This window comes from Streptomyces sp. M92, assembly GCF_028473745.1.
GTDB lineage: Bacteria > Actinomycetota > Actinomycetes > Streptomycetales > Streptomycetaceae > Streptomyces.
This window is the reverse complement of sequence record NZ_CP101137.1, coordinates 226,390-284,060: the sequence shown is the minus strand read 5'-3', so window position 1 is coordinate 284,060 and position 57,671 is coordinate 226,390. Positions and strand designations below refer to the sequence as shown.

Annotated in this window: 43 protein-coding genes and 1 tRNA gene (2 of these 44 only partly in view); 21 read left to right on the top strand and 23 right to left on the bottom strand. The window is 71.6% G+C overall.

Annotated features, from left to right (window positions below):
• The 3 genes from trpA to lgt form a co-directional block, all read left to right on the top strand.
• On the top strand, positions 1-500 hold the 3' portion of the coding sequence (gene trpA / locus M6G08_RS01295) for a tryptophan synthase subunit alpha (protein ID WP_272585341.1). Its footprint begins 316 nt before the window's first position; only the last 500 of its 816 coding nucleotides appear in the window; its start codon lies off the left edge, out of view; the stop codon is at positions 498-500.
• Between the two features lie 86 nt (positions 501-586).
• Entirely contained in the window at positions 587-1,357 is a 771-nt protein-coding gene (locus M6G08_RS01290; RefSeq protein WP_272585340.1) for a DsbA family protein, read from the top strand.
• 73 nt (positions 1,358-1,430) lie between these two features.
• Positions 1,431-2,474, top strand: coding sequence for a prolipoprotein diacylglyceryl transferase (lgt, locus tag M6G08_RS01285; RefSeq protein WP_272585339.1), 1,044 nt, complete (start codon positions 1,431-1,433; stop codon positions 2,472-2,474).
• A gap of 58 nt (positions 2,475-2,532) precedes the next feature.
• On the opposite strand, the gene M6G08_RS01280 is transcribed toward lgt, so the two are convergent.
• Genes M6G08_RS01280 through M6G08_RS01255 form a run of 6 tightly spaced genes read right to left on the bottom strand, consistent with a single transcriptional unit; the run spans position 2,533 to position 10,309 of the window.
• Positions 2,533-3,357, bottom strand: a complete 825-nt coding sequence (locus M6G08_RS01280; RefSeq protein WP_272585338.1) for an HpcH/HpaI aldolase/citrate lyase family protein — start codon at positions 3,355-3,357, stop codon at positions 2,533-2,535.
• On the bottom strand, positions 3,354-4,583 hold the full coding sequence (locus M6G08_RS01275) for a CaiB/BaiF CoA transferase family protein (RefSeq protein WP_272585337.1): 1,230 nt from the start codon (positions 4,581-4,583) through the stop codon (positions 3,354-3,356). Before M6G08_RS01275 ends, M6G08_RS01280 begins: the two co-directional genes overlap by 4 nt.
• Positions 4,565-5,944 carry an ADP-ribosylglycohydrolase family protein gene (locus M6G08_RS01270; protein ID WP_272585336.1) on the bottom strand — a complete coding sequence of 460 codons (1,380 nt, stop codon included), beginning with the start codon at positions 5,942-5,944 and terminating at the stop codon, positions 4,565-4,567. The genes M6G08_RS01275 and M6G08_RS01270 overlap by 19 nt, the downstream gene beginning before the upstream one ends.
• Entirely contained in the window at positions 5,932-7,113 is a 1,182-nt protein-coding gene (locus M6G08_RS01265) for an ADP-ribosylglycohydrolase family protein (protein ID WP_272585335.1), read from the bottom strand. The genes M6G08_RS01270 and M6G08_RS01265 overlap by 13 nt, the downstream gene beginning before the upstream one ends.
• Positions 7,110-8,375, bottom strand: a complete 1,266-nt coding sequence (locus tag M6G08_RS01260; protein ID WP_443048717.1) for an ADP-ribosylglycohydrolase family protein — start codon at positions 8,373-8,375, stop codon at positions 7,110-7,112. Before M6G08_RS01260 ends, M6G08_RS01265 begins: the two co-directional genes overlap by 4 nt.
• Positions 8,372-10,309, bottom strand: a complete 1,938-nt coding sequence (locus M6G08_RS01255; protein WP_272585334.1) for an ADP-ribosylglycohydrolase family protein — start codon at positions 10,307-10,309, stop codon at positions 8,372-8,374. Before M6G08_RS01255 ends, M6G08_RS01260 begins: the two co-directional genes overlap by 4 nt.
• A 233-nt stretch (positions 10,310-10,542) precedes the next feature.
• Between M6G08_RS01255 and M6G08_RS01250 the strand changes: the two genes are divergently transcribed.
• The 3 genes from M6G08_RS01250 (at position 10,543) to gltD (ending at position 17,706) form a co-directional block, all read left to right on the top strand.
• Positions 10,543-11,274 carry a VIT1/CCC1 transporter family protein gene (locus M6G08_RS01250; RefSeq protein ID WP_272585333.1) on the top strand — a complete coding sequence of 244 codons (732 nt, stop codon included), beginning with the start codon at positions 10,543-10,545 and terminating at the stop codon, positions 11,272-11,274.
• 437 nt (positions 11,275-11,711) lie between these two features.
• A complete protein-coding gene (gene gltB, locus M6G08_RS01245; protein ID WP_272591219.1) occupies positions 11,712-16,250 on the top strand; it encodes a glutamate synthase large subunit in 4,539 nt (1,512 codons plus the stop codon).
• The gene (gene gltD / locus M6G08_RS01240) at positions 16,243-17,706 is read left to right on the top strand and encodes a glutamate synthase subunit beta (protein ID WP_272585332.1); all 1,464 of its coding nucleotides are present in this window, start codon (positions 16,243-16,245) and stop codon (positions 17,704-17,706) included. The genes gltB and gltD overlap by 8 nt, the downstream gene beginning before the upstream one ends.
• Positions 17,707-17,908: 202 nt before the next feature.
• On the opposite strand, the gene M6G08_RS01235 is transcribed toward gltD, so the two are convergent.
• Positions 17,909-18,844 (bottom strand): rhomboid family intramembrane serine protease, encoded by a 936-nt coding sequence (locus M6G08_RS01235; protein WP_272585331.1) that lies wholly within the window; start codon positions 18,842-18,844, stop codon positions 17,909-17,911.
• Positions 18,845-18,997: 153 nt separating this feature from the next.
• On the opposite strand from M6G08_RS01235, the gene M6G08_RS01230 reads away from it, so the two are divergent.
• On the top strand, positions 18,998-19,720 hold the full coding sequence (locus M6G08_RS01230) for a vWA domain-containing protein (RefSeq protein WP_272585330.1): 723 nt from the start codon (positions 18,998-19,000) through the stop codon (positions 19,718-19,720).
• 22 nt (positions 19,721-19,742) lie between these two features.
• Here the strand turns inward: M6G08_RS01230 and M6G08_RS01225 are convergent, their stop codons facing one another.
• Positions 19,743-20,642 carry a hypothetical protein gene (locus tag M6G08_RS01225; protein WP_272585329.1) on the bottom strand — a complete coding sequence of 300 codons (900 nt, stop codon included), beginning with the start codon at positions 20,640-20,642 and terminating at the stop codon, positions 19,743-19,745.
• 120 nt (positions 20,643-20,762) lie between these two features.
• Between M6G08_RS01225 and M6G08_RS01220 the strand changes: the two genes are divergently transcribed.
• The 5 genes from M6G08_RS01220 to M6G08_RS01200 all read left to right on the top strand — a co-directional run bounded on the left by M6G08_RS01220 (position 20,763) and on the right by M6G08_RS01200 (position 27,222).
• Positions 20,763-21,233 carry a GNAT family N-acetyltransferase gene (locus tag M6G08_RS01220; protein WP_272585328.1) on the top strand — a complete coding sequence of 157 codons (471 nt, stop codon included), beginning with the start codon at positions 20,763-20,765 and terminating at the stop codon, positions 21,231-21,233.
• Positions 21,234-21,277: 44 nt separating this feature from the next.
• Positions 21,278-21,616 (top strand): chorismate mutase, encoded by a 339-nt coding sequence (locus tag M6G08_RS01215; RefSeq protein WP_073721844.1) that lies wholly within the window; start codon positions 21,278-21,280, stop codon positions 21,614-21,616.
• Positions 21,617-21,744: 128 nt separating this feature from the next.
• A complete protein-coding gene (gene pepN / locus M6G08_RS01210) occupies positions 21,745-24,243 on the top strand; it encodes an aminopeptidase N (protein WP_272585327.1) in 2,499 nt (832 codons plus the stop codon).
• Positions 24,244-24,442: 199 nt separating this feature from the next.
• On the top strand, positions 24,443-25,813 hold the full coding sequence (locus M6G08_RS01205; RefSeq protein WP_272585326.1) for a pyridoxal phosphate-dependent decarboxylase family protein: 1,371 nt from the start codon (positions 24,443-24,445) through the stop codon (positions 25,811-25,813).
• On the top strand, positions 25,810-27,222 hold the full coding sequence (locus tag M6G08_RS01200; RefSeq protein WP_272585325.1) for a lysine N(6)-hydroxylase/L-ornithine N(5)-oxygenase family protein: 1,413 nt from the start codon (positions 25,810-25,812) through the stop codon (positions 27,220-27,222). Before M6G08_RS01205 ends, M6G08_RS01200 begins: the two co-directional genes overlap by 4 nt.
• 28 nt (positions 27,223-27,250) lie before the next feature.
• Here M6G08_RS01200 and M6G08_RS01195 read toward each other — a convergent pair whose 3' ends face one another.
• A complete protein-coding gene (locus M6G08_RS01195) occupies positions 27,251-29,065 on the bottom strand; it encodes a bifunctional metallophosphatase/5'-nucleotidase (protein ID WP_272591218.1) in 1,815 nt (604 codons plus the stop codon).
• 231 nt (positions 29,066-29,296) lie between these two features.
• On the opposite strand from M6G08_RS01195, the gene pyk reads away from it, so the two are divergent.
• Positions 29,297-30,733 carry a pyruvate kinase gene (gene pyk / locus M6G08_RS01190; RefSeq protein WP_272585324.1) on the top strand — a complete coding sequence of 479 codons (1,437 nt, stop codon included), beginning with the start codon at positions 29,297-29,299 and terminating at the stop codon, positions 30,731-30,733.
• A gap of 2 nt (positions 30,734-30,735) precedes the next feature.
• Here the strand turns inward: pyk and M6G08_RS01185 are convergent, their stop codons facing one another.
• Both M6G08_RS01185 and M6G08_RS01180 read right to left on the bottom strand, forming a co-directional pair.
• Complete coding sequence (locus tag M6G08_RS01185) at positions 30,736-31,515, bottom strand: helix-turn-helix domain-containing protein (RefSeq protein ID WP_272585323.1); 780 nt, start codon at positions 31,513-31,515, stop codon at positions 30,736-30,738.
• 86 nt (positions 31,516-31,601) lie between these two features.
• Positions 31,602-31,685, bottom strand: a tRNA-Leu gene (locus M6G08_RS01180).
• A 98-nt stretch (positions 31,686-31,783) separates the two neighbouring features.
• Between M6G08_RS01180 and M6G08_RS01175 the strand changes: the two genes are divergently transcribed.
• Positions 31,784-32,440: an ANTAR domain-containing response regulator gene (locus M6G08_RS01175; RefSeq protein WP_272585322.1), complete on the top strand. Its 657-nt coding sequence runs from the start codon at positions 31,784-31,786 to the stop codon at positions 32,438-32,440.
• A gap of 65 nt (positions 32,441-32,505) precedes the next feature.
• Here the strand turns inward: M6G08_RS01175 and M6G08_RS01170 are convergent, their stop codons facing one another.
• The 9 genes from M6G08_RS01170 to M6G08_RS01130 form a co-directional block, all read right to left on the bottom strand.
• Positions 32,506-33,222, bottom strand: coding sequence for an ABC transporter ATP-binding protein (locus M6G08_RS01170; RefSeq protein WP_272585321.1), 717 nt, complete (start codon positions 33,220-33,222; stop codon positions 32,506-32,508).
• A complete protein-coding gene (locus tag M6G08_RS01165) occupies positions 33,219-34,136 on the bottom strand; it encodes an ABC transporter ATP-binding protein (RefSeq protein WP_272585320.1) in 918 nt (305 codons plus the stop codon). The genes M6G08_RS01170 and M6G08_RS01165 overlap by 4 nt, the downstream gene beginning before the upstream one ends.
• A gap of 5 nt (positions 34,137-34,141) precedes the next feature.
• The gene (locus tag M6G08_RS01160; RefSeq protein WP_272585319.1) at positions 34,142-35,965 is read right to left on the bottom strand and encodes a branched-chain amino acid ABC transporter permease; all 1,824 of its coding nucleotides are present in this window, start codon (positions 35,963-35,965) and stop codon (positions 34,142-34,144) included.
• Between the two features lie 5 nt (positions 35,966-35,970).
• Positions 35,971-36,903, bottom strand: a complete 933-nt coding sequence (locus M6G08_RS01155; RefSeq protein ID WP_272585318.1) for a branched-chain amino acid ABC transporter permease — start codon at positions 36,901-36,903, stop codon at positions 35,971-35,973.
• A gap of 120 nt (positions 36,904-37,023) precedes the next feature.
• Positions 37,024-38,265, bottom strand: coding sequence for a branched-chain amino acid ABC transporter substrate-binding protein (locus M6G08_RS01150; RefSeq protein ID WP_272585317.1), 1,242 nt, complete (start codon positions 38,263-38,265; stop codon positions 37,024-37,026).
• A gap of 287 nt (positions 38,266-38,552) precedes the next feature.
• Complete coding sequence (locus tag M6G08_RS01145; RefSeq protein WP_272585316.1) at positions 38,553-39,155, bottom strand: Tat pathway signal sequence domain protein; 603 nt, start codon at positions 39,153-39,155, stop codon at positions 38,553-38,555.
• On the bottom strand, positions 39,152-39,742 hold the full coding sequence (locus M6G08_RS01140) for a hypothetical protein (RefSeq protein WP_272585315.1): 591 nt from the start codon (positions 39,740-39,742) through the stop codon (positions 39,152-39,154). The genes M6G08_RS01145 and M6G08_RS01140 overlap by 4 nt, the downstream gene beginning before the upstream one ends.
• 105 nt (positions 39,743-39,847) lie before the next feature.
• Positions 39,848-40,336 (bottom strand): PaaI family thioesterase, encoded by a 489-nt coding sequence (locus M6G08_RS01135; RefSeq protein WP_217250628.1) that lies wholly within the window; start codon positions 40,334-40,336, stop codon positions 39,848-39,850.
• 84 nt (positions 40,337-40,420) lie between these two features.
• Positions 40,421-42,700: an FdhF/YdeP family oxidoreductase gene (locus tag M6G08_RS01130; protein WP_272585314.1), complete on the bottom strand. Its 2,280-nt coding sequence runs from the start codon at positions 42,698-42,700 to the stop codon at positions 40,421-40,423.
• Positions 42,701-42,880: 180 nt separating this feature from the next.
• On the opposite strand from M6G08_RS01130, the gene polA reads away from it, so the two are divergent.
• Positions 42,881-45,607, top strand: coding sequence for a DNA polymerase I (gene polA, locus M6G08_RS01125; RefSeq protein WP_272585313.1), 2,727 nt, complete (start codon positions 42,881-42,883; stop codon positions 45,605-45,607).
• Between the two features lie 743 nt (positions 45,608-46,350).
• Here the strand turns inward: polA and M6G08_RS01120 are convergent.
• On the bottom strand, positions 46,351-47,211 hold the full coding sequence (locus M6G08_RS01120) for a DUF4184 family protein (protein ID WP_272585312.1): 861 nt from the start codon (positions 47,209-47,211) through the stop codon (positions 46,351-46,353).
• A 237-nt stretch (positions 47,212-47,448) separates the two neighbouring features.
• On the opposite strand from M6G08_RS01120, the gene M6G08_RS01115 reads away from it, so the two are divergent.
• Positions 47,449-49,287 (top strand): lytic transglycosylase domain-containing protein, encoded by a 1,839-nt coding sequence (locus M6G08_RS01115; protein WP_272585311.1) that lies wholly within the window; start codon positions 47,449-47,451, stop codon positions 49,285-49,287.
• Between the two features lie 78 nt (positions 49,288-49,365).
• Here the strand turns inward: M6G08_RS01115 and M6G08_RS01110 are convergent, their stop codons facing one another.
• Together M6G08_RS01110 and M6G08_RS01105 are read right to left on the bottom strand one after the other, a co-directional pair.
• Positions 49,366-52,020 carry an ATP-dependent RNA helicase gene (locus M6G08_RS01110; RefSeq protein ID WP_272585310.1) on the bottom strand — a complete coding sequence of 885 codons (2,655 nt, stop codon included), beginning with the start codon at positions 52,018-52,020 and terminating at the stop codon, positions 49,366-49,368.
• Between the two features lie 61 nt (positions 52,021-52,081).
• Complete coding sequence (locus tag M6G08_RS01105) at positions 52,082-52,996, bottom strand: class I SAM-dependent methyltransferase (protein WP_383140650.1); 915 nt, start codon at positions 52,994-52,996, stop codon at positions 52,082-52,084.
• A gap of 302 nt (positions 52,997-53,298) precedes the next feature.
• Here M6G08_RS01105 and rpsA point away from each other — a divergent pair, with 302 nt between their 5' ends.
• The 5 genes from rpsA to M6G08_RS01080 all read left to right on the top strand — a co-directional run.
• Positions 53,299-54,801, top strand: a complete 1,503-nt coding sequence (rpsA, locus tag M6G08_RS01100; protein ID WP_272585308.1) for a 30S ribosomal protein S1 — start codon at positions 53,299-53,301, stop codon at positions 54,799-54,801.
• A 170-nt stretch (positions 54,802-54,971) separates the two neighbouring features.
• Positions 54,972-55,910, top strand: a complete 939-nt coding sequence (locus M6G08_RS01095) for a PAC2 family protein (RefSeq protein ID WP_272585307.1) — start codon at positions 54,972-54,974, stop codon at positions 55,908-55,910.
• A gap of 134 nt (positions 55,911-56,044) precedes the next feature.
• Positions 56,045-56,671, top strand: coding sequence for a dephospho-CoA kinase (gene coaE / locus M6G08_RS01090; RefSeq protein ID WP_272585306.1), 627 nt, complete (start codon positions 56,045-56,047; stop codon positions 56,669-56,671).
• A gap of 50 nt (positions 56,672-56,721) precedes the next feature.
• Positions 56,722-57,102 (top strand): tetratricopeptide repeat protein, encoded by a 381-nt coding sequence (locus M6G08_RS01085; protein WP_073721775.1) that lies wholly within the window; start codon positions 56,722-56,724, stop codon positions 57,100-57,102.
• A gap of 125 nt (positions 57,103-57,227) precedes the next feature.
• A protein-coding gene (locus M6G08_RS01080; protein ID WP_272585305.1) for a class I SAM-dependent methyltransferase crosses the window boundary here: on the top strand, positions 57,228-57,671 show its 5' portion. The gene runs 252 nt beyond the window's last position; only the first 444 of its 696 coding nucleotides appear in the window; the start codon lies at positions 57,228-57,230; the stop codon falls past the right edge of the window.

The following is a 57,671-nucleotide window of genomic DNA, read 5'->3' as shown; positions in this document are numbered from 1 at the left end:
GGAACCCCATCGACCGCTACGGCGTGGAGCGCTTCACCGCCGAGCTGGCCGAGGCGGGCGGCGCCGGGTGCATCCTGCCCGACCTGCCGGTCCAGGAGTCGGCCCTGTGGCGGGAGCACGCGGACAAGCACGGGCTCGCCACCGTCTTCGTGGTCGCGCCCAGCAGCAAGGACGCGCGGCTCGCCGAGATCACCGCGGCCGGCAGCGGCTTCGTCTACGCCGCCTCCCTGATGGGCGTCACCGGCACCCGCGAATCGGTCGGCGCACAGGCCGAGGACCTGGTGCGACGCACCCGCGCCACCACCGACACCCCGGTCTGCGTCGGGCTCGGCGTCTCCAACGCCGCCCAGGCCGCCGAGGTCGCCCGCTTCGCCGACGGCGTGATCGTCGGCTCGGCGTTCGTCAAGCGCATGCTGGACGCCCCCGACGACGCGGCAGGCGTGGAGGGCGTCCGCGCGCTCGCCGCCGACCTGGCGAAGGGCGTACGCGGACAGGCGTGACCGCGGGCAGATGACAGGGGTCCCTCGTACGGGTGGACCTGGGACCGGGGAGGCGCGGTGCGCCTCCCCGGTTCGTTCTGCGGGGTGTGAGCGAGAAGAACCGAGAGGGAAAGCGCACCGCCCGCCAGAAGCTTGCGGCCGAGCGCGAGAAGCAGAAGTCCAGGGACAAGCGCCGCCGCGCGCTGATCGTCGGCGCGAGCGTGGTGGGCGTCCTCGGGCTCGCGGCCGTGGTCGGCGTGATCGCCGCCAACACGGGCAAGGACGACAGCGAGGCGTCCGGCCCGGTCGTGGCGCCCTCGGGCGCCCAGGGCAAGGACGGTCTCGCCATCCCGGTCGGCAAGGAGAGCGCCAAGTCGACGCTCGTCATCTGGGAGGACTTCCGCTGCCCGGCCTGCAAGGCCTTCGAGCTGGCGTACCGCGACACGATCCACGAGCTGACCGACGCCGGACAGCTCAAGGTCGAGTACCACCTGGCGACCATCATCGACGGCAACATGGGCGGCACCGGCTCCCGCAAGGCCGCCAACGCCGCGGCCTGCGCCCAGGACGCCGGGAAGTTCCCGGCCTACCACGACGTGCTGTTCACCAACCAGCCCGCCGAGACCGACGACGCCTTCGCCGACGAGGACAAGCTGATCGACCTGGCCGGCAAGGTCGACGGCCTCGACACCGCCCTCTTCCAGGAGTGCGTCAGGAACGGCACGCACAACAGCTGGGTGGAGAAGTCCAACGAGGCCTTCCGCACCGGCGGCTTCAGCGGCACGCCCACCGTCCTCCTGGACGGCAAGAACATCTACCAGGACCGCTCCATGACCCCCGCCAAGCTCAAGCAACTGGTGGCGGACGCCAACAAGTGAGGGACGGTGTTACGGACCCGTAGCCGGGCTGCCCGACGCGGGTGCCGCCCGACACGGTAGCGTCGACCCTGCCATGGAACTTGCCTTCATTCCCAGCCCGTCGAGCGGGGTGCTGTACCTCGGCCCCGTTCCGCTGCGCGGCTACGCGTTCTGCATCATCATCGGTGTCTTCGTCGCCGTCTGGCTCGGCAACAAGCGCTGGATCGCCCGCGGCGGCCGGGCCGGCACGGTGGCCGACATCGCTGTCTGGGCCGTTCCCTTCGGTCTGATCGGCGGCCGGCTCTACCACGTGATCACGGACTACCAGCTGTACTTCAGCGAGGGCCGTGACTGGGTCGACGCCTTCAAGATCTGGGAGGGCGGACTCGGCATCTGGGGCGCGATCGCCCTCGGTGCGCTGGGCGCCTGGATCGGCGCCCGGCGCCGGGGCATCCCGATGCCCGCCTACGCCGACGCCGTCGCCCCCGGCATCGCCCTCGCGCAGGCCCTCGGCCGCTGGGGCAACTGGTTCAACCAGGAGCTCTACGGCAAGGCCACCGACCTGCCCTGGGCCGTGGAGATCACCTCCTCGGCCGACGGGCGGGTGCCCGGCACGTACCACCCGACCTTCCTGTACGAGTCCCTGTGGTGCATCGGCGTCGCCCTGCTCGTCATCTGGGCCGACCGCCGCTTCGAGCTCGGCCACGGACGGGCGTTCGCCCTGTACGTCGCGGCCTACTGCGCGGGCCGCTTCTGGATCGAGTACATGCGCGTCGACGACGCCCACCACATCCTGGGCCTGCGGCTGAACAACTGGACCGCGCTGCTCGTCTTCCTGCTCGCCGTGGTGTACATCGTGGTCTCGGCGCGGATGCGACCGGGCCGCGAGGCCGTGGTCGAGCCCGGCGCGGAGCCGTCCGGCGGCGACGCCGTGGAGGCGGACGCGGACACCGACTCGGAGGGCCCCCGGGACGACGCCGAGGACGGCGGATCGGCGGACGCCAAGGACGCCAAGGACGCCAAGGGCACCGGGAGTGCCGAGAACGCCAAGGACGTCGGTGGCACCGAGGCCGCCGGGGACACCGAGGACGCCGCCAAGGACGTGAAGGACGGGGCCGACTCCGCCAAGAAGGTCTGACCGCGCCGCGTCCACCGTCGAAGGGTGCCCGGAATCCTCCGGCACCCTTCGACGTGTGTCACGACAGTGCGGGCCGCCGCGCCAGAGACAGCGTGCGCCGGGCCGTCGCCACCACGGCCGCGTCCACGAACCGCCCGTCCGGCAGCGCCAGCGCCCCCGGCTGCGCGGTGGCCGCCTTCACGATCGTCTCCGCCTCCTCCAGCTCCCGCTCGGTCGGCAGGTACGCCCGCTCGATGATCGGCAGCTGGCGGGGGTGGATCGCCGCGCGGCCGAGGAAGCCCAGGGCCCGGCCGTGCGCGCAGGACGCCGCCAGGCCCTCCAGGTCGCGGGTGTCCGGATGCACCGTCTGCGACGGCGGCGCCAGCCCTGCCGCCCGCGCGGCCACGACCACCCGCGCGCGCGACCAGTCCAGCCCCGTGTCCCCGCGCACCCCCAGGTCGGCGCGGAGGTCGGCCTCCCCGAGGGCGATGCCGCGCAGCGACGGGTGGGCGGCGGCGATCCGGTACGCCCGTTCCACGCCCAGCGCCGTCTCCAGCAGCGCGTACAGAGGCGGACCGCCGGTGGCCGCCGCGACGCCGGTGACCTGCTCGGGGGCGGTCACCTTGGGCAGCCGCAGCCCGGACACCCCCGGCAGTGCGGCCAGCGCCGCCAGGTCGGCCGCGGCCAGGGGACCGTCCAGGGCGTTGACACGGACGTGGACCGGCACCGGCTGCGGCTCGGTGAGCAGTTCGGCGGTGGCCCTGCGGGCGTACTCCTTGCGGTCGGGGGCGACCGCGTCCTCCAGGTCGATCACCACCACGTCGGCGCCCGCGGCCAGCGCCTTGGCCACCACCGGCGGCCGGTCCCCGGGGGCGTACAGCCAGGTCAGCGGAGGTGCGGTCATACGACGCCCTCCTCACGCAGCTCCTTCACGTCCGCCGGGGCGAGACCCAGCTCGGTCAGCACCTCCTCGGTGTCCGCACCGTGCGGGCGGCCCGCCCAGCGGATCGCGCCCGGGGTGGCGGAGAGCCGGAAGAGGACGTTCTGCATGCGCAGCGGACCCAGCTCCGGATCGTCGACCGTGGTGACCGTGTCCAGGGCCTGGTACTGCGGGTCGGCCATCACGTCCCGCACGTCCTGCACCGGGGCGACGGCCGCCTCGGCCTTCTCGAAGGCGGCGAGCACGTCGGCGCGGCCGTGCCGGGCGATCCAGTCGCCGACCGCCGCGTCGAGCACGTCGGCGTGCCGGGCCCGGTCGGCACCCGACCCGAACCAGGGCTCGTCGATCAGCTCCGGCCGCCCCACCAGCCGCATCACCCGCTCGGCGACCGACTGGGCCGAGGTGGAGACGGCGACCCAGGTGCCGTCGGCGGTGCGGTAGGTGTTGCGGGGGGCGTTGTTCTGGGAGCGGTTGCCGGTGCGCGGCTGGACGTGGCCGAGCTGGTCGTACCAGGTGGGCTGCGGGCCCAGCACGGTCAGGATCGGCTCGATGATCGCCATGTCGACCACCTGGCCCTCGCCGGTGCGGTCCCGGGCGGCCAGCGCCGTCATCACGGCGTACGCGGTCGCCAGGGCGGCGATGGAGTCGGCGAGGCCGAACGGGGGCAGCGTCGGGGCCGCGTCGGGCTCGCCGGTCATCGCGGCGAAACCGCTCATGGCCTCGGCGAGGGTGCCGAAGCCGGGGCGGCGCGCGTACGGGCCGAACTGGCCGAAGCCGGTGACGCGGGTGAGGATCAGGCGCGGGTTGACGGCGGACAGCTCGTCCCAGCCCAGGTCCCACTTCTCCAGGGTGCCGGGGCGGAAGTTCTCGACGACGACGTCCGCGGTCGCGGCGAGGCGGAGCAGGGTGGCGCGGCCGGCGGGCTTGGACAGGTCGAGGGTGATGGTGCGCTTGTTGCGGCCCAGCACCTTCCACCACAGGCCGACGCCGTCCTTGGACGGGCCGTGGCCCCGGGACGGGTCGGGGCGGCTCGGGTGCTCCACCTTGATCACCTCGGCGCCGAAGTCACCGAGCATGGTGGCGGCCAGCGGGCCCGCGAAGAGCGTGGCGAGGTCGAGGACGCGCAGGCCGCTCAGCGGCGGCGCGGCGGCGGGGGAGGCGGAGGCGGTGGTCACGAGGGGCTCGGGCATGGGCGGGTGGCCTCCCGGTGGGTGAGGTGGGCGAGGGTGTCGAAGCCGACGCCGTCGAAGTCGCCGACCGAGGTGGCCAGGCGGTTCTTCAGCGGGGCCGTCCAGTGCTCGGGCAGCGCGGCGGGCGAACCGGCGAGGACCCCGGCGACGCTGCCGGCGGTGGCACCGTTGGAGTCGGTGTCCCAGCCGCCCGACACCGCGCGGGAGACCGAGCCGGTGAAGTCGCCGTCCGCGTGGGTGAGGGCGGCGGCGAGCAGCGCGGTGTTGGGGACGGCGTGCACCCAGTGGTGGGTGGGGGAGTGGCGGGCGTGCAGGACGTCCACGACCGTGTCGAAGTCGGCGTGGGTCCCGGCGAGGTCCACGGCGTGACGGACGGCTTCGGCGAGGCGGGAGCCGGGCGGTACGACCGTCAGACCGGCGCGCAGACAGGCGTGCACGTCGTGCGCGCCGGTCGCGGCGGTGGCGAGGACGGCCGCCGCGAACATCGCCGCGTACACGCCGTTGGCCGTGTGGGTGAGGACGGCGTCCCGGTGGGCCTGCTCGGCGGCGCCGGCCGGGTCGCCGGGGTTGGTCCAGCCGTGCACGTCGGCGCGGATCAGGGCGCCGATCCACTCGCGGAACGGGTTGCGGTGGCGGGCGGTGAGCGGGGGTTCGAGGCCGCTGAGCAGATTGCGGTAGGCGACGCGTTCGGCGGTGAAGGTGCGGCCGGCGGGCAGCTCGTCGAGCCAGACCCGCGCGACGTCGGCGGTGGTGAAGGCCCGGCCGTGGCGCCGCAGGAGCCGCAGGTTGAGGAGGGGGTAGTTGAGGTCGTCGTCCTCGGGCATCCCGTCGATGTTCTCGGCCAGGGACGTGGGCGCCGAGCGGCGGTTCCAGGGGTGGGCGGCCAGGAGTCCGGCCCGGACCCCCCGGGCGGTGAAGTAGCCGGTCGGGGGCCAGTTGCCGGCGGCCCGGCCGAGGAGGCGGATGCCGGTCAGGGGGAGCTTCTCGACGGGTTTGCCCAGGAGACAGCCGGCGGCCCGGCCGAGCCAGGCGGCTTCCAGCCGGGCCGGGGACACGGACACGGGAGCGGTCGCGGGGGACGGCCAGTCGGGGCACAGCGCCCTGATCCGGTCGAGGTCCGTCGGCTCGGTGTCCGTCATGGGGCTGGGCAGGTCGGCGAGTTCGTCCAGGAGGTCTCCCGCCAGGAGGCGGAGGTAAGGGGAGGCCGGCCCGGTGGAGGCGCCTGCCCGGGGCGGGGGCTCGCTGCCGCCCGCCGCCCGCCAGCGGGCCGCGACCGCCGAGGGATTGCGGCCGTCCAGCCGCGCCTGGCGCAGCTCGTGTCCGATCAGGTCCTCGGGCTGGACCCAGGTCAGCCGGAGCATCCCGCGCCTCCGATCGCGGCGAACGCCTCCTCGTGGGCGCGGCGCCGCCGTACGTCGCGCTCGAAGACCTCGCGGGCGACCCGGGTGAGCGTCGCCGCCGGTTCCCACAGGTCGAGCCGGCTCGCCTCCGCGACGGCCTTCGCCCAGTCCTCCGGCACCGGTGAGCCCAGCGCCCCGGCCAAGGCGCCCGCCATCGTGGCGATGGAGTCGCAGTCGCGCCCGTAGTTCACCGCGCCGAGGACCGCGTGCCGCCAGTCGCCGCCGGAGACGAGCAGCATGCCGAGGGCGACGGGCAGTTCCTCGATCGCGTGCAGCCGGGACGGGCGGCGGGCGCCGAGCGAGGGCGCGCGGTAGTCCGGGCCGACCGTGTCGTACGGGGCGACCGCCTCCCGCAGCGGCGTCAGCGCCGACTCGAAGTCCGAGTACCGCGCGGCCACTTCGCAGACCGCGTCGATCGCCGCCCGTGTGCCGTCCTTGGCCAGCGACAGACAGGCGGCCACCACCGAGTCCGGCGTCGCCCCGGGCGCGCAGGCCGCGGCGACCGCCGCCGCGAGGACCCCGGCCGCCTCACGGCCGTACGACGACTGGTGCGCGCCCGCGACGTCCAGCGCCTCGGCGTAGGCGGCGGCCGGGTTGGCGGCGTTGACCAGTCCGACCGGGGCCATGTACATGGCGGCACCGCAGTTGACGATGTTGCCGGTGCCCGCCTCGCGCGGGTCGACGTGGCCGTAGTGGAGCCGGGCCACCAGCCACTTCTCCGCCAGGAAGATCCGCTGGAGGGGGAGCGCCTCGGCCTCCAGCTCCGGGATCCAGCGAGGGTTGGTCATCAGGTCCGGGACCAGGTGCTCGGCGACGGCGTGGGCGTCGAGGTGGTCGCGGACCGTGCCGTACACCCGGACCAGCGCGTGGGTCATCAGGGTGTCGTCGGTGACGTGGCCGTCGCCCTTGTGGTACGGGGCGATGGGGCGGGCGGTGCGCCAGTCGTCGCCGTTCCAGGGGCCGACGACGCCGTGGACGCGACCACCGTGGCGTTCGAGGATCTGGGCGGGGGAGTAGCCCTCGACGGGGCCGCCGAGCGCGTCACCGACGGCGGCGCCGACGAGGGCGCCGGTGACGCGTTCGTCCAGGGACGCGGTGGGCGAGCCGGGTGTCCTCATGTCGTCCCTCATGTCGGGTGCGGTCCTTTCCGGACGGGGCCGGTGCGTGCGTGCAGGAGTCCGGCGAGTTCGACCAGGTCGGTGCCGGTGAGCCGGGGCAGTACGCAGCCGGGGAGGGTGCGGCAGGTCTCGCGCCAGGAGGCGGGGATCGCCGCGCCGCCGCCCAGCGCGCCGGTGAGGGCGCCGGCCAGCGCCGGGGCGGAGTCCGCGACCCGGGAGAGGCAGGCCGCCGCCGGCACCGCCTGAGCGATGCGGCCTTCGGCGGCGACGGTCAGGGCGAGGGCGACCGGGACGGTCTCGGCGGCGGCGATGCCGTAGCTGTAGACGTGGTCGACGATCTGGTGTTCCAGCAGCGGGACCAGTGCGAAGGTGCTCTCCGCGTCAGCCGCGAGGGCCAGTGCCTGACGGGCGTTACGGCCGATCTCCGTCTCCGGCGGCAGCTCGGCGAGCGCGGCCGTGACGCAGGCGGGTACCTCGCCGCCGCCGAGGGCGCGGGCCAGCGCCGCCGCCATGGCGCGGGCGCCGTGCACCCCGTCGCCGTCCTGGGTGTAGCGGGCGTCGAACTCGGCCAGGTCGGCTGCGGCCCGCGGGTCGCCGGGGTGGGCGACGGCGAGGACGCAGGCGCGGACGCAGGCGGCGTCGTCGAAGTAGTGCGGGTTGTCGTGGCCGGTGGCGGGCGGGCGCAGGCCGGCGGCGAGGTTGCCCAGCCCGGCCCGGACCGAGATGCGGGCCCGCAGCGGCAGTACCGCCGACTCCGGCTCCGGGGCGCGTTCCGTCGCCGCGGCCACCTCGCTGGCGGCGGCGTTCCAGGTCAGGTCGATCGCGGCCCGCATCCGCCGTTCCCGGCTCAGATCCCCGAGCGCGCCGTCGTCCCCGGCCCGCAGCACCGCCTCCGCCGCGAACGCCGCCCACTCCGCGTCGTCGGAGGGGCCGAGGCGCAGCGGCTCCGGGGGCTGGTTCAGGGCGATGGGCACGGGGAGGGTGGTGGTGGCATTCTGCTCGGCGAAGGTGTCCAGCTCACGGGTGAGGCGGCGGGTCCACTCGGGCATCCGCGCGGCCCGGTGCCGGGCGGCGGGCCACCCGGCGGCGTCCCCGGCGGCCAGCCCGAGGAGGAGGCCCTCGACGCGGTCGCCGGCGGCGCGGGTCGCCGCGGCGGCGGCCTCGGACACCGGCCGGTGCCCGCTCCCGGCGGGTGGCGACGCCTCCGGCGCGTCGGCCGTGGCGACGTACGCGACGGTGGCCGGCTCCTCCCCGCCGGGCCGCCCCCTGCTCACGGCGCCGCCTCCGCCGCGACCTCGTCGCCGGGTTGCGCGCCGGGGGCGCGTTCCGGGGCCGGGTCGGCCGCGCCGGTGGGTACGGCGGCCCGCCCGACGGCGCGTGCGGAGTGCCGGCCGCCGGGGAGGGCTCCCGCGTCCCGCGCGTCTGGGCCACTCGTCCCGGGGGAGCCTGCCGACGACGGGTGCGCGCCCGTGCGTACGGCGTCGTGTTCGGCGCTGGGTGCCGCGATCGGTGTGGCGTTGGTGCTGGTGCTGGTGCTGGTGCTGGTGCTGGTCCTGGTGGTGGTGGGTGGGGCGGGTCGTGTGCTGCCGGTGCTTGCGGTGCGCGCCTTGTGCCGGGCGGCGTCGGCGTGGGCGCTCGGTGGTGCGGTCCGTGCGGGGGCGCAGCCCGGGGGCCCGGCAGGCACGGTCCCTGTGGCGTCGGTGCCCGCGGTGATCGCCTCGTGCCATACGGCGTCCGCGTGGGCGCCTGATGGTGTGGCCGGTGCGAGGCTGCTGTCCGGGGGGCCGACCGGTGCGGGGTGGGCGGCGATACCGGGCAGGTCGCCTGGTGTGGAGCTGTTTGCTTGGGGTCCGGGCGGTGCGGGGTGTGCGGGGGTGGTGATGTCTGGTGGGTTGCCTGGTGTGGAGCTGTTTGCTTGGGGTCTGGGCGGTGCGGGGTGTGCGGGGGTGGTGATGTCTGGTGGGTTGCCTGGTGTGGAGCTGTTTGCTTGGGGTCCGGGCGGTGCGGGGTGTGCGGGGGTGGCGATGCCCGGCAGGTCGCCCGGCGTGGAGCCGCTTCTCTGGAGCCGGGGCGGTGCGGGGTGCGCGGGGGCGGTGATCTCCGGGAGGCCACCCGGCGCGGAGCCGTCGCCCCGGGGCCCGGTGGGCGCGCCGTACCCGCTCGGTACGCCGTCGGCGCCCGCCGTGAGTGCCCCGGCGGCTCCTCCGGGAGCCGCCGCCCGCGTCAGCAGGTCCGCCACCTCCAGCACATGGTGCCCCGCCATCGCCGGCAGGCAGCTGCCGCGGGCCGGACCGATCGCCGACGCCCACTCGGCCGGGATCGCGGCGGCGCCGCGGGTCGCGCCGGCCAGGGCGCCCGCCACCGCCGCCGTGGTGTCGGCGTCGCGCCCCATGTTGACGGCCGTCAGCACCGCGTCCGTGAAGTCGCCGTCGGCCGCCGCGTACGCCCCGAAGGCGAGGGCGACCGCCTCGGGGGCCAGGTCGGTCCAGGGGTAGCCGCCGATGACCACCGCGGAGCGGACGGCGCGTTCGCCGAGGTGGGCCGCCGTCATCGCCCGGCGCAGACAGCGGGCCGTCCAGGAGTCCTCCGGGACGACGGCCAGCGCGGAGGCCACCACGGCGTCGGTCGGCGCCCCCGCCATCGCCGCCGCGACCCCCGCCGCCACCGCCTGGCCGCCGTAGATGCCCTCGCCGTCGTGGCTGACCGAGCCGTCGATCGCCGCCAGCCGGGCGGCCTCGGCGGGCCGGCCCGCCGCGAACACACCGTGCGGCGCGGCCCGCATCGCGAGCCCGTCGCTCCACGCGTGGCGGTGCTGCGCGGAGATGGGCGCGGCCAGCCCGCGGCGCAGGTTCTCCAGGGTGCCCCGCTCGCTGAAGCCGGCGCCCCGGAACGGGCCCTCCTCCCGGTCCGCGATCCACTCGTGCCAGGCCGTCTCCACGTGGGCCGGGGTGAGCGCGGCGCCGTACCGGGCCAGCAGCAGGCCGGAGAAGATCGCGTACTCGGTGTCGTCGGTGCCGGCCGGCTCGCGGGTCACGTAGCCCGTGATGCGCCCCCAGCGGGCGCGGATCTCGGAGGGCTTCATGTTCTCGGCCGGTGCTCCGAGCGCGTCCCCGACGGCCAGGCCCAGCAGTGCGCCCCGGGCCCGCTCACGGAGTCCGACGGCGTCCCCGGGCGCGGGGGCCGGGGGGATGCAGGCGGTGGATGCCATGCGGCCTCTCCTCTCCCTTTGCGGATGTGTCCCCGGTGCCGCACGCGTCGCAGCCTCGCGGACCCCAGCGTCACCCGGACGACATCTGTGCAGGGAAGATCACGGATGAGCGAGAAAGGGTAAAACCGCAGGTAAGCCCAGCCTTTCCTTGCTGGCGGAGCGGAAATGAGCGGCGTAGATTGGGTGTTGTTAAAAAGTAGACCCAGTCCAGACTAGCTTTCCGGGGGGCCCGTATGGCCATCATCGAGACCGAGGCGCCGCTGCACGAGGCGCACCGCGACAACCACACCCACCGCGACGTGAACGGCGGCTGGCTGCGCCCCGCCGTCTTCGGCGCCATGGACGGCCTGGTCTCCAACCTCGCCCTGATGACCGGTGTCGCCGGCGGTACGGCGAGCCAGCAGACCGTGGTGATCAGCGGACTCGCGGGTCTCGCCGCCGGCGCCTTCTCCATGGCGGCCGGCGAGTACACCTCCGTCGCCTCGCAGCGCGAACTCGTCGAGGCCGAGCTGGACGTCGAGCGCCGCGAGCTGCGCAAGCACCCGGCGGACGAGGAGGCCGAGCTCGCCGCGCTCTACGAGGCGCGGGGCGTGGACGCCGGCCTCGCCCGCGAGGTCGCCCGGCAGCTGTCGCGCGACCCCGAGCAGGCGCTGGAGATACACGCCCGCGAGGAGCTGGGCATCGACCCCTCCGACCTGCCGTCCCCGCTGGTCGCGGCCGTGTCCTCGTTCGGATCCTTCGCGCTCGGCGCGCTGCTTCCCGTCCTGCCGTTCCTGCTCGGCGCCAGTGCGCTGTGGCCCGCCGTGGTCCTCGCGCTGGCCGGTCTGTTCCTGTGCGGCGCGGTGGTCGCCAAGGTGACGGCGCGCAGCTGGTGGTACAGCGGTCTGCGGCAGCTCGCCCTCGGTGGTGCCGCGGCCGGTGTGACCTACGCCCTGGGCAGCCTGTTCGGAACGGCCGTAGGATAGCCCGGCTCGGACTTATGCGGTGAGCCGCATAAGTAGCCGCAGAAGTTGCTACTCGCTGGTTTCGAGCGTGTGATCCCCGGGCATGAGCCGAAAGCGCTGTGAGCAACGAGGCCCACCGCGCACCCGCGGAGTGGGCGACGAAGCTCCCTCCGCGCCCTCGGGCCGACGGGCATCGATCTGTCCGTCTCGGTCCCCACAGCCTCCACCGCCGGGCGCGGAACGCTCTCCGCAGCCCCCGGTGTCCGTATGGTGGAACGGATTATCCCGCTTCCCGAGAACCACCCCATCATGTAACCTGCACGAAATTTTGATCCCACGCAGAGGGCCAACGTCGTCCCTCGGCACTTTGCACATGCCAGATGACGACGACGGGAGAGCCGATGCGTACGCCGCGCCAGCCGTCCCAGCACTCCGCGAATGGCCAGAACTGGTCCTTCATGGATGCTCGCCCTGCTGCGCAGGGTATGTACGACCCCCGCAACGAGCACGACGCCTGCGGCGTCGGTTTCGTCGCCACTCTCACCGGCGAGGCATCGCACACCCTGGTCGACCAGGCGCTCACCGTGCTGCGCAACCTCGAGCACCGCGGCGCCACCGGCTCCGAGCCCGACTCGGGCGACGGTGCCGGCATCCTCTCCCAGGTGCCCGACGCCTTCTTCCGCGAGGTGGCCGGATTCGAACTGCCCGAGGCCGGGGCGTACGCCGTCGGCATCGCCTTCCTGCCGGTCGACGGCACGGAGGACGCCGTCTCGCGGATCGAGACGATTGCCGGCGAGGAGGGCCTCACCGTCCTCGGCTGGCGCGAGGTCCCGGTCGCCCCGCAGCTGCTCGGCGCCACCGCCCGCTCGACCATGCCGGTCTTCCGCCAGATCTTCGTGGCCGACGGCGCCTCGCAGGGCATCGCCCTCGACCGCCGCGCCTTCGCGCTGCGCAAGCGCGCCGAGCGCGAGGCCGGGGTCTACTTCCCGTCACTGTCCGCGCGGACCATCGTCTACAAGGGCATGCTGACCACCGGCCAGCTCGAGCCCTTCTTCCCGGACCTGTCCGACCGCCGCTTCGCCTCCGCGATCGCGCTCGTGCACTCCCGGTTCTCCACCAACACCTTCCCGAGCTGGCCGCTCGCCCACCCGTACCGCTTCGTCGCGCACAACGGCGAGATCAACACGGTCAAGGGCAACCGCAACTGGATGCGCGCCCGCGAGTCCCAGCTCGTCTCCGACGTCTTCGGCTCCTCCTCCGACCTGGACCGGCTCTTCCCCGTCTGCACGCCGGACGCCTCCGACTCCGCCTCCTTCGACGAAGTCCTGGAGCTGCTCCACCTCGGCGGGCGCTCGCTGCCGCACTCCGTGCTGATGATGATCCCGGAGGCGTGGGAGAACCACGACTCCATGGACCCGGCCCGGCGCGCCTTCTACCAGTTCCACTCCACGATGATGGAGCCCTGGGACGGCCCCGCCTGCGTCACCTTCACCGACGGCACCCAGGTCGGCGCCGTCCTCGACCGCAACGGTCTGCGCCCCGGCCGCTACTGGGTCACCGACGACGGCCTCGTCGTCCTCGGCTCCGAGGTCGGCGTCCTCGACATCGACCCCGCGAAGGTCGTCCGCAAGGGCCGCCTGCAGCCCGGCCGCATGTTCCTCGTGGACACCGCCGAGCACCGCATCATCGAGGACGACGAGATCAAGGCCCAGCTCGCCGCCGAACAGCCCTACGGCGAGTGGATGGAAGCCGGCGAGATCGAGCTGTCCGACCTGCCCGAGCGCGAGCACATCGTCCACACCCACGCCTCGGTCACCCGCCGCCAGCAGACCTTCGGGTACACCGAGGAGGAGCTGCGCGTCATCCTCGCGCCGATGGCCAAGGCCGGCGCCGAGCCGATCGGCTCCATGGGCACCGACTCGCCCATCGCCGCGCTCTCCGACCGGCCCCGGCTGCTCTTCGACTACTTCACCCAGCTCTTCGCGCAGGTCACCAACCCGCCGCTGGACGCCATCCGCGAGGAACTGGTCACCTCCCTGCGCTCCTCGCTGGGCCCGCAGGGCAACCTGCTGGAGCCGTCGGCCGCCTCCTGCCGCAGCGTCCTGCTGCCGTTCCCGGTGATCGACAACGACGAGCTGGCCAAGCTCATCCACATCAACGCCGACGGCGACATGCCCGGCTTCAAGGCCGCGACCCTCTCCGGCCTCTACCGGGTGCACGGCGGCGGCGACGCGCTCGCCGCCCGCATCGAGGAGATCTGCGCCGAGACCGACGCCGCCATCGAGAACGGCGCCCGGCTCATCGTCCTCTCCGACCGCCACTCGGACGCCGAGCACGCCCCGATCCCGTCGCTGCTGCTCACCGCCGCCGTCCACCACCACCTCATCCGCACCAAGCAGCGCACCGAGGTCGGCCTGCTGGTCGAGGCCGGCGACGTCCGCGAGGTCCACCACGTCGCCCTGCTCATCGGCTACGGCGCCGCCGCGGTCAACCCGTACCTGGCCATGGAATCCGTCGAGGACCTGGTCCGCGCGGGCACCTTCCTGCCCGGCATGGAGTCCGAGCAGGCCATCCGGAACCTGATCTACGCCCTCGGCAAGGGTGTCCTCAAGGTCATGTCCAAGATGGGCATCTCCACCGTCGCCTCCTACCGCGGCGCCCAGGTCTTCGAGGCCGTCGGCCTGGACGAGGCCTTCGTGGAGAAGTACTTCAACGGCACCGCCACCAAGATCGGCGGCGTCGGCATCGACGTCGTCGCCCAGGAGGTCGCCGCCCGCCACGCCAAGGCGTACCCGGCCAGCGGCATCGCGCCCGCCCACCGCGCCCTGGACATCGGCGGCGAGTACCAGTGGCGCCGCGAGGGCGAGCCGCACCTGTTCGACCCGGAGACGGTCTTCCGCCTCCAGCACTCCACCCGCTCCGGCAAGTACGACATCTTCAAGAAGTACACCGAGCGCGTGAACGAGCAGTCCGAGCGGCTGATGACGCTGCGCGGCCTCTTCGGCTTCAAGAGCGACCGGCAGCCGATCCCGGTCGACGAGGTCGAGCCCGTCTCCGAGATCGTCAAGCGCTTCTCCACCGGCGCCATGTCGTACGGCTCCATCTCCCAGGAGGCGCACGAGACCCTCGCCATCGCCATGAACCAGCTGGGCGGCAAGTCCAACACCGGTGAGGGCGGCGAGGACCCGGAGCGCCTGTACGACCCGGCGCGCCGGTCGTCGATCAAGCAGGTCGCCTCCGGCCGCTTCGGAGTGACCTCCGAGTACCTGGTCAACGCCGACGACATCCAGATCAAGATGGCCCAGGGCGCCAAGCCCGGCGAGGGCGGCCAGCTGCCCGGCCACAAGGTCTACCCCTGGGTCGCCAAGACCCGTCACTCGACGCCGGGCGTCGGCCTGATCTCCCCGCCGCCGCACCACGACATCTACTCCATCGAGGACCTGGCCCAGCTGATCCACGACCTGAAGAACGCGAACCCGCAGGCGCGGATTCACGTCAAGCTGGTCTCCGAGGTCGGCGTCGGCACGGTCGCGGCCGGTGTGTCGAAGGCGCACGCGGACGTCGTCCTCATCTCCGGCCACGACGGCGGCACCGGCGCCTCCCCGCTGACCTCGCTCAAGCACGCGGGCGGCCCCTGGGAGCTGGGCCTCGCCGAGACCCAGCAGACCCTGCTGCTCAACGGCCTGCGCGACCGGATCGTCGTGCAGACCGACGGCCAGCTCAAGACCGGCCGCGACGTGGTCATCGCCGCGCTGCTCGGCGCCGAGGAGTTCGGTTTCGCGACCGCGCCGCTCGTCGTCTCCGGCTGCGTCATGATGCGCGTCTGCCACCTGGACACCTGCCCGGTCGGCATCGCCACCCAGAACCCGGTGCTGCGCGACCGGTTCTCCGGCAAGGCCGAGTACGTGGTGAACTTCTTCCAGTTCATCGCCGAAGAGGTCCGCGAGATCCTCGCCGAGCTGGGCTTCCGCTCCATCGAGGAGGCCGTCGGCCACGCCGAGACCCTCGACGTCACCCGCGCCGTCGACCACTGGAAGGCGCAGGGCCTGGACCTGGAGCCGCTGTTCCACGTGCCCGAGCTGCCCGAGGGCGCCGTGCGCCACCAGGCGATCGTCCAGGACCACGGCCTGGAGAAGGCCCTCGACAACCAGCTGATCAAGCTCGCGGCGGACGCGCTCGGCGCCACGGACGCCACCGACGCCGCCCCGGTGCGCGCCCAGGTCGCCATCCGCAACATCAACCGCACGGTCGGCACCATGCTCGGCCACGAGGTGACCAAGAAGTTCGGCGGCGCGGGTCTGCCCGACGACACCGTCGACATCACCTTCACCGGCTCCGCCGGCCAGTCCTTCGGCGCCTTCGTCCCGCGCGGCATCACCCTGCGCCTGGAGGGCGACGCCAACGACTACGTCGGCAAGGGCCTGTCCGGCGGCCGGATCGTCGTCCGCCCGGACCGGGGCGCCGACCACCTCGCCGAGTACTCCACCATCGCCGGCAACACCATCGGCTACGGCGCCACCGGCGGCGAGATGTTCCTGCGCGGCAAGGTCGGCGAGCGCTTCTGCGTCCGCAACTCCGGCGCGACGGTCGTCTCCGAGGGCGTCGGCGACCACGGCTGCGAGTACATGACCGGCGGCCACGCGGTCGTCCTCGGCGAGACCGGGCGCAACTTCGCGGCCGGCATGTCCGGCGGCATCGCCTACGTCGTCGACCTGGACCGCGACAACGTCAACGCCGGCAACGTCGGCGCGATCGAGGCGCTGGACGACGCCGACCGCGAGTGGCTGCACGACGTCGTGCGTCGGCACCGGGAGGAGACGGGCTCCACCGTCGCCGAGAAGCTGCTCGCCGAGTGGGACACCGCCGTCGAACGCTTCAGCAAGATCATCCCCAGCACGTACAAGGCAGTGCTCGCCGCCAAGGACGCCGCCGAGCGAGCCGGTCTCTCCGAGACCGAGATCACCGAGAAGATGATGGAGGCGGCGACCAATGGCTGATCCCAAGGGCTTTCTGAACCACGGGCGCGAGGTCGCCCAGACCCGCCCCGTGGGCGAGCGCGTCAAGGACTGGAACGAGGTCTACGTCCCCGGCTCCCTGCTGCCGATCATCAGCAAGCAGGCCAGCCGCTGCATGGACTGCGGCATCCCGTTCTGCCACAACGGCTGCCCGCTCGGGAACCTGATCCCCGAGTGGAACGACTACGCCTACCGCGAGGACTGGCAGGCCGCGCAGGAGCGCCTGCACGCCACCAACAACTTCCCGGAGTTCACCGGCCGCCTGTGCCCGGCCCCGTGCGAGTCGGCGTGCGTGCTCGGCATCAACCAGCCGCCGGTCACCATCAAGAACGTCGAGGTCTCCATCATCGACAAGGCGTGGGAGACCGGGGACGTCGCCCCGCAGATCCCCGAGCGCCTGTCCGGCAAGACCGTCGCCGTCATCGGCTCCGGCCCCGCGGGCCTGGCCGCCGCCCAGCAGCTCACCCGGGCCGGCCACACCGTCGCCGTCTACGAGCGTGCCGACCGCGTCGGCGGCCTGCTGCGCTACGGCATCCCCGAGTTCAAGATGGAGAAGCGGCACATCAACCGCCGCATCGAGCAGATGCGCGCGGAGGGCACCCGCTTCCGCACCGGCGTCGAGATCGGCCGCGACCTCAAGGCCACCGACCTCAAGAAGCGTTACGACGCCGTCGTCATCGCCGCCGGCGCCACCACCGCCCGCGACCTGCCGGTCCCCGGCCGGGAGCTGAACGGCATCCACCAGGCGATGGAGTACCTGCCCCTGGCCAACAAGGTCCAGGAGGGCGACTACGTGGCGCCCCCGATCACGGCCGAGGGCAAGCACGTCGTCGTCATCGGCGGCGGCGACACCGGCGCCGACTGCGTGGGCACCGCCCACCGCCAGGGCGCCGCCTCCGTCACCCAGCTGGAGATCATGCCCCGGCCGGGCGAGGAGCGGGACGCGGTGCGCCAGCCCTGGCCGACCTTCCCGATGCTCTACAAGGTCACCAGCGCCCACGAGGAGGGCGGCGAGCGGGTCTACGCCGTCTCCACGACCCACTTCGAGGGCGACGAGGACGGCAACGTCCAGTGGCTGCACATGAGCGAGGTCGAGTTCGTCGAGGGCAAGCTCACCCCGAAGCCGGGCACCGAGCGCAAGATCCCGGCCCAGCTCGTCACCCTCGCCATGGGCTTCACCGGCACCGACCGGGAGAACGGACTGGTCGACCAGTTCGGCCTGGAGCTCGACGAACGGGGTAACATCGCCCGGGACGCCGACTTCCAGACCAACGTGCCGGGTGTGTTCGTCGCCGGTGACGCCGGCCGCGGCCAGTCGCTCATCGTCTGGGCGATCGCCGAGGGCCGCTCCGCCGCCCGCGGCGCCGACCGCTTCCTGACCGGGGCCAGCGAACTGCCGGCCCCGATCCGCCCGACCGACCGCGCCCTCGCGGTCTGACGGACGGAACAACCGAAGAACGTCCCGTACAAAGGCGTACGGAACACTGATGGCGCCTGCCCTGTCCCCGACCGGACAAAGGGGCAGGCGCCGTCGCATGCGCCCGCAGGCGGCTGCGGCGACCGGTACGTGTCCCCGCCTGGCAGGCCGGGCGTGCCGACGCCGTATACCTCGCACAGGGCGTTTCACCGGGGAACGGCTCTCACAGGGATATGCCTCCACCGGTCAGCTCCGTCACCCTGCTCACCGCCGCGACCGCCAGCAGCGCCAGCAGCGCCGCGCACACCCCCGCCTGCACGAGGGCCCGGCGTCCGCCCCGGGGCGCGTAGGCGAAGGCCAGGGCCACCGCGCCGCCCGCCAGCAGACCGCCCAGGTGCCCCTGCCAGGAGGTGAACCCGGCCGAGACCACCAGCCACAGCAGCAGGAGCACCACGAAACGGTTGACCGCCGTCATGTCCGCGCCCAGCCGGCGGTGCAGAACGTAGTACGCGGCCCCCACGCCGAAGACCGCACCCGACGCCCCGACCGAGGACTGCCCGGGATCGGCCAGCACCAGCTGGAGCGTGGAACCGCCCAGCGCCGCCACCAGGTACAGGACCACGAAGCGGAGCCGGCCGAGCATCAGCTCCACCACCCGCCCCAGCTGCCACAGCGCCACCATGTTCATGGTGATGTGCAGGATCCCGAACGCGCCCTCGAACGGCGACACGTGGAGGAAGGCGCTGGTGAGCATCCGCTCCCACTCACCACCGGCCACGCCCTCCGTCCGGAGCGTCCCGAAGACGAAGTACGCCCCGTCGGCGGGCAGGTAACCGCCCCCCTGCCCGACCAGCCGCGCACCGACCATGGAGAACCGGTCCACGATCTCCGGCCGCACCACCTCCGCCAGATACACCAGCACATTCAGCGCGAACAGCGCATACGTCACCACCGGCGTCGCCGAGACCCGGCCGCCCGCGATGGTCCGGGCCTGCCGCACCGACCGCGCGCCCTCCTTCGCGCACTCGGGGCACTGGTGACCGACGGGTGCCTCACGCATGCAGTCCGGGCAGACGAACCGCTCGCAACGGATGCAGCGGACATGACACTCCACCGCGGGATGGCGGTAACAGGTCGTGACGGTGGACTCGGAATCCACGGCCGGCTCCTCGGGGCGGGACGGACGGTGAGCCGGTGGGAACGGCGGCGAACAAAATAGCGAATGCCGGTGGACGAGCCGAGAGGCGGGGTGCGCCGTGCCGTAACCTCGGCAGCCACACGCCAAGAGCCCAGGGACGACGGGGGAACCCACATGGCCGCGATCAGCCTCACCAAGATGCGGGAGACGGCGCCCGCGCTGGTCGACCTGTACAAGAGCGCCGGAGTGTCCCTGGCCGAACACGGCCTCGACGGCACCCGGGCCGCCGTCTACCTCGTCGTCGACTACTCCGGCTCGATGAAGCCCTACTACAAGGACGGCAGCGTGCAGGCTCTCGCCGACCGCGTGCTCGGACTGTCCGCCCACCTCGACGACGACGGCACCGTACCCGTGGTGTTCTTCTCCACCGACGTCGACGCCGTCACCGAGATCGCCCTCGCCGACCACCACGGACGCATCGAGCGGATCGTGGCCGGCCTCGGACACATGGGCAAGACCAGCTACCACCTGGCCATGGACGCCGTCATCGACCACTACCTCGACAGCGGCGCCCACCATCCCGCCCTCGTCGTCTTCCAGACCGACGGCGGCCCCATCAACCGGCTCGCCGCCGAACGGTACCTGTGCAAGGCGGCACCGCTGCCGCTGTTCTGGCAGTTCGTCGGCTTCGGCGACCCGGGCAGCCGCCAGTTCGAGTACCTGCGCAAACTCGACGAACTCGCGGTACCGGCCAAGCGGGTCGTCGACAACGCCGGCTTCTTCCACGCCGGCCGCGACCCCCAGAAACTCTCCGACACCGAGCTGTACGACCACCTGGTGGGCGAGTTCCCCAAGTGGCTGGTGGCCGCACGGGCGCAGGGCATCGTGCGGACATAGACACCGCCCGGGAACGCCCCGGTCACGTGTCGCACTCCAGCACCGTCCGGCACAACCCGCACCGCGCCCGCACCCGCCCCCGCACCGGCACCCTGATCCGCTGGTGACAGGTCGGACACGGGAACGACACCCGCAGCGCGCCGCGCCCCTGCGAAGTGAACGCGTACGAACCGTCCCCCGGCGGGACGGACGAGGCGTGCGGATCCTGCGCGTGCCGGCGATCCCGAGCGTACCGGCGGCGGCCCACCCACCCGGCCGCCGTCAGCGGCGGCTGCTGCTCGTCCCGACGAGCCCGCGCCATCCCCTTGACGTACGCCGAATACGCCTGCGGGCTGGTGAACCACACCGACGGGTCCTCGCCGAACACCAGCGCCCGCTTGGCCAGCACATACCCGAACTCCTCCGGCGTCAGATACCCCAGCTTCTGCGACGACGCCCCGTCCTCCCGGTACGCGTCCAGCAGCAGCCAGCCGGCCCCCAGATACGTCGTCGCCGTGTCCGTGAGGATCTCGTTGTCCCGCGTCCCCGGGAAGGACAGATCCAGACGGTGCAGGTACACGTGCATCACCTCGTGCGCCAGCGCCGCGCCGATGTCCCGGCGATGGGTACGGAAGCGGTCGTTCAGCTCGATGAAGTACTCAGGCCCGGCCGTGAGCTCGACATGCGCCGCGTGCGTCATCTCCCGGAAGGAGACGATCATCCGGGCGTCCGGAAGACGGTAGTGCCGCACCAGCTCATGAGCCACCCGCTGAGTGCCCAGATACAGATCGTCCGTGTCACAGAACGCCACGTCGGCCGGCGGCACGCTCGCCGCGAACGTCCGCACCGTGTCGCACGACAGCCGCCGGTACAGCGCGGTGACGGCGTCCCGCACCGTCTCCAGATGCGGAAAACCGTGCTCGACCGGCCCACCGTTCGCCACGCCCGACCCCCAAGACGCCTGAACCCTCCTCACCACTGTACGAGGAGCACCACGTCACGGCCGATACCGCCCGGCCGAAACCGTTCGCCGCAACCCCGGCCGCCAGGCACAATCCGGACCGTGACCAGCGAACAGCACACCGCCCCCGACGCCACCCTGCACGTGGGCGGCGCCGACGACGACCTGGAAAAGCGACTCGACGACGAACTGACCGCCTTCAACACCACCGCCGCCGACGGCGCCCGCACCCAACCCCTCACCGTGCGCGTCACCGACGACGACGGCACCCTGGTCGGCGGACTGACCGGGTGGACCTGGTCCACCCTGGCCTGCGTGGACATGCTGTGGGTGCGCGAGGACCAGCGGCACACCGGCTGGGGCAGCCGCCTCATGCGCGCCGCCGAGGACGAGGCCGTCCGGCGCGGCTGCACCGACATCACCGTGTCCACATACACCTTCCAGGCCCCCGGCTTCTACCCGAGACTCGGCTACCGGGAGCGCGGCCGCATCCAGGGCGTACCCGGCGGACACGAGGACGTGTACTTCCACAAGCCCCTCGCCGCCACCGGAAGGGAGGTTCTCGGCGCCTGAGACGGCCTGCGACGGCCCGGCGTCCGCCCGTAGGGTGAGCCCCCATGACCACCAGCAACACCGGCACCGGTGCCGTCGACCCCGCCGTCCGCGAGGAACTGGCCCGGCTGCGGGACAGCATCGACAACATCGACGCGGCCGTCGTCCACATGCTCGCCGAGCGCTTCAAGTGCACCCAGCAGGTCGGCCACCTCAAAGCCCGCCACCAGCTGCCACCCGCCGACCCGGCCCGCGAGGCCAAGCAGATCGCCCGCCTGCGCGCCCTCGCCGAGAGCGCCAAACTCGACCCGGCGTTCGCCGAGAAGTTCCTCAACTTCATCATCGCCGAGGTCATCCACCACCACGAGCGCATCGCCGAACACAACGGCAACACCCCCGCCTGACCACCCGGACCGGGCGCCCCCTCGGGGGCGCACGCCGGAGAGCGCGGCACCCCCGCAACGGACCGGACATACCCCGCGTACCGAACCGCCCCTGTGCCCTGCCCACACCATCAGGCAGCATGGCGTCCATGTCCGTACTCACGCGCGACGAAGCGCAGACCCGTGCCAGCCTCCTCGACGTCCACCACTACACGATCGACCTCGATCTGACCCGTGGGGACGACACCTTCGACTCCCGCACCGTCATCCGCTTCACCGTGCGCGACGAGACCGCCACCACGGACACCTTCGTCGAGGTCAAGCCCGCCGAGCTGCGCACCGTCACCCTGGACGGACACCCCCTCGACCCCGCCGCCCTCGACGACAACCGGCTCACCCTCAAGGACCTCACCCCCGGCGAGCACGAACTGCGCGTCGACGCCGCCATGCGCTACTCCCGCACCGGCGAAGGCATGCACCGCTTCACCGACCCCGCCGACGGCGAGACCTACGTCTACACCCAGCTCTTCCTCGACGACGTCCAGCGCGTCTTCGCCGCCTTCGACCAGCCCGACCTCAAAGCCGCCTTCGACCTCACCGTCACCGCCCCCGAAGGCTGGACCGTCCTCGCCAACGGCATCACCGAACACACCGGCGACGGCCACTGGAAAGCCGCCACCACCCCCCGCATCTCCACCTACCTCGTCGCCGTCGCCGCCGGCCCCTGGCACTCGGTGCGCACCGAACACCGCGGCCTGCCCTTCGGCATCCACTGCCGCCGCTCCCTCGCCCCCCACCTCGACGCCGACGCCGACGAACTCCTCGACATCACCCGCGGCTGCTTCGACCGCTACCACGAGAAGTTCACCGAGCCCTACCCCTTCGACTCCTACGACCAGGCGTTCGTCCCCGAATTCAACGCCGGCGCCATGGAGAACCCCGGCCTCGTCACCTTCCGCGACGAGTTCGTCTTCCGCTCCGCCGTCACCGACACCCAGCGCCAAACCCGCGCCATGGTCATCGCCCACGAAATGGCCCACATGTGGTTCGGCGACCTCGTCACCCTCAAGTGGTGGGACGACATCTGGCTCAACGAGTCCTTCGCCGAATACATGGGCTACCAGACCACCGCCGAAGCCACCCGCTTCACCCAGACCTGGACCGACTTCGGCGTCACCCGCAAACCCTGGGGCTACGACGCCGACCAGCGCCCCTCCACCCACCCCGTCGCCCCCGAGAACGTCCCCGACACCGCCTCCGCCCTCCTCAACTTCGACGGCATCTCCTACGCCAAGGGCGCCTCCGCCCTGCGCCAACTCGTCACCTGGCTCGGCGAGAAGGACTTCCTCACCGGCATCAACACCCACTTCGAACGCCACAAGTTCGCCAACGCCACCCTCGCCGACTTCATCGACTCCCTCGCCGCCGCCACCGACCGCGACGTCCACGCCTGGGCCGACGCCTGGCTGCGCACCACCGGCGTCGACACCCTCACCCCCCGCATCACCGGCGACAACGGCGACCGCGCCCTCACCGTCGCCCACACCGGCAGCCGCCCCCACCGCATCGCCGCCGGCCTCTACGACCGCGACCTCACCGACGAAGGCCGCCTCACCCTGCGCCGCCGCCTCGACATCGACGTCCCGCACAACCACCCCCTGCCCATCGGCAAACGCCCCGCCCTCACCGTCCTCAACGACGGCGACCTCACCTACGCCAAGATCCGCTTCGACACCGACTCCTTCCACACCCTGCGCACCGGCCTGGCCGGCCTCCCCGACCCCCTCACCCGCGCCGTCGTCTGGAACGCCCTGCGCGACGCCGTACGCGACGGCGAACTCGCCCCCACCGACTACCTAGACATCGCCCGCACCCACCTCCCCCACGAAACCGACCTCGCCCTCGTCGACGGCGTCCTCACCTTCGCCGCCGCCCAGGTCGCCGACCACTACGTCACCCCCGGACAGCGGCCCGCCGCCCTCACCACCCTCACCGACCTCTGCCGCGACCTCATCCGCCGCACCGAGGACGGCGACCACCCCGGCCTGCGCCTCATCGCCGTACGCCACCGCATCGCCACCGCCGCCCACCCCGACACCATCGCCGCCTGGCTCGCCGACGGCACCGTCCCCGGCGGCCCCGAACTCGACCCCGAACTGCGCTGGCGCATCCTCACCCGCCTCGCCGTCCTCGGCGCCACCGACGAAACCGCCATCGCCGCCGAACTCGCCACCGACCCCAGCGCCACCGGCCAGGAAGGCGCCGCCCGCTGCCGCGCCGCCCTCCCCGACCCCGAGGCCAAGAGCCGCGCCTGGGAAGCGATGTTCGCCACCGACGACCTCTCCAACTACCTGTTCACCGCCACCGCCCAAGGCTTCTGGCAGCCCGAACAGGCCGACCTCGTACACGACTACGTCCCCCGCTACTACGCCGAAGCAGTCGCCGTCGCCGCCCGCCGCGGCCCCGCCATCGCCGACGCCGCCGGCCGCTGGGCCTTCCCCGCCCACGCCATCGACCCCGACACCCTGCGCCTCGGCCGAGAATGCCTCGCCGACGCCGACCCCACCCCCGCCCTGCGCCGCAAACTCACCGACCAGCTCGACGACCTCGCCCGCGCCCTGCGCGTGCGGGAAGCGGCCGCCGACTGACGACCGACGACTGACGACCGACGACTGACGGCCGACGACCGACGACCGACGACCGACACGGCCGGTTCCCCCCCGCCCCGCGACACCGGAACCGGCCCTCGGATACCCCTTTCGGGTTGTGATCGCTGAGCTGTCCGGGCGTACCGACGCATCCGCGTCCAAGCTGTAACCCCCAGTCCCCGCGCCCGGAGGACAGCCCATGGGCCAGCCGCCCCTCGCCTCGGGCCCGCACGGCCCCGACACCCTGCGGCCCCTGCTCGACACCGTGCTCGACGCCCTGCGCACCGGCACCGCCGCACGCGGCGGTCCCCTGCCCACCGGCGGCCCCGACACCGTCACCGCCCGCATCACCGCCGCAGCCGGTCACCTCCTCCCCGACCACGGCGACCCCGACGCCCTGCACACCCTCGTCACCGCACTCGCCGAAGGCGCCGCCGACCCCGCCCACCCCCACTGCGCCGCCCACCTCCACGGCCCACCCCTGGCCGTCGCCACCGCCGCCGACCTCGCCGCGAGCGCCCTCAACCCCTCCCTCGACTCCTGGGACCAGGCCCCCGCCGCCACCGCCCTCGAAGCCCTCGTCACCCGCGCCCTCGCCCGCGAGACCGGCGCCACCGACGCCCTCGTCACCACCGGCGGCACCGAATCCAACCAGCTCGCCGCCCTCCTCGCCCGCGAGAGGCACGGCGCCGGACTACGGATCGTCCACGGCGCCAACGCCCACCACTCCGTACCCCGCGCCGCCTGGCTCCTCGGCCTCCCCGACCCCGTCGCCGTGCCCGCACCGGCCGGCGCCCTCGACCCCGCCGCCCTCGACGAAGCCCTCACCCACATCCCCGGACCCCACCTCGTCGTCGCCACCGCCGGCACCACCGACACCGGCACCATCGACCCACTCCCCGACATCGCCGCCCGCTGCACCGCCCACCGAGCCCGCCTCCACATCGACGCCGCCTACGGCGGGGCACTCCTGTTCAGCGAACGGCACCGCACCAAACTCACCGGACTCGAAGCCGCCGACACCACCGCCCTCGACCTCCACAAACTCGGCTGGCAACCCATCGCCGCCGGCCTCCTCACCATCAAGAACCCCGACGACCTCACCGCCCTCCACCACCACGCCGACTACCTCAACGCCGACGACGACACCGACGCGGGCCTCCCCGACCTCCTCGGCCGCTCACCCCGCACCAGCCGCCGCCCCGACATCCTCAAGATCGCCGTCACCCTGCGCACCCTCGGCCGCAGCGGACTGGGCGCCCTCGTCGACCACGTCTGCGCCCTCGCCCAGGACTTCGCCACCCTCGTCGACACCCACCCCCGGTTCGAACTGCACGCCCCACCCACCATCAGCACCGTCCTGTTCCGGCCCGCCCACGCCACCGACACCACCGTCGCCGCCGCCCGCCGCACCCTCCTCACCACCGGCACCGCAGTCCTCGGCCGCGCCCGCACCGACGGCCGCCTCTGGCTCAAAGCCACCCTCCTCAACCCCCACACCCGGCCCGACGACCTCACCACCCTCCTCACCCACGTCGAAAACGCCCTGGGAGGACACACCCAGCGATGACCACCCCCACCCACCACACCCCCGAAACCCCCCGCGACCTCGTCGGCATCGGCATCGGCCCCTTCAACCTCTCCCTCGCCGCCCTCGCCGACCCCCTCACCGAACTCGACACCGTCTTCTACGACCAGCGCCCCGCCTTCCACTGGCACCCCGGCCTCCTCCTCGACGGCGCCCGCATCCAAGTCCCCTTCCTCGCCGACCTCGTCACCCTCGCCGACCCCGCCAGCCCCTGGACCTTCCTCAACCACCTCAAAACCCGCGAACGCCTCTTCCCCTTCTACTTCGCCGAGCGCTTCCACATCCAACGCGCCGAATACGACGCCTACTGCCGCTGGGTCGCCGACAACCTCCCCACCCTCCACTTCCACCACCAGGTCGACGCCGTCCGCTGGAACCCCGAACGACACCTCTTCGAAGTCGACTACACCCAACTCGGCACCGACGGCGAAGCCGAAGCCCTCGGCCGCACCCACACCCGCAACGTCGTCCTCGGCATCGGCACCGAACCCCACGTCCCCGACCCCCTCAGACCCCTCGTCGACACCCCCGGCGTCCCCGTCCTCCACGCCGCCGACTACCTACACCACCGCGACACCCTCCTCACCGCCGGACACGTCACCGTCATCGGCACCGGCCAGTCAGGCGCCGAGATCTTCCTCGACCTGCTCCGCCACCGCCCCGCCGGCCGCGAACAACTCCACTGGCTCGGCCGCACCGAAGCGCTCGCCCCCATGGAGTACTCCAAACTCGGCCTCGAACACTTCACCCCCGACTACACCCGCTACTTCCACGCCCTGACCGAACCCGTCCGCGACCGCCTCGTCGCCTCCCAATGGCAACTCCACAAAGGCATCGACGCCGACACCACCGCCGCCATCCACGACGAGCTCTACCGCCGCACCCTCGACGGCGGCTGGCCCGACACCGTCCTCACCCCCGGCGTCCACGTCCGCACCGCCGGACGCATCGCCACCACCAAAATCGAACTCCACCTCGAACACGACCAGCAGAAAACCCGCAGCCGCCTCACCACCGACGCCGTCGTCCTCGCCACCGGCTACCGCGAACGCCCCCTCAACCGCATCCTCGCCGGACTCGACCCCTACATGCGACGCGACAACCGCGAACGCCCCCGCATCGACGAACACTTCCGCCTCCGCCTCGACCCCTCCGTCACCGGCCACGTCTACGTCCAGAACGCCGAAACCCACACCCACGGCGTCGGCACACCCGACCTCGGCCTCGCCGCCTGGCGCAGCGCCACCATCCTCAACGACCTCACCGGCCGAAACCCCTACCCCCTCCCCACCCGCACCGCCTTCACCACCTTCGGCCTGGAAAACGCACAGCCCCAGATCCCCTCCGCACGCGACCACCGGGCACTCACCCCGCTGGTGGAAGGAATCTGAGGCCGCACCACCCCCGAAAACGCCGAACTCAGAACACCGGCACACCGTCCCGCGTCAGCCTCCAGTCCACCGACGCGAAGTCCGCCGGATCCAGCACACCCTTCGCCGTCACCCACTCGGCGATCCGCGTACGGATCTCCGTCGACTCCGACCACAACTCCCGGGCCGACGCCACATGCGGAAACGCACCACCACCATTGGCCCGGTAGTTGTTCACCGCCAGCACGAACTCCGCGTCATCCGCCATCGGCACACCCCCGAACGCGAGATCCCGGATCCGCGAACCGGGCGCTTGCGCGACATCGATCTCGTACGTCAGCCCCGACACGTAGTCGTAGTTGTAGTCCGGACGACCGTTCGCGTTCGTCAGCTTCGCCACATCCACCGGCGCCCCCGCCGCCGTCCGCACGTAGTACTCCGCCGAATACTCCAGGTACGCCCGCAACTGCGCACCCGTCATCAACTTCGCCACCAGCGTGTTGTCATACACGTACAGACTCGACAGATCCCGGATCGTCACCTCACCCGCCGGAATCTCCGAAGTCCGCGAGAACGGCGACGCCTGGGCGAGAACCGGCAGCGACGCATACTCCGTACCCGCCAGGGCCTCCCTGACCACGTCCTCCTGCACCCTGGTGATCAGATCGATGATCGGCGCGTCCTTGTACCGCGCCTCCACCGTCGTCAACGTCTCCGTCGCCGTACCGACCACCTGATTGACGTACGCCACCACCTTCTCGTGCTCGTCCGTCAGCAGCCGCGTGATCGCGGGATCGTCCTCGACCGTGGCCGAGTCCCGCAGCGACGCCCGCACCGACTCCACATGCCACCGGCCCCGCTCGAAGAACAGCTCGAAATCGAACAGAGTGAGCCGCTCGGCGTAACACAGCGGCTCAGACAGCACGACCGTCTTCCCGGTCTCCTCGTTCTCGACCTTCAGCTCCGCGATCTCCGTGTGCGCGTGCCCCACCAGAATCGCGTCGATACCCGGCACCAGCCGCGCCACGTTCGCCGCCGCGTTCTCCACGTACGGAAGCTGATCACCGTACGACGACGTACCCGACGACCCCGAGTGCGCCGACACCACCACCACGTCCGCACCCATCGAACGCAGCTTCGGCACCCACTTGGCCGCCTGCTCCTCAAGCCCCGGGAACGCCAGCTTCCCCTGCACGTACGCCTTGTCCCAGATCGCGATACCCGGATTCGTCAACCCCAGCACCGCCACCTTCACCGGCGGCGCCCCCTTCACCCGGAACGTCTTCATGAAGTACGGCGGAAAGGCCGGCCGCAGCGTCTTCGCGTCCACCGCGTTCGCACCCAGCAGCGGGAAATCGCACTGCTCCTCGAACTTGCGCAGCGTCTCGATGCCGTAGTTGAACTCGTGATTCCCGAGCGCCACCGCGTCGTACCCGATCGCGTTCATCGCCTGCGCCATCGGATGCACCGGACCACCCTGGGCGGTGATCGGATCGACCTTGGCGTAGTAGTACGTCAGCGGGGTGCCCTGGATGGTGTCGCCCGCGTCCAGCAGCAGCGTGTTGCCGCGGCCCTTCTCCTCCCGGACCTGGTTCACCAGCGTCGAGACACGCGCCAGGCCCTGGGCGTTGCCCGCCGAGTCGGCGTACTCGGCGTCCTTGAAGTAGTCCCAGTTGAAGACGTGCCCGTGCAGGTCGGTGGTGCCGAGGACGGTCAGGGCATAACGCTTCGGCTTCCGACGGCCCTTGGGGCCCTTGTCGGCCGGGGCCGCCTCGGCAGCCGGAGCCACCGCCGCACCGGCCAGCGCGACACCCGCCCCCGTCACTGCGGACCTGCTCAGGAACTTCCGGCGGTTCAACGGCATGGCTGGCTCTCCTCGGTTCAGTGACCCGTGCACGAGTCGGCAACGCGCGTAGATTCTGTCCTGAACATGCCCTCTGTCAAGGGGTGGCGGCGACGGCGGAAGCCTGGACGAACGCTCATAGGAGCGGGCAGCCGCACAATTCAACACTTGTCAATAACCCTTTACCCAAAGGTTGTTGAGTGGTCATGCGTGAACAATTCGCTACCCGGCAGTAAGTCATAGGCTCGACCCATGCGCCGAGCAAAGATCGTCTGTACCCTGGGGCCCGCCACCGACTCGTACGACCAGATCAAAGCCCTGGTCGACGCCGGAATGGACATCGCCCGCTTCAATTTCAGCCACGGCACCCACACCGAACACGAAGAGCGCTATAACCGAGTCCGCAAGGCCGCCGACGAAACCGGCCGCAGCGTCGGCGCCCTCGCCGACCTTCAGGGCCCGAAGATCAGACTCGGCCACTTCACCGAAGGACCCGTACTCCTCGAACGCGGCGACACCTTCACCATCACCGTCGAGGAGGGCGTGCAGGGCGACCGCCACACCTGCGGCACCACCTACGCCGGCCTCGCCACCGACGTCACCCCCGGCGAACGCGTACTCGTCGACGACGGCAAGGTCTGCCTCGAAGTCACCGACATCGACGGCCCCCGCGTCCACACCAAGGTGATCGAAGGCGGCATGGTCTCCGACCACAAAGGCCTCAACCTCCCCGGCGTCGCCGTCTCCGTCCCCGCCCTCTCCAAGAAGGACGAGGACGACCTCCGCTGGGCCCTGCGGGCCGGCTTCGACGTCATCGCCCTGTCCTTCGTCCGCAGCGGACGCGACGTCCTCGACGTCCACCGCATCATGGACGAAGAAGGCCGCCGCCTCCCCGTCATCGCCAAAGTCGAAAAACCCCAGGCCGTCGAGAACATCGACGACATCGTCGCCGCCTTCGACGGCATCATGGTCGCCCGCGGCGACCTCGGCGTCGAAATGCCCCTCGAACAGGTCCCCATCGTCCAAAAGCGCGCGATCAAACTGGCCAAGCGCAACGCCAAGCCCGTCATCGTCGCCACCCAGATGCTCGACTCCATGATCGACAACGCCCGCCCCACCCGAGCCGAAGCCTCCGACGTCGCCAACGCCGTCATCGACGGCACCGACGCCGTGATGCTCTCCGGCGAAACCAGCGTCGGCAAGCACGCCGTCGACACGGTGCGGACGATGGCCAAGATCGTCGAAGCGGCCGAGGAGGACATCCTCGCCAAGGGCCTGCCACCCCTCACCGAACGCAACAAGCCCCGCACCCAGGGCGGCGCCGTCGCCCGCGCGGCCGCGGAGATCGGCGACTTCCTCGACGCGAAGTTCCTCGTCGCCTTCACCCAGTCCGGCGACACCGTCCGCCGCCTCTCCCGCTACCGCTCACCCATCCCCCTCCTCGCCTTCACCCCCGAACCGGCGACGCGCTCCCAGCTCAGCCTGACCTGGGGCGTGGAAACCTTCCTCGGCCCCCACGCCGACTCCACGGACGCGATGGTCGACCAGGTGGACGAGCTGCTCCTGCGCTACGGGCGCTGCGAGAAGGGCGACGTCGTGGTCATCACGGCCGGCTCACCGCCGGGGGTGTCGGGCACGACCAATCTGGTGCGGGTGCACCACATCGGGGAGGACGACAGTCCCAAGTAGCTTCAGTACTTGGGGCCGACGTGGGCGTCCATGAGGGCTACGGAGGCTTTGCGGGCTACGGAGATGTTGAAGGGGTCACTGCCTCGGGCGAGGGTGGTCCACTCGACGCCGACCGTGGCGAGGGCGCTGGTGAACAGCGCGCGGATGTCGTCCGACTTATTGCTGAAGAAGTAGCGCGTGTACTCGTAGCGCTTACGAACGCCGCCGACGGTCTTCGTAGTCCAGTTGGTGATACGACAGCCGTCAGAGTGGATGAGGCCCCGGATGAACTCCCAAGGGTGCGCGTCAACAATGATCTGTTGCCACGCCTCAAGGGCGATCGTGCGCTCGTGCTTTTTTCCGGGGCCGTGCTGGGGGAACATGCAGCACCAGTGCTTCGTGTACGACTTGACCTCCACGCACCCAGGTTTCCGGCGTGGACGAACGCTGGGTAGCGGCATGACCTTGCGCATGGCGTCTGCCGCTGCTTCGATCAAACTGGTGTGTGTAGCGTCGCAGAAGATCGACAGGTGATGCTGGCTGGGCTTCGAGACGATGTGACCGTCGCCGAGGTACAGGCCCAGTAGGTAGGCGTACGCAACCTCGTCGAACTGGCGACCTGTGCACCGAGGGCAATCGGTTGGTTGCCTATACGCCTCGCCGCGCGCTCTGCGGTCCTCGCTGCGCCACCAGCTCACGGTGCCCCGTGGGATGTCGAGCTGTGCGGCAACAACGTGGTTGGGGACTCCCTGGTTCATGAGCGCGACAGCGTGTGCGCGGATCGAAGGACTGTGCTGTTCCATGGGAACACACTGAGTTAACTGCAGTCACTCGGGGTATGAAAAAGCGGACGATCACGCGAACGTGATCTTCCGCTTTTTGATGTCTGTGCCGGGTACGGGACTCGAACCCGTATGTCCTTTCGAACAGATGTGTTTGAGACATCCGCGTATGCCAGTTCCGCCAACCCGGCTGGTCAGCCATCAGGAGTGTACCGGTTCACCCTCGTCAGCCGCAGCTAGGTAGGCTCTTGGAAGCAGTACCGCCTGCCCCGGAACAAGGAGCGCCCACGTGACCGCCCCCGAGTCGCCCCAGCCCGCCGACGTGAACGACGACGACAAGTCGCACGTGCCTCCGCTGACGACCCGTGTCGTCATCGCCGAGGACGAGGCGCTCATCCGGCTGGATCTCAAAGAGATGCTGGAGGAGGAGGGCTACTCCGTGGTCGGCGAGGCCGGTGACGGTGAGGAGGCCGTGGAGTTGGCCCGTGAGCACAAGCCGGACCTGGTGATCCTGGACGTGAAGATGCCGAAGCTGGACGGCATCTCCGCGGCGGAGAAGATCGCCGAGGAGAGCATCGCGCCGGTGCTGATGCTGACGGCGTTTTCTCAGCGCGACCTGGTGGAGCGGGCGCGGGACGCCGGTGCGATGGCGTATCTCGTGAAGCCGTTCAGCAAGAGTGATGTCGTCCCGGCGATCGAGATGGCCGTCTCGCGGTTCACGGAGCTGAAGACGCTGGAGAAGGAGGTCGCCGACCTCAGCCAGCGGCTGGAGACGCGGAAGCTGGTGGACCGGGCGAAGTCGGTGTTGCAGACGGAGTACGGGCTGACGGAGCCGGCGGCGTTCCGGTGGATCCAGAAGACGTCGATGGATCGGCGGATGTCGATGCAGCAGGTTGCCGAGGCGGTCATTCAGGACGCCGAGGAGAAGAAGGCGTCGAAGGGCTGAGTGCGTACGGCTGAGGCCCGCGTCCCCGGTGTGGGGGCGCGGGCCTCTGCCGTGTCCGGGTCGGGTCAGTCCTCGCCGAGGTAGGCCTTGCGGACGGACTCGTCGTGCAGGAGGTCCTGTCCGCTGCCGGAGAGGACGATGTTGCCGACTTCCATGACGTGGCCGTGGTCGGCGAGGGAGAGGGCGGCTTGGGCGTTCTGCTCGACGAGCAGGATGGTGGTGCCCTGGGACTTCAGTTCGGCGATGGTCTGCATGATCTTCTGCATCATGATCGGGGAGAGGCCCATGGAGGGTTCGTCGAGCATGAGGAGCTTCGGCTGGGACATCAGGGCGCGGCCCATGGCGAGCATTTGCTGTTCGCCGCCGGAGAGGGTGCCGGCGGCTTGCTTGCGGCGTTCGCCGAGGATGGGGAAGAGGTCGTAGGCGCGTTGGATGTCCTTCTCGATGCCGGGTTTGTCGTTGCGGAGGAAGGCGCCGAGGCGGAGGTTGTCCTCGATGGTCATGCGGGGGAAGATGTGCCGGCCCTCGGGGGAGTGGGCGAGTCCGAGGGAGACGATCTGGTGGGCGGGGGTCTTCTTGAGCGACTTGCCGCCGAACTTGATCTGTCCGCCGACCGGCTTGAGGAGGCCGGAGAGGGTGCGCAGGGTGGTGGTCTTGCCGGCGCCGTTGGTGCCGATGAGGGTGACGACTTCGCCGGCGTCGACCTTGAAGGTGATGCCTTTGACGGCTTCGATCTTGCCGTAGGCGACGCGGAGGTCCTCGACCTCGAGGAGTGCGGTCATCGGTCGTTCTCCTTGCCGGCCGCGGTGTCCGTGGTGGTGTCGGCCTGGGCGTGGGCCTCGGCGGTTTCCACTTCGGCTGCTTCGGCGGCGCCGGGGTCGTTCGCGAGGGGTTCGCCGAGGTATGCGGCGATGACGCGTTCGTCGCCCTGGACGGTGGCGCTGTCGCCTTCGATGAGTTTCTCGCCTTGGACGAGGACGGCGACGCGGTCGCAGAGGTTGAAGATGAAGCGCATGTCGTGCTCGATGACGAGGACGGCGATGCCTTGGTCGCGGATGGCGAAGACGAGTTCTTCGGTGGCTCGGGTCTCCTGGGGGTTCATGCCTGCCGTGGGTTCGTCCAGGAGGAGCAGGCCGGGTTCGCTGGCGAGGGCGCGGGCGATTTCCAGCTTGCGCTGTTCGCCGTAGGGCAGGTTGCGGGCGAGGTGGTCGGCCTTGGGGGCGAGGCCGACGAAGTCCAGGAGTTCCATGGCGCGTTCGCGGGAGGTGGCTTCGGCTTTGTGGAAGCCGGGGCCGCGCAGGACGGCTGACCAGAAGCCTTCTTTGGTGCGGGTGTGGCGGCCGACGAGGACGTTTTCCAGGACTGTCATGTTGGCGAAGAGCCGGATGTTCTGGAAGGTTCGGGCGATGCCGGCGGCGGTGACCTTGAAGGATTTGGCGGGTAGTACCTGGCCTTTGTAGCGGACTTCGCCTTCGGTGGGTGTGTAGAGGCCTGTCAGGCAGTTGAAGAAGGTGGTCTTGCCGGCGCCGTTGGGGCCGATGAGGCCGACGATCTCGCCGCTGTTGACGGTGAGGTCGACGTTGTTGACGGCGGTGAGGCCGCCGAAGCGCATGGTGACGCCGCGTGCGTCGAGGACGGTGGTGCCGGGGGCGGGGGTGCCCGGGGCGGTGTCCTTGGTGGTGGTGTCGGTGGTCATGGTGGTCAGGCCCCTGTCTTGCCGAGGACTGCGGGCGCTTCGGCCGTGTCGTGGAATTCCAGTTGGCGGCGCCGGTTGGGGATGAGGCCTTCGGGCCGGAACCGCATGAGGAGGACGAGCGCGAGTCCGAAGGCGAGGAGCTGGTAGTCGCCGAGGAACTGGAGCTTGTTGGGGATGAGGAAGAGCAGTGCGGCGCCGAGGAGGGGTCCGCCGATGGTGCCCATGCCGCCGAGGACGACGGCGGCGAGGAGGAACGCTGAGTTGGGTGGGGTGGTGCCGGCGAAGAGGTACTGCTCGGGGGTCACGGTGTAGGTGACGTGTGCCTGGACGGTGCCGGCGAGGCCGGCGAGGGCGGCGCCGACGGCGAACGCGATCAGTTTGACGCGGAATCCGTTGATGCCCATGGCGAGGGCGGCGGTCTCGTCCTCGCGGATGGCGACCCAGGCTCGGCCGATGCGTGAGTCGCTGCTGCGTCGGAAGACGAGGACGACGACGGCGGTGATGATCAGCATCAGGAAGAAGTAGTTGGCGAACCGGCCGATGGTGACACCGAGGATGTCGTGTCGGGCGCCGAGGTCGAATCCGAGGATGTTCAGGTCCGGCACGGCGGAGATGCCGTTGGAGCCGTTGGTGATGTCGGGTCCGGAGGTGCCGTCCATGTTGAGGACGGCGATGCGGAAGATCTCTCCGAAGCCGAGGGTCACGATGGCGAGGTAGTCACCGCGCAGCCGCAGGGTCGGGGCGCCGATCAGTACGCCGAAGATCAGTGAGGCGGCGGCGCCGACCAGGACGGCGGCCCAGAAGGGGAAGTGGACGCCGAAGGGGGAGCTGGGGGAGCCGGAGACGAGGGCGGCGGCGTAGGCGCCGACGCCGAGGAAGGCGACGTAGCCGAGGTCGAGGAGGCCGGCGAGGCCGACGACGATGTTGAGGCCCAGGGCGACGGTGGCGAAGATCAGGATGTAGACGCCGATGGTGGCGTACTGGTCGTCGGTCTGGGTGAAGGGGAACAGTGCCGCGGCGACGAAGGCGCCCCAGATGGTGATGGTCTGGTGCCGTGCGGTGATCTGGGTGGCCTGGCGGATGAGGCCCGCTTTGTGGGCGGCTGCGAAGCCGAATCCGGCCGTGATCAGGAAGCCGACGAAGAGTTCGTCGTACTCGGTGCCGATGCCGTAGGTGAAGACGGTGAGGCAGACGGTGAGGACCGCGACGATGATGAGGATTTCGGCGTAGGAGGGCAGGGCGCGTACGGGGCCGGGCTCGTCGGCGGCGAAGGCGGCCTTGATGGTTTGCCAGGCGTGGCCGGCGCGGTGCTTGGTGAGTTCCCAGCCTGTCTCGTCGGGGTCGATGGGGTCGGGTGCGGGGCGCTCGAAGGGGAGTGCGAGGGCGCCGAGGAGGGCTGCGAGGGTGACGATCGCCGCGATGTAGGCGCCGGGTTCGAGGTTGACCAGGCCGCCGAGTTGGAGGCTGATGGCGAGGGCGGTGTACCAGGTGGTCGTGAAGGTGGCGAGTGCGGCGAACCTGAGTGCGGCGTCGGCGCCGGCGGGGGTGAGCCAGCGGAGGCCTTTGACGCCGTAGGAGGAGAGGCCGAGGAGGGTGGTGAGGGCGCCGCCGATGAGGACGAGGACTTGGAGGCCGCCTGGGTAGCCGTAGACGGTGAGGTTGCCGGGGAAGGCGGTGGTCCAGGTCCAGGCGAGGAAGGTGGAGACGATGGTGAGGAGGCCGCCGCCGGTGGCGAGGGCGCGTCCGAGGTGCGGTGGGATGCCGATGAGGCCGGTCGCCGCGTCGGTGGCGGGGGTGTTGGGGGTCTTTTCGGTGGTTTGTGTGGTCATCGGTGTCACGCCCTGTCCGCGACGCGCTCGCCGAGCAGGCCCTGTGGCCTGAACAGCAGTACGAGGATGAGGAGGATGAAGGCCCAGACGTCTGCCCAGGACTGGCTGCCGAACTGGCCGAGGCCGGGGATGTCGCCGATGTAGGCGGTGGCCAGGGTTTCGGTGATGCCGAGGACGACTCCGCCGATCATGGCGCCGTAGATGTTGCCGATGCCGCCGAGTACGGCCGCGGTGAAGGCCTTCAGTCCGAGGATGAAGCCCATTTTGAAGTCGACGTGGCCGTATTCGAGGCCGTAGGCGACTCCGCCGATGGCGGCGAAGACGGCGCCGAGGGCGAACGCGATCACGATGATGCGGTCGGTGTTGATGCCCATCAGTTTGGCGGTGTCGGGGTCCTGGGCGGTGGCCTGCATGCCGCGTCCGGTGCGGGTCTTCATGACGAAGTAGCCGAGGAAGGCCATGCTGACGGGGGCGGCGATGAGCAGGAAGATGCTGCCGGTCTGGAGGGTGATGTCGCCGATGTGGAAGGGGCCGCCCTCGATCTGGGGGAAGGTGCGGGCGGACTTCGCGTCGGGGTACCAGGCCCAGACCGCCTGCTGGAGGGCGAGGGAGAGGCCGATGGCGGTGATGAGCGGGGCGAGGCGGGGGCCGCCGCGCAGGGGGCGGTAGGCGAAACGTTCAGCCCCGATGGCGACGGTCACCGAGACGATCACTGCGCCGAGGATCATCAGGGGCAGGGCGATCAGCATGGAGGTGCCGTCGGGCAGGATGTAGATGTAGACAGTGAGCGCGCCGAAGGCGCCGGTCATGAAGATCTCGCCGTGGGCGAAGTTGATGAGCTGGACGATGCCGTAGACCATCGTGTAGCCAATGGCGATCAGCCCGTACATGGATCCCAGTAGCAGGCCGTTGACCAGCTGCTGCGGCAGTTCGTTCACCGCATGTCCTCCGAGAGGTTCGGATGTTCGACGGATGTGGCCGGGTGTGAGTGCGCGCGGGGCGCCTGTGGAACAGCGCCCCGCGCGGCTCTTGGTGGTGCGGGTGTCTCGTCGGACGACTCAGCCGGTGTAGGTGCCGGACTTCACGGCCTTCCAGTCGCCGTTCTCGACGGCGTACACGGTCAGCTGCTTGTTGGTGGCGTCACCGAACTCGTCGAAGGAGACCTTGCCGGTCACTCCGTCGAAGGAGACGTTCTGCATGGCCTCGACGACCTGGCCCCGGGCGTCGTCGGGGAGCTTGCCGTCGTTCTTCTCGACGACCGTCTTGACGGCCTCGATGATGGCCCAGGCGGAGTCGTAGGAGTAGCCGCCGTAGGCCTCGAAGGGCTCCTTGTAGCCCGCGGCCTTGTAGTTGGCGACGAATTCCTTGGCGGAGGGCAGTTCCTCGACGGGCGCGCCGACGGAGGTGGCGAGGTCGCCGGTACCGCTGGCGCCGGCGAGCTTGATGAAGTCGGCGCTGTAGATGCCGTCGCCGCCGACCAGTGGAATCTTGGCGCCGGTGCCCTTGATCTGCTTGCTGAGCGGGCCGGCCTGCGGGTATTCGCCGCCGTAGTAGACGACGTCGGCGCCCGAGTTCTTGACCTTGGTGGCGACCGCGGAGAAGTCCTTGGTGTCCGGATTGATGTGCTCGGTGCCGACGATCTGGCCGCCGAGTTTCTTGAACTCGTCGGTGAAGGTTCCGGCGAGGCCCGCGCCGTAGGTCTTCTTGTCGTCGATGACGAAGGCCTTCTTCTTCTTGAAGTCGTTGAAGACGTACTGCGCGGCGAACGGACCCTGGATGGCGTCGGTGGTCGCGGTGCGGAAGTAGGTCTTGAACGGGCGCTTCTTCTCGGTGCGCCAGTCCGGGCCCTGGGTCAGTGAGGGGCCGGTGTTGGCCGGGGAGACCAGGGCCATGTTGCCGGACTCGAAGACCTGCTGCATGGACTCGCCGACCGAGGAGTTCAGCGGGCCGACGACGCCGAGGACCTTGTCGTTGGCGACGAACTGGCTGGCGTTCTGCTGGCCCACGGAGGGCTGGCCCTGGTCGTCGAGGGCTTCGACCTTGAAGGTTATGCCCTCGACGTGCTTGTTCTTGTTGGCGGTCTTGGCCGCGAGGTCCGCCGAGTTCTTGATGCCGAGGCCCAGCGCGGACAGGTCGCCGGTCAGCGGGGCGTCGACGCCGATGACGACGGTGGTGCCTCCACCGCTGCCGCCGTTGCCGGAGTCCGAGCCGCCGTCGTCGTCGCGCGAGCCGCAGGCGGTGAGGGTGAGCGCTCCCGCCGCCAGAGCGGCGGTGATGGCGATGAGCGAACGTTGACGCACGATCAGTCCTTTCCCTGGCGCAGCCGCGTCCCCGTGGAAGCGGCCGAGTCGAACGCTGGGCCGAAGTGACAATCCGACTGCGCGGTGACTGGCCGTGACTCTAAGCGTGTGTGGGGAACGTGGAGGAGGGTCTGACTCAGGCTGTGACGCTCTTGTTATGACACGGGGTAATGCAGAGCGGTACTGGCTGGGAAGAAGGGCGGAATTCAGGCCGATTCGCCCTGTCCGCATGATGAGAACCCGCAGGACCGGTGGGGCTGGTTCAGGTGTCTGGGGCGTTTTGGTGATTACCTGGATTCGTTTCCGCAGGCGGCCTGAAGGGCCTCGGAGAGATCCTGCGCATAGCGTGATCCGAGGATGTAACTGTGGGCCTGGATTGCGCGCGTATTACGCAGCGTTACATCCAGGAAAGGGAAGCCGAGGTTCCGGGGTGCTTTTTCGCATTCCGTCACCCGCAGCGTGACAATGATCTTGCGGACCGAATGCGACTTTGTCTGGAAAGGTGCCGCGGGCGACGAAGTGATCGACAGGCCCTCGTAGGGCTGGGTCAGGCGCGTGACGCTGACGGGCGGGCCGGACCGCACGCTCAGCAGTACCGCGAAGCTGAAGGCGCCGGGCTCGGCGCCGGGTACCGCCTCAAGGTAGGCGACGTCCACCACATGGACCGGGTACGGCGGCGGGGGAGGGGCCGGCTGCCGTGGCCGGCTCGCGTACAGGTAGCCGCTGCCCGCCAGTACGGCGAGGGTCGCGGCGCCGGCGAGGACGGCCCGGCGGTGGTCGGCGTAGCGCCGGGCCAGGCACCCACGCGGCCGGGCGGGTGGCCGGGGAGCGTCGGCGGCGTCCCGGGCGCGGGTGCCCTCGCCCGGCTCCACGGGGCCGGTGCCGGTCATTGCCACGGTCCGTCGGTCGGGCCGCCGTCGCGGTACTGCTCGGTGCACCTGGCCTGTGCCTGACGGTCGATCAGCGTCTGTGCGGCTCCGCTTCCCCGGGCGCGCTGCGCGGTCCGCGCGGCGTCCACGACCTCGCGCAGTATGCCGTACTGACGGTTGGAGAGACCCATCGACTGGTAGTCGCCGTACGGGGTGGCGCCGTCGAGTGTCCGGCGGGCCCAGTAACGGACGGCGGTCGTACACAACTCCGTGGGAGAGAGGGCTTGCCGAGGCGATGCCGATGCGGGCGTGGGCGGTGGCGGGGCGGCTTCCGTGGCGGCGGCGGAGGGGACCCCGGTGGTGCGGTGGTTGCCGCAGGCGGTGGCCAGGGCGCCGGTCGGCAGAGTCAGCGCCAGTGCGAGCAGGGCGGGGGCGATCCGGACGTGCGCCGTGTGGCGGGGCGTTCGCCGTGGGGGGACCGGGCGTCCGGGCCCGAGCCGCGCGGACGGGCGCCGTCGGTGCCCGAGCCCTGCGGGCGCGGTGCGTGCGGAGGTGAAGCGGAACCGCCGAGCCGTCGCCCCCGGCCGAGGGGCCTCTCCCCGTCCCATGCCCCGAAGTTAGGGCGCCGGGTGGCCGGGGGCAATGCCGTGGGCGCGACGAGCGGACCGGGCCGTGCGCCGGCCGGCCGTGCGCCCGTCGGGCCGGCCGGCCGCTCAGGCGGTCGCGCCGGCCTGCGCCCCGTCGCCCGGCTTCACGTCCCGCAGCAGGCAGGTCAGCCGGGCGGTGCACACGCGGCGGTCCTGCTCGTCGCTGATCACGATCTCGTACGTCGCCGTCGACCGGCCCCGGTGCACCGGCGTGGCCACCCCGGTGACCAGGCCGGAGCGAGCCCCGCGGTGGTGGGTGCAGTTCAGGTCGACGCCGACGGCGATCTTGGAAGCGCCGCCGTGCAGCATCGAGCCGACCGACCCGAGCGTCTCGGCCAGCACCGCCGAGGCGCCGCCGTGCAGCAGTCCGTACGGCTGGGTGTTGCCCTCGACCGGCATGGTGCCGACGACCCGGTCGGCCGACGCTTCGAGGATCTGGACGCCCATGCGCGTCCCGAGGTGCCCGGCGGAGAAGAGCGCCGGCAGGTCGACGCCGAGCGTGGCGTACTCGTCGATGACCTCCTGCGGGAACTGCACCTGCTGCTGCTCGCCCATGGGCCCGGCTCCGTTTCGTCGCTCGATCTGCGGTGGGCGCCAAGTGGCCCGTGGGGCGGACCGCCGACGCCTCTGAGCAAACGCTCAATCGGTCGCCGATTGTTCCAGACGGACGACGACGGACTTGCTGGCCGGGGTGTTGCTGGTGTCCGCGGTCGCGTCCAGCGGCACCAGGACGTTGGTCTCCGGGTAGTACGCCGCCGCGCAGCCCCGGGCCGTCGGGTAGTGCACGACGCGGAAGCCGGGCGCCCGGCGCTCGACACCGTCCTTCCACTCGCCGACCAGGTCGACGTACGCGCCGTCCCGGACGCCGAGGGCCCGGGCGTCCTCCGGGTTGACCAGGACGACCCGGCGGCCGTTCCTGATCCCCCGGTAGCGGTCGTCCAGGCCGTAGATCGTGGTGTTGTACTGGTCGTGCGAGCGCAGCGTCTGCAGCAGCAGCCGGCCCTCGGGCAGCTCGGGGTACTCGACCGGTGCCGCGGTGAAGTTGGCCTTGCCGGTGGCCGTGGGGAAGCGGCGTTCGTCGCGCGGGGCGTGCGGCAGGGCGAAGCCCCCGGGGCGGGCCACGCGCGCGTTGAAGTCCTCGAAGCCCGGGACCACGCGCCCGATGCGGTCGCGGATCGTCGCGTAGTCCTTCTCGAACTCCTCCCAGGGCGTGGCACTGCCCTCGCCCAGCACCCGGCGGGCCAGCCGGCACACGATGGCCGGCTCGGACAGCAGGTGGGCGCTCGCCGGTTCCAGCCGGCCGCGGGAGGCGTGCACCATGCCCATGGAGTCCTCGACGGTGACGAACTGCTCGCCGCCGCCCTGGACGTCCCGTTCGGTGCGGCCGAGCGTCGGCAGGATCAGGGCGCGGGCGCCCGTGACGGCGTGCGAGCGGTTGAGTTTCGTCGACACGTGCACGGTGAGCCGGGCGCGGCGCATCGCCGCCTCGGTGACCTCCGTGTCGGGGGAGGCGGAGACGAAGTTGCCGCCCATCGCGAAGAACACCTTGGCCTCGCCGTCGCGCATCGCGCGGATGGCGCGCACGACGTCGTAGCCGTGCTCGCGCGGCGGGGCGAAGCCGAACTCCTTTTCCAGGGCGTCCAGGAAGGCGGGCGCCGGGCGTTCGAAGATGCCCATGGTGCGGTCGCCCTGCACGTTGGAGTGGCCGCGCACCGGGCAGACGCCGGCGCCGGGACGGCCGATGTTGCCGCGCAGCAGGAGGAAGTTGACGATCTCGCGGATGGTGGGCACGGAGTGCTTGTGCTGGGTCAGGCCCATCGCCCAGCACACGATGGTGCGCTTCGAGGCGAGCACCATGTGCAGGGCTTCCTCGATCTCCGCGCGGGTGAGGCCGGTCGCCGTGAGCGTCGCCTCCCAGTCGGCGGCGCGGGCGGCCTCGGCGAACTCCTCGTACCCGTGGGTGTGCTGCTCGACGAACGCCTCGTCGACCGCGCCGTCGGTGTCCAGGATCAGCTTGTTGAGGAGCCGGAACAGGGCCTGGTCGCCGCCGATGCGGATCTGCAGGAACAGGTCGGTGAGCGCGGCGCCCGCGGTGAGCCCCTTGGGGGTCTGCGGGTTCTTGAAGCGCTCCAGGCCCGCTTCGGGCAGCGGGTTGACGCTGATGATCTTCGCGCCGTTGGCCTTGGCCTTCTCCAGGGCGGAGAGCATGCGCGGGTGGTTGGTGCCCGGGTTCTGGCCGGCCACGATGATCAGGTCCGACTTGTGGAGGTCCTCGAGCAGGACGCTGCCCTTGCCGACGCCGATGGTCTCGGACAGGGCCGAGCCGGACGACTCGTGGCACATGTTGGAGCAGTCGGGCAGGTTGTTGGTGCCGAGCTCGCGCGCGAAGAGCTGGTAGAGGAACGCGGCCTCGTTGCTGGTGCGTCCGGAGGTGTAGAAGACGGCCTCGTCGGGCGAGTCCAGGGCGGCGATCTCCTCGGCCACGATGTCGAAGGCGCGCTCCCAGGTCACCGGCTCGTAGCGCTCGCCGCCCTCCGGCAGGTACACCGGGTGCGTGAGCCGTCCCTGCTGGCCCAGCCAGTAGCCGCTGCGGGTGGCGAGGTCGGCCACCGGGTGCGCGGCGAAGAACTCCGGGGTGACCCGGCGCAGGGTGGCCTCCTCGGCGACGGCCTTGGCGCCGTTCTCGCAGAACTCCGCCTTGTGCCGGTGGTCCGGCTCGGGCCAGGCGCAGCCCGGGCAGTCGAAGCCGTCCTTCTGGTTGACGCTCAGCAGCGTCAGCGCGGTGCGCTTCACGCCCATCTGCCGCTGGGCGATCCGCAGGGTGTGGCCGATGGCCGGGATGCCCGCCGCCGCGTGCTGGGGTTCGGTGACCTGCGGGGCGTCCTGGACCGGATCACCCGTGGGCGGCTTGGTGGCCATCGCGCGCTCCTTCGCTTACGCGTGTGAGGTACGTCTCCGATCCTCGCACGGCCCTGTGACAGTGAGGGAGGCCGGGCGGGCCGGGACGCGCAAGCGGTGGTTGCGGCGGCGGACGGAGCCAGGCCGTGCCGACGGCGAGCGCGGGGCCGAGTGTCAGTGGTCCGTGGCAGGATCGGGGGCGTGGCAGAGACAGCAGCGAAGAAGACCGACAACACCTCCGGCGGCGTCCGTCCGCGCCTGATGCTCATGGACGGGCACTCGCTGGCCTACCGCGCGTTCTTCGCGCTGCCCGCGGAGAATTTCACGACCGCGACGGGCCAGCCGACCAACGCGATCTACGGTTTCGCGTCGATGCTGGCCAACACGTTGCGTGACGAGGCGCCGACCCACTTCGCGGTGGCGTTCGACGTCTCCCGCAAGACCTGGCGGTCCCAGGAGTTCACCGAGTACAAGGCGAACCGCTCCAAGACCCCGGACGAGTTCAAGGGGCAGGTCGAGCTGATCGGCGAGCTGCTCGACGCCATGCACGTGCAGCGCTTCGCCGTCGAGGGCTTCGAGGCCGACGACGTCATCGCCACGCTCGCCACGCAGGCCGAGGCGGAGGGCTTCGACGTCCTGATCGTCACCGGCGACCGGGACTCCTTCCAGCTGGTCAGCGAGCACACCACGGTGCTGTACCCGACCAAGGGCGTCTCCGAGCTGACCCGTTTCACGCCGGAGAAGGTCTTCGAGAAGTACGGGCTGACCCCCGCCCAGTACCCGGACTTCGCGGCCCTGCGCGGCGATCCGTCCGACAACCTGCCGGGCATCCCGGGCGTCGGCGAGAAGACGGCCGCGAAGTGGATCAACCAGTTCGGGTCCTTCGCGGAGCTGGTGGAGCGCGTCGAGGAGGTCAAGGGCAAGGCCGGGCAGAATCTGCGCGACCACCTGGAGTCCGTGAAGCTCAACCGCCGGCTCACCGAGCTGGAGCGCCGGGTCGAGCTGCCGAAGACGGTCACCGACCTGGAGCGTGCCGCGTACGACCGCAAGGGCGTCGCGGTGATCCTGGACACCCTGGAGATCCGCAACCCGTCCCTGCGGGAGCGGCTGTACGCCGTCGACCCGGGCGCCGAGGAGGCCGAGGCGACCCCGGTCGTGGCGGACGGGGTGGAGCTGGACGGCACCGTGCTGGGCACCGGCGAGGTGGCCGGCTGGCTCGCCGGGCACGGCACGCGGCCGCTCGGCGTGGCGACGGTCGACACCTGGGCGCTGGGCACCGGCTCGGTCGCCGAGGTCGCGCTCGCCGCGGCCGACGGGAAGGCCGCCTGGTTCGATCCGGCCGAGCTGGACGAGGCCGACGAGGCGGCGTTCGCGGCCTGGCTGTCCGACCCGGACCGGCCCAAGGTCCTGCACAACGCCAAGGGCGCGATGCGCGTCTTCGCCGAGCACGGCTGGAGCGTCGCCGGCGTCGGCATGGACACGGCGCTCGCCGCCTACCTGGTCAAGCCGGGCCGCCGCTCCTTCGACCTGGACGCGCTCTCCCTGGAGTACCTGCACCGCGAGCTGGCGCCCGCCGCCGCGGCCGACGGCCAGCTCGCCTTCGGCGCGGACGACGGCGCCGAGGCCGAGGCGCTGATGGTGCAGGCCCGCGCGATCCTGGACCTGGGCGAGGCCTTCGAGGGCCGTCTGGCGGACGTCGGCGCCGCCGACCTGCTGCGTGACGTGGAGCTGCCCACGTCCGCCCTGCTGGCCCGCATGGAGCGGCACGGCATCGCGGCCGACCGGGAGCACCTCCAGGCCATGGAGCAGATGTTCGCCGGCGCCGTGCAGCAGGCGGTGAAGGAGGCGCACGCGGCGGCCGGGCACGAGTTCAACCTCGGCTCGCCCAAGCAGCTCCAGGAAGTCCTCTTCGGCGAGCTGAACCTGCCGAAGACCAAGAAGACCAAGACCGGCTACACCACGGACGCGGACGCCCTGGCGTGGCTCGCGGCGCAGACCGAGAACGAACTGCCGGTCATCATGCTCCGCCACCGCGAGCAGGCCAAGCTGCGGGTCACGGTCGAGGGCCTGATCAAGACGATCGCCGCCGACGGCCGTATCCACACCACGTTCAACCAGACGGTCGCCGCGACCGGCCGCCTCTCCTCCACGGACCCGAACCTGCAGAACATCCCGGTCCGCACCGACGAGGGCCGGGCGATCCGCCGCGGCTTCGTCGTCGGCGAGGGCTTCGAGTCGCTGATGACGGCCGACTACAGCCAGATCGAGCTGCGCGTGATGGCGCACCTCTCCGAGGACACCGGCCTGATCGAGGCCTTCACCTCCGGCGAGGACCTGCACACCACCGCCGCCGCGCAGGTCTTCTCCGTCGAGCAGTCCGCGGTCGACGCGGAGATGCGCCGCAAGATCAAGGCCATGTCGTACGGGCTGGCGTACGGTCTGTCGGCCTTCGGTCTCTCCCAGCAGCTGAACATCGAGGCGGCCGAGGCCCGCGGCCTGATGGACGCCTACTTCGAGCGGTTCGGCGGCGTGCGGGACTATCTGCGCCGGGTCGTCGACGAGGCACGGGCGACGGGCTACACGGCGACGCTCTTCGGCCGCCGCCGCTACCTGCCCGACCTCAACAGCGACAACCGCCAGCGCCGCGAGGCGGCCGAGCGCATGGCGCTGAACGCGCCGATCCAGGGCACGGCCGCCGACATCGTCAAGATCGCCATGCTCAATGTGGACAAGGCGCTGCGCGAGGCCGGCCTCACCTCCCGCATGCTGCTCCAGGTCCACGACGAAATCGTCCTGGAGGTCGCCCCGGGCGAGCGCGCGGCGGCGGAGGAACTCGTCCGCCGCGAAATGGCGAACGCCGTGCAGCTCAGGGTCCCCCTGGGCGTCTCGGTGGGCGTGGGACCGGACTGGGAGTCGGCGGCGCACTAGCCGGTCGCCGGAGCACGGACGGGGCGGCCGGGCCGTCGGCAGCCGGGCGACCGACGACCGGCGGACGGGGCGGCCGACACAGGCGGGGGAACGCCGCGGGTTTGCGCGCTCGCGGCGAACGTCTCCGGCTCACCGTCCCCGCCGCTGTCATCGCCCCTCGCCGAAGCCCGGCGACCGTTCCTGGCCGCCATCGCCGGCCGGGGGCCGGGGGCCGGCACGGAGGCTGTCGACCTTCGCCCGGTGGGTACGCCGTTCACCGTCGTCCCCCGCGCCCGGCACACGCGCAGTCGTCCGCCGCCCCGGAGGGAATCGCCCCCGCTCGCCCCGCCCGGCAGGGCCCGTCACTCAGGTGGCCCCCGCGAAAGCGCCCCCCGCCCCCGGCTCCCGTGAGGATGCGGGCATGGGTATACGCATGCTCCACCACCGGACCACACCGGGACGGGCAAGCACAGACCGACCCGCCCGTGTGCCACTTCTGCCGGTCCCGGTCTTCGCGCCGGGCGCGAGTACCGGCCGCACCCCCACCACCCTCACGACGGCCCTGCGCCGCACCACGGCAGACCTCCGTCGCGGGCTTCTCCACCGGGACCGGAACCAGGCCGCCGCGACGCCCCCGCGCGAGACGCCCGCCTGGCGCCTGTGGGCCGACCTCGCCCGCGGCTACCTGGCGCTCGCCCTCACCCTGCTGCCGCGGACCCGGCCCGCGCACACCTTCACCGTGTTCGTGGCGAGCACCGACACGCCTAGGGAGCGACCCGGCGGTCCGTTCCCGTACCGGGGCCTGCCGGGACGGCGGGGACGGGGGCCGGACGACGCCACACCCTGACCGCCGCGGCGTACAGCAGCAGCCCCGGGACGAGTCCCGCACCCGCCCCGAAGCACACCGTCGGGATCAGCTCCCAGGGTTTCGCGACATCACCCCGGTAGTCCCACCACCGGGTGGCCCGCCGCACCGCCCCGGCCACCGCACAACCGCCGAGCACCGCCCCGGCCCACCACCGGTCCCGCTCCGAGAGCACCGGAACGTGCGACGCCCCGGTCCGGGGTGTCCGGCGCAGCGCCCGCGCCAGGAACACGGCGAGCACGACGGCCGCCACGGCGGAACTCCCGTACTGGAGGTACCAGTACAGCGGAGAGCCCGCTATCTGCCGGCCGAGGACGGGGAACACCTTCATCCCCCACTGGTCGAGGTGCGTGAACGCGTCCCACACCACATGGGTCGACGCCCCCAGCACCGCCGACACGTACCACCACAGCAGCAGCGACGGCCGCACACGCGCGCGCGGCGCCCCGCACCGCAGGAGGGCGGCGACCCGCTCCTGCCGGGACGGCGGCAGCAGCAGGGCCACCAGCGGCTCCCGCACGACCAGCCACAGCCCCACCAGCGCCCAGGCGATGGCCACATCGACGGTGAAGACACCCGGGAAGGAGTGTGTGACGTCCCCGAACTCCATCGCCCCGGACAGGAAACTCGCCGCGTAATAGGTCATGTCGGGAGCAAACGTTCCCGCCACCAGCGCGGCCGGCACCAGCCGCCCCCGTCCGGCCCCGTCACCCCGCAGCGCGGGCAGGACGGCGGCGGCGTGACTGAGGGTGAACGGCAACGAAACTCCTCTTATGGCCAACCGGTGAATATCGGGCACGAACGGGTCCCCGTGCAAAGCAAGTTGTCGTAGGGTCGCCTGCGGCACCGTGCTGATCGAACAGACGAGCACTGCGCGGGGAAGGTTGCGGCGCAACCTCCGACGCGCACCGGTCGTCGCGACAGGACGGGTACGACGGGCGAGTACGACAGCCGAGGACGGACGGACGCGCGGGCGTCCACGGGAGGGGTTCACTCAATGGCGGTGCATTTCGACAGGAGGCTCCGCAAGGCGGCGGTCACCACCACCGTCGCGGCGGTCGCGGTCGCGGCCCTGTCCGCGTCCCAGGCGCCCAACGTGACGACCGACGCCAACGGCAGACAGATCACCTCCGACAACGTGCCGGCCTCCGACACGCCCGCCGAGGAGAGCGCGACCGGCAACTCGCCGTACTACACGGACCTGCCGCCGCTGAACAGCCCGAGCCCCGCGCCGACCATCGGCACCCCCGCGTCCCGGACACCGTCCGAGGGGGGCATCCCCGCCACCGTCCTCGACGCCTACAAGAAGGCCGAGTCGGCGCTGCGCCGGTCCAAGCCCGGCTGCAACCTGCCCTGGCAACTCCTCGCCGCCATCGGCAAGGTGGAGTCGGGCCAGGCCCGTGGCGGCCGCGTCACCGCCGACGGCACCACGACCAGTCCGATCATCGGCCCGCAGCTCGACGGCAACGGCTTCGCGCTCATCAAGGACACCGACAACGGCGTCTACGACGGCAACAGCGCCTACGACAACGCCGTCGGCCCCATGCAGTTCATCCCCTCCACCTGGGCCTGGGCCGCCCGCGACGGCAACGGTGACGGCAAGGAAGACCCCAACAACATCTACGACGCCGCGCTCGCCGCCGGTCACTACCTGTGCCGCAACGGCTGGGACCTGTCCGACCAGGCCGACCTCGACCGCGCGATCCTCAGCTACAACAACTCGCAGGACTACCTCCGCACGGTCCTGACGTGGCTGGAGCACTACCGCAAGGGCACCCACGAGATCCCGGACGGCACCGGCGCCCTGCCCGGCAACCGCAGCGACGACGGCGCGGCGAGCAGGCCCGGCCCGTCGCCCAGCGGTACGGGCCCGACCACGCGCCCCACGCCCCCCGGCAAGCCGTCGCCGAGCCCGGACGAGCCGGGCGGTTCCAGCGGGCCCGGCAAGCCCACGAACCCCACCAACCCGACGAACCCTTCGAACCCGACGGACCCGGGCACCGGCTCCCCGACCCCCGAGCCGCCGGACCCGACCGACCCCGAGACCCCGCCCGACAACCAGACCCCCACCGACACGGTCCACCACCTGGAGAACGCGGGCACCACCGGGCTCACCGCCATCGCCGGCGACACCTTCGCCGAGAAGATCAGCACCCGCGCCGAGACCAGGGCCGGGAAGACCGTCGGCAAGGTACGGATCCGCTTCACCATCCTGGGCGACACGGACGCCACCTTCACCGGCGGTGAAAAGGTGGCCGTGGCCACCACCGACGCCTCCGGCGTGGCGGTCGCACCCGCGTTGGTGGCGGGCGAGAAGACCGGTGCCTTCACGGTGCGGGCCGCCGTCGCCGGCCGGATGGTCCCCGGCGTCGACTACAAGGCGACCGTCACCGAGCGCGTCGCCGACGCCCTCGCGCGCACCGACGCGACCGAGCTGACCTGCACGCCCGGCGGCGAGTTCGCGGACCGGGTCGGGGTCAAGGCCACGTACGAGGGCGCCGTCGCGGACAAGGTCGCCGTCACCGCCACGCTCATCAAGTCGGTGCTCGACCCGGCCGCGAACGACAAGGGCCCCTACTTCAAGGACGCCGACGGCAAGGCCGTCCGCACCCTGACCGGTCTGAAGACCGACGCCAAGGGCCTGCTGACGATGCCGAAGCTGTACGCGGACGACACCGCCGGCACGTACGTGCTGCGCCTGACCACCGCGGGCGGCGCCACGCTCGACGTCCAGCTGGAGGTGGCCGAGGCGAAGCCGACGCCGAGCCCGTCGCCCGACGCGCCCGACGCCTCGCCCAGCCCCTCCACCGGGCCGTCGACCGAGCCGGACGCGTAGGAGCACGGTTTCCGCGCGCACGGCCGAGGGGCGCCCTCCGCTTCGGTGGGGGCGCCCCTCGGGCACGTCGTCGTCCGCTCACTTCCCGAGCCGGGCCTTGGTGTGCCGGGTCGGCTCCGCCGTGGCCGGGTCCTCGGGCCACGGATGCTTCGGGTAGCGGCCGCGCAGCTCCGCCCGTACGCCGTTGTAGCCGTCCTTCCAGAAGGAGGCCAGATCGGCGGTGACCGCGGCCGGGCGGCCGGCGGGGGAGAGGAGATGGACGAGGAGCGGCACCCCGGCGACCTCGGGCGACTGCTCCAGCCCGAACATCTCCTGCAACTTCACCGCGAGGACCGGCCGCGCGGGGTCGCCGTAGTCGATTCTGATCCTGGACCCGCTGGGGACGGTGATCCGCTCCGGTGCCAGCTCGTCGAGCCGTGCCGCCTCGCCCGACGCCCAGGGCAGCAGCCGCGCCAGCGCCTGCCCGGCGTCGATCCGCGCCAGGTCGGCCCGGCGCCGGGCCCGGCTCAGCTCGGGCTCCAGCCACTCGTCCACGCGCGCGTGCAGCGCGTCGTCCGAGACGTCCGGCCAGGGGTCGCCGAGTCGTTGCCGCAGGAAGGCGAGCCGCTGCCGCAGCACCTCCGCGTCGGCCGGCCAACGCAGCAGCCCGAGCCCCTCCCGCCGCAGCCCCTCCAGCAGCGCGTTCCGTACGAGAGAGGGGTCGGGGTCGGCGAGTGGCCGTGCCGTGAGCTCCACCGCGCCGAGCCGTTCGACCCGCCGCGCCACGACGTCGCCGCCGGCCCAGTGGACTTCGTCCCGCTCCTCCAGCAGCGTCCCCGCCGCCAGCCGGGCCGTCGCCTCGTCGACGACCGCGCCGAGCTGTACGCGCGCGTGCCTCTTGCCCACGGGCCGGTCTGCCACGGCCACGGCGATCCAGGGGCCCCCGCGCAGCGCCGACGTCATAGGCAGTTCGGCCCGGGTGCCGGACACCATGAGGTACGAACCGCCGTCCTTCCTGGCCACCCGCTCCGGAAACGCCAGCGCGGTCACCAACCCGGCGACAACGTCGTCGGTGACGTCCCGCGCCAGGCCGGGACCGGGGCCCGGCCCGGCGGCCCGCAGCCGTCGGACCTCGCTCCGCCACCGCGCCCCGTACGCGTCGCCCCCGCGCCGCGCGGCGCGCAACGCGGCCACCAGATCGTCCCCGTACTCCCATGGAGGCTCCTCACTGAGCAGGGCCACCACCTCGGCCACGCGGGTCCCTGGGGCGACGGAGTCGGACCCCTGACCGCCGGGGACCCGAGCGTCCGAGCCCCGGCCGCCCGCGCCCTCGGCGCCGGTGCCGGTCGCACCGGCGCTCGTGCCGGTGGGAAGCCCGGTGCCCGTGCCGGTTCCTGCCCCTGAGCCCGTGCCCGCCCCCGTGCCTTCCGCGTCGAGCAACGCCCGCCCCAGCCGGGGGTGCAGCCCGAGGCGGGCCAGCCGTGCTCCCCGCCCCGTGGCGCGGCCGGTGGCGTCCACCGCGCCCACGGCCGTCAGTACCGACCGGGCCGCCTCCATCGCGCCGCCCGGCGGCGGATCGAGCAGCGCCAGCCCGGACGCGTCCGGGTCCCCCCAGCAGGCCGCCTGCAAGGCGAACGCCGTAAGGTCGGCCACCTTGATCTCCGGTGCGGGAAAGCGCGGCAGACGGGCGTCCTCGGCCTCCGCCCAGCAGCGGTACACCGTGCCCGGCGCCTCACGCCCGGCACGCCCCGCCCGCTGCCGCCCGGCGGCGCGCGAGGCACGTACCGTCGTCAGCGCGCTGAGCCCCCGCGCGTGGTCCACCCGCGGCTCCCGGGCCAGCCCCGCGTCCACGACCACCCGCACGCCAGGGACCGTCAGCGACGACTCGGCCACCGAGGTCGCCAGCACCACCCGGCGCCGTGTCCCGGGGGCCAGCACCGCGTCCTGCACGGCCGCCGGTGCCCGCCCGTGCACCTGGAGCACGTCCACGTCCCCGAGACCCGTCAGATGTCCGGCGACCCGGGCGATCTCACCGACCCCGGGCAGGAAACACAGCACGTCCCCGGCCCGCTCGGCCAGCGCCCGGCGCACCACCGACGCCACGTGCGCGAGCAGCGCCGGGTCCACCCGCATGCCGTGCGGCGGCCGCACCGGGCGCGCCGGCGGCGCCCACACGACCTCCACGGGGTACGACACACCCTGGGCCTCGACGACCGGCGCGTCGCCCAGCAGGCGCGCCCAGCCCGCCGCGTCGGTCGTCGCCGAGGCGGCCACCAGCCGCAGCTCCGGCCGCAGCGTCTGCCGCACGTCCCACAGGAACGCCGCCGTGGTGTCCGCGTCCAGATGCCGCTCGTGGCACTCGTCGAGCACCACCGCGTCGACGCCCGTCAGCTCCTGGTCCCGCTGGAGCCGCTGCAGCAGCACACCGGTCGTGACGACCTCCACGCGCGCGTGGCGTCCGACGACCCGCTCGCCGCGCACGGTGTACCCGACGCTCCCGCCGGGCTTCTCGCCCAGCAGCCAGGCCATCCGCCGGGCCGCCGCCCGTGCCGCGATCCGCCGCGGCTCGGCCACCACCACGCGCCGCGCGGGGCCCTCGCCCAGCAGCCCGGCCAGCGCGAGCGGCACCAGCGTCGTCTTTCCGGTGCCGGGCGGCGCGACCAGCACCGCGGTGCCGTGCCCCTCCAGGGCGTCGTGCAGGGCGGGCAGGGCACCGCGTACGGGCAGGGCGTCCAGGGCGTCGTAACGGATCACGCCCCCAGTGTCGTACGCCGGCGAAACCGCCCTCCACGCGCGCGTGCCCGGCGACGGTGGCTCAGTCCCGCTCGCAGACGAAGATCGCCGTCCCGGGGATCAGGTGACCGCGCAGCGGCGACCAGCCGCCCCACTCGGAGGTGTTCCAGTCCGGCCACTCCGGTTCGACGAGGTCCACCAGCCGGAAACCGGACGTCACCACGTCCCGCACCCGGTCGCCGAGCGTGCGGTGGTGCTCGACGTACACCGCGCGGCCCTCGTCGTCCTGCTCGACGTACGGCGTGCGGTCGAAGTACGAGGCGGACACCGACAGCCCCTCGGGGCCCGGCTCGTCCGGGAACGCCCAGCGCAGCGGGTGCGTCACCGAGAAGACGAAGCGGCCACCGGGCCGCAGCACCCGGCGCACCTCCCGCAGCACCAGCCGCGGATCGGCGACGAAGGGCAGCGCCCCGTACGCCGAGCACGCCAGGTCGAAGGAACCGTCCGCGAAGGGCAGCACCGCGGCGTCCGCGCAGACCAGGGGGAAGGAGGAGCCGATGCGCAGCGCGTGCTGGAGCTGGCGGTGCGAGAGGTCCAGCGCCACCGGACGGGCACCCTGGGCGGTCAGCCAGCGCGAGCACTGGGCGGCGCCGGCGCCGATCTCCAGGACGTCCTTGCCCTTGAGCTCCTCCGGCGGTCCGAGCAGCTCGGCCTCCACCTCGTCCAGCCCTTCGGGGCACCACACGAAGCGGTCGTCGCCGAGGAACGTGCCGTGCTCCACCTGGTACTCGTCCGCGTTGCGGTCCCACCAGCCGCGGTTGGCGCGGGCGCTCTCCGTGACACCGGCGGCACGTCGGGTGGCCTCGGGCTCGGCGGGTCCGCCGGATCCGGCTTCGGGCGCTGCCTCGGACACTACGGGCTCTTGGATGACCTGCTCCCTCGTACTAGTCTGCGGGCTTCCGCGCCGTCGGCCCCGCGTGTCGCAGGGCGCGCCCAAGGGGTCCGTGTGGCCTCGGGGGACGGCAATTGTGCCGGGAATGGGACGATCCGCCCCGGGTGTGCGGCTTCGCGCATTGACCCTGCCCGGCTGCCCCCGTATGCTACAAGTTGCGCTGCGGGCCTGCGCACCTCAGACGTAGCAGGTCGCGCTCGCATCTGTTGTATGTCCCCTCGGTTCTCGAGGCGTCACCAGCGGTTTTCGGTGGCGCTTACTTGGCTGTCCGGCTTCTGCAGAGCGAAACGGGCTCCCGGCGTAAGCAGTACCTACGACTCAATGTCCGTACCGGAGCCCTTTCCCACATGACGAGCAGCACCGAGACCACCGCCACCACCCCGCAGGTAGCGGTCAACGACATCGGTAACGAGGAAGCCTTCCTCGCCGCGATCGACGAGACGATCAAGTACTTCAACGACGGCGACATCGTCGACGGCGTCATCGTGAAGGTCGACCGGGACGAGGTCCTGCTCGACATCGGTTACAAGACCGAAGGTGTCATTCCGAGCCGCGAACTCTCGATCAAGCACGACGTCGACCCGAACGAGGTCGTTGCCGTCGGCGACGAGATCGAGGCCCTGGTCCTCCAGAAGGAGGACAAGGAAGGCCGCCTGATCCTCTCGAAGAAGCGCGCCCAGTACGAGCGTGCCTGGGGCACCATCGAGAAGATCAAGGAAGAGGACGGCATCGTCACCGGTACCGTCATCGAGGTCGTCAAGGGTGGTCTCATCCTCGACATCGGCCTCCGCGGCTTCCTCCCGGCCTCCCTGGTCGAGATGCGCCGTGTCCGCGACCTCCAGCCCTACGTGGGCAAGGAGCTCGAGGCGAAGATCATCGAGCTGGACAAGAACCGCAACAACGTGGTCCTGTCCCGCCGTGCCTGGCTGGAGCAGACCCAGTCCGAGGTCCGCCAGACCTTCCTCACCACCCTCCAGAAGGGTCAGGTGCGGTCCGGCGTCGTCTCCTCGATCGTCAACTTCGGTGCCTTCGTGGACCTGGGTGGCGTCGACGGTCTGGTCCACGTCTCCGAGCTGTCCTGGAAGCACATCGACCACCCGTCCGAGGTCGTCGAGGTCGGTCAGGAAGTCACCGTCGAGGTCCTCGACGTGGACATGGACCGCGAGCGCGTCTCCCTGTCGCTGAAGGCGACCCAGGAAGACCCGTGGCAGCAGTTCGCCCGCACCCACCAGATCGGCCAGGTCGTGCCCGGCAAGGTCACGAAGCTGGTGCCGTTCGGTGCGTTCGTCCGTGTGGACGAGGGCATCGAGGGTCTGGTCCACATCTCCGAGCTGGCCGAGCGCCACGTGGAGATCCCGGAGCAGGTCGTCCAGGTCAACGACGAGATCTTCGTCAAGGTCATCGACATCGACCTCGAGCGCCGCCGCATCAGCCTCTCGCTGAAGCAGGCCAACGAGGCCTTCGGTGCCGACCCGTCGGTGGTCGAGTTCGACCCGACCCTGTACGGCATGGCCGCGTCCTACGACGACCAGGGCAACTACATCTACCCCGAGGGCTTCGACCCCGAGACCAACGACTGGCTCGAGGGCTACGAGACCCAGCGCGAGGCCTGGGAGACGCAGTACGCCGAGGCGCAGCAGCGCTTCGAGCAGCACCAGGCGCAGGTCATCAAGTCCCGCGAGGCGGACGAGAAGGCCGCTGCCGAGGGTGGCGACACCGCGGGTGCCGCTCCGGTCGCGTCCGGTGGCGGCGGCTCGTACTCCTCCGAGGGTGGCGACAACTCCGGCGCCCTGGCGTCGGACGAGGCGCTGGCCGCGCTGCGCGAGAAGCTGGCCGGCGGCCAGAGCTGAACGCGGGCGGAGGCCGCTGAGGCCTAGCCGTTGACTGAGGGGCCGTACCTTTCGAGGTGCGGCCCCTCAGCCGTGTCCGCACGCCGGCAAGATCGGATCCCGCCCGGCCGGGAATTCCGGCCCCCGCGCGGACGTTGTGACGTACGAACACGAGGAGGGGAGCGGTCACTGTGCTTGATCCGCAGGGTTTGTACGCATGGGAGCCGAAGGGCCTGGCCGTCGTCGACATGGCACTCGCCCAGGAGTCGGCCGGACTGGTCATGCTCTACCACTTCGACGGATACATCGACGCCGGCGAAACCGGCGACCAGATCGTCGACCAGGTGCTCGACTCGCTGCCCCACCAGGTCGTCGCCCGCTTCGACCACGACCGGCTCGTGGACTACCGGGCGCGCCGGCCGCTGCTGACCTTCAAGCGGGACACCTGGACGGACTACGAGGAGCCCACCCTCGAGGTGCGGCTGGTCCAGGACGCCACCGGAGCGCCCTTCCTGCTGCTTTCGGGCCCCGAACCGGACGTGGAGTGGGAGCGTTTCGCCGCGGCCGTGCGCCAGATCGTGGAGCGGCTCGGCGTCCGCCTGTCGGTCAACTTCCACGGCATCCCCATGGGCGTCCCGCACACCCGCCCCGTGGGCATCACTCCGCACGGCACCCGCACCGACCTGGTCCCGGGCCACCCCAGCCCCTTCGAGGAGGCGCAGGTCCCCGGGAGCGCCGAGGCGCTCGTCGAGTACCGCCTCATGCAGGCCGGCCACGAGGTGCTGGGCGTCGCCGCGCACGTGCCGCACTACATCGCCCGTTCCCCGTACCCGGACGCGGCGCTGACCGTCCTGGAGGCGATCACCGGGGCGACGGGCCTGGTCCTGCCGGGCATCGCGCACTCCCTGCGCACGCAGGCCCACCGCACCCAGACCGAGATCGACCGGCAGATCCAGGAGGGCGACGAGGAGCTCACCGCTCTCGTCCAGGGCCTGGAACACCAGTACGACGCCGCGGCGGGCGCCGAGACGCGGGGCAACATGCTCGCCGAGCCCGTCGAGATCCCCTCGGCGGACGAGATCGGCCGCGAGTTCGAACGGTTCCTGGCGGAGCGGGAGGGCGACGGCTGATCCGGTCATGTACCGGATGGCCGTGCCCCATCTGTCCCGGCCGTGGCGGGGATGTTCCGGTCGGACTGACCGGCGGTGTCGGAGTCGGTAAGTTTCTCCCGTACCTGCGGGATTGGTGAGGTGGAGGCGCGGTCATGCTGTCCGTGGGCCTGACCGGCGGAATCGGCGCCGGCAAGAGCGAGGTGTCGCGGCTGCTCGTCGAGCGCGGTGCCGTGCTGATCGACGCGGACCGGATCGCACGCGAGGTCGTCGCCCCGGGCACCCCGGGGCTCGCCGCGGTCGTGGCGGCCTTCGGCGAGGAGGTGCTGGGCGAGGACGGCGGCCTGGACCGGCCGAAACTCGGCTCCATCGTCTTCGCGGACCCGGAGAGGCTGGCCACGCTCAACTCGATCGTGCACCCCCTGGTCGGCGACCGCTCCAGGGCACTGGAAGAGGCCGCCGCCGACGACGCCGTCGTCGTCCACGACGTGCCCCTGCTCACCGAGAACGGCCTGGCCCCGCTGTACGACGTCGTGGTCGTCGTCGACGCCGACCCGGCCACCCAGCTCGACCGGCTGGTACGGCTGCGGGGCATGACCGAGCAGGACGCACGGGCCCGCATGGCCGCACAGGCGACGCGCGAGCAGCGCCGGCGGATCGCCGACATGATCATCGACAACGACGTACCGCTGGACCGGCTGCGGAGCCGCGTGGACGAAGTGTGGGACGAGCTGACCCGCAGGGCCCGCGAGCCGCACCGGCCACCCCGGGGCCGGGAATAGCGGCACACACACGGGCGTTGATCCCTTCCAGCGAGGGAAGGACTTCTGCCGTGCCCGACACCAGCGGATCGACCGGACGTACGCCCGAGACCGATGTCATCGACTTCCGCGCGGCCGAGCAACTGCTCGCGGCGCGGGACCCGCGGGGCGCGGTGAAACTGCTCGACGGAGTCATCGGCGCCCATCCCGAGAACACGGCCGCGCGGCTGCTGCGCGCGCGTGCCTTCTTCGCGGCGGCCCAGCTGAGACCGGCCGAGCTGGAGTTCACCATCGTCCTGGAGCGCGAACCGGACAACGCCTTCGCCCACTTCGCCCTCGCCCGTACCTACGAACGCCGGGGGTGCGGTGAGCAGGCGCGCCGCCACTTCCGGCTGGCGGCGGCACTGGACCCGAACCCGGAGTACCTGCAACAGGCGCGCTTCGACTCCTGACGGGCCGCTAGACCGGTCGGGCCGGTGGCAGGGCGGGACCGCACGTGTTCACTCGGTCGGGTGAACGGACGTCGAGTGGGAACGCACGTGCGAGGGTGGGCCGTTGGACGGGCATGGAGCTGAGCATGCGAGAGGGACACCAGGGGACGGGACCGGGGGCGATCACCCCGGACGGCTGCGCGGTCGAGCTCCATGCGCGGCTGCCCGCCGGAGCGGAGCCGGACATCGTCGCCGCGGCCGTCCCCAAGGGCGCCCGCATCCTGGAGCTGGGCAGCGGCGTCGGGCGCATGACCCACCCACTGCTGGAGCGGGGGTTCGACGTGACCGCGGTGGACGAGTCCGCCGAGATGCTGGAGCGTGTGCGCGGGGCCCGGGCGATACGCAGCCCGATCGAGGACCTGGTTCTGGGCGAGCGCTTCGAGGCGGTGCTGCTGGCGTCGTTCCTCGTGCACGCCGGTGACAGGGAGGTGAGACGGGGCCTGCTGCGCACCTGTGCACGGCACGTCAGGCAGGACGGCTGTGTGCTGATTCAGCGGGAGGGCCCGGACTACCACTCCGACCTGCCCCGT

What these genes read in the sequence shown, in the direction of transcription:
- gltD (WP_272585332.1), top strand. Translation starts at nt 16,243, where the DNA reads ATGGCTGATCCCAAGGGCTTTCTGAACCACGGGCGCGAGGTCGCCCAG.
- M6G08_RS01205 (WP_272585326.1), top strand. Translation starts at nt 24,443, where the DNA reads ATGGGCCAGCCGCCCCTCGCCTCGGGCCCGCACGGCCCCGACACCCTG.
- M6G08_RS01265 (WP_272585335.1), bottom strand. Translation starts at nt 7,113, where the DNA reads ATGAGGGACGACATGAGGACACCCGGCTCGCCCACCGCGTCCCTGGAC.
- lgt (WP_272585339.1), top strand. Translation starts at nt 1,431, where the DNA reads ATGGAACTTGCCTTCATTCCCAGCCCGTCGAGCGGGGTGCTGTACCTC.
- M6G08_RS01230 (WP_272585330.1), top strand. Translation starts at nt 18,998, where the DNA reads ATGGCCGCGATCAGCCTCACCAAGATGCGGGAGACGGCGCCCGCGCTG.
- M6G08_RS01270 (WP_272585336.1), bottom strand. Translation starts at nt 5,944, where the DNA reads ATGCTCCGGCTGACCTGGGTCCAGCCCGAGGACCTGATCGGACACGAG.
- M6G08_RS01250 (WP_272585333.1), top strand. Translation starts at nt 10,543, where the DNA reads ATGGCCATCATCGAGACCGAGGCGCCGCTGCACGAGGCGCACCGCGAC.
- M6G08_RS01140 (WP_272585315.1), bottom strand. Translation starts at nt 39,742, where the DNA reads ATGGGACGGGGAGAGGCCCCTCGGCCGGGGGCGACGGCTCGGCGGTTC.
- rpsA (WP_272585308.1), top strand. Translation starts at nt 53,299, where the DNA reads ATGACGAGCAGCACCGAGACCACCGCCACCACCCCGCAGGTAGCGGTC.
- M6G08_RS01200 (WP_272585325.1), top strand. Translation starts at nt 25,810, where the DNA reads ATGACCACCCCCACCCACCACACCCCCGAAACCCCCCGCGACCTCGTC.
- M6G08_RS01280 (WP_272585338.1), bottom strand. Translation starts at nt 3,357, where the DNA reads ATGACCGCACCTCCGCTGACCTGGCTGTACGCCCCCGGGGACCGGCCG.
- M6G08_RS01145 (WP_272585316.1), bottom strand. Translation starts at nt 39,155, where the DNA reads ATGACCGGCACCGGCCCCGTGGAGCCGGGCGAGGGCACCCGCGCCCGG.
- gltB (WP_272591219.1), top strand. Translation starts at nt 11,712, where the DNA reads ATGGATGCTCGCCCTGCTGCGCAGGGTATGTACGACCCCCGCAACGAG.
- M6G08_RS01115 (WP_272585311.1), top strand. Translation starts at nt 47,449, where the DNA reads ATGGCGGTGCATTTCGACAGGAGGCTCCGCAAGGCGGCGGTCACCACC.
- pepN (WP_272585327.1), top strand. Translation starts at nt 21,745, where the DNA reads ATGTCCGTACTCACGCGCGACGAAGCGCAGACCCGTGCCAGCCTCCTC.
- M6G08_RS01170 (WP_272585321.1), bottom strand. Translation starts at nt 33,222, where the DNA reads ATGACCGCACTCCTCGAGGTCGAGGACCTCCGCGTCGCCTACGGCAAG.
- pyk (WP_272585324.1), top strand. Translation starts at nt 29,297, where the DNA reads ATGCGCCGAGCAAAGATCGTCTGTACCCTGGGGCCCGCCACCGACTCG.
- M6G08_RS01135 (WP_217250628.1), bottom strand. Translation starts at nt 40,336, where the DNA reads ATGGGCGAGCAGCAGCAGGTGCAGTTCCCGCAGGAGGTCATCGACGAG.
- M6G08_RS01215 (WP_073721844.1), top strand. Translation starts at nt 21,278, where the DNA reads ATGACCACCAGCAACACCGGCACCGGTGCCGTCGACCCCGCCGTCCGC.
- coaE (WP_272585306.1), top strand. Translation starts at nt 56,045, where the DNA reads ATGCTGTCCGTGGGCCTGACCGGCGGAATCGGCGCCGGCAAGAGCGAG.
- M6G08_RS01275 (WP_272585337.1), bottom strand. Translation starts at nt 4,583, where the DNA reads ATGCCCGAGCCCCTCGTGACCACCGCCTCCGCCTCCCCCGCCGCCGCG.
- M6G08_RS01130 (WP_272585314.1), bottom strand. Translation starts at nt 42,700, where the DNA reads ATGGCCACCAAGCCGCCCACGGGTGATCCGGTCCAGGACGCCCCGCAG.
- M6G08_RS01255 (WP_272585334.1), bottom strand. Translation starts at nt 10,309, where the DNA reads ATGGCATCCACCGCCTGCATCCCCCCGGCCCCCGCGCCCGGGGACGCC.
- M6G08_RS01185 (WP_272585323.1), bottom strand. Translation starts at nt 31,515, where the DNA reads ATGGAACAGCACAGTCCTTCGATCCGCGCACACGCTGTCGCGCTCATG.
- M6G08_RS01195 (WP_272591218.1), bottom strand. Translation starts at nt 29,065, where the DNA reads ATGCCGTTGAACCGCCGGAAGTTCCTGAGCAGGTCCGCAGTGACGGGG.
- M6G08_RS01160 (WP_272585319.1), bottom strand. Translation starts at nt 35,965, where the DNA reads ATGACCACACAAACCACCGAAAAGACCCCCAACACCCCCGCCACCGAC.
- M6G08_RS01165 (WP_272585320.1), bottom strand. Translation starts at nt 34,136, where the DNA reads ATGACCACCGACACCACCACCAAGGACACCGCCCCGGGCACCCCCGCC.